Annotated in this window: 44 protein-coding genes, 17 tRNA genes and 1 riboswitch; of the genes, 8 read left to right on the forward strand and 53 right to left on the reverse strand. The window is 33.8% G+C overall.

Annotated elements, in window-relative coordinates; genetic code table 11:
* Window positions 1-24: 24 nt before the first annotated feature.
* The 3 genes from CN692_RS17115 to CN692_RS17125 form a co-directional block, all read right to left on the reverse strand.
* Window positions 25-98: transfer RNA gene (locus CN692_RS17115), tRNA-Gly, on the reverse strand.
* A 5-nt stretch (window positions 99-103) separates the two neighbouring features.
* Window positions 104-180, reverse strand: a tRNA-Pro gene (locus CN692_RS17120).
* Between the two features lie 5 nt (window positions 181-185).
* Window positions 186-262, reverse strand: a tRNA-Arg gene (locus CN692_RS17125).
* A 582-nt stretch (window positions 263-844) separates the two neighbouring features.
* Here CN692_RS17125 and cls point away from each other — a divergent pair.
* Together cls and CN692_RS17135 are read left to right on the forward strand one after the other, a co-directional pair.
* Complete coding sequence (gene cls / locus CN692_RS17130; RefSeq protein ID WP_098120386.1) at window positions 845-2287, forward strand: cardiolipin synthase; 1443 nt, start codon at window positions 845-847, stop codon at window positions 2285-2287.
* Between the two features lie 133 nt (window positions 2288-2420).
* Complete coding sequence (locus CN692_RS17135; RefSeq protein WP_098120387.1) at window positions 2421-3239, forward strand: M15 family metallopeptidase; 819 nt, start codon at window positions 2421-2423, stop codon at window positions 3237-3239.
* A gap of 268 nt (window positions 3240-3507) precedes the next feature.
* Here CN692_RS17135 and CN692_RS17140 read toward each other — a convergent pair.
* From CN692_RS17140 to CN692_RS17185, 10 genes are all read right to left on the reverse strand, one after another.
* A tRNA-Leu gene (locus CN692_RS17140) sits at window positions 3508-3590 on the reverse strand.
* A gap of 13 nt (window positions 3591-3603) precedes the next feature.
* Window positions 3604-3676 (reverse strand) — tRNA-Lys (locus tag CN692_RS17145).
* Window positions 3677-3816: 140 nt separating this feature from the next.
* A tRNA-Gln gene (locus CN692_RS17150) sits at window positions 3817-3891 on the reverse strand.
* A 301-nt stretch (window positions 3892-4192) separates the two neighbouring features.
* Window positions 4193-4268: transfer RNA gene (locus CN692_RS17155), tRNA-Asp, on the reverse strand.
* A gap of 3 nt (window positions 4269-4271) precedes the next feature.
* Window positions 4272-4348 (reverse strand) — tRNA-Met (locus CN692_RS17160).
* Window positions 4349-4521: 173 nt separating this feature from the next.
* A tRNA-Val gene (locus CN692_RS17165) sits at window positions 4522-4597 on the reverse strand.
* Window positions 4598-4609: 12 nt separating this feature from the next.
* Window positions 4610-4684: transfer RNA gene (locus CN692_RS17170), tRNA-Glu, on the reverse strand.
* Window positions 4685-4695: 11 nt separating this feature from the next.
* A tRNA-Ser gene (locus CN692_RS17175) sits at window positions 4696-4786 on the reverse strand.
* Window positions 4787-4793: 7 nt separating this feature from the next.
* Window positions 4794-4868, reverse strand: a tRNA-Asn gene (locus CN692_RS17180).
* 83 nt (window positions 4869-4951) lie between these two features.
* A complete protein-coding gene (locus CN692_RS17185; RefSeq protein WP_098120388.1) occupies window positions 4952-5404 on the reverse strand; it encodes a SprT family protein in 453 nt (150 codons plus the stop codon).
* A 304-nt stretch (window positions 5405-5708) separates the two neighbouring features.
* Here CN692_RS17185 and cmpA point away from each other — a divergent pair, with 304 nt between their 5' ends.
* The gene (gene cmpA / locus CN692_RS17190; protein ID WP_088003988.1) at window positions 5709-5819 is read left to right on the forward strand and encodes a cortex morphogenetic protein CmpA; all 111 of its coding nucleotides are present in this window, start codon (window positions 5709-5711) and stop codon (window positions 5817-5819) included.
* Here the strand turns inward: cmpA and CN692_RS17195 are convergent.
* From CN692_RS17195 to msrA, 13 genes are all read right to left on the reverse strand, one after another.
* Window positions 5809-8007, reverse strand: coding sequence for a Tex family protein (locus CN692_RS17195; protein WP_098120389.1), 2199 nt, complete (start codon window positions 8005-8007; stop codon window positions 5809-5811). The genes cmpA and CN692_RS17195 overlap by 11 nt on opposite strands.
* A gap of 118 nt (window positions 8008-8125) precedes the next feature.
* Entirely contained in the window at window positions 8126-8476 is a 351-nt protein-coding gene (gene ndoA, locus CN692_RS17200; RefSeq protein WP_056476047.1) for a type II toxin-antitoxin system endoribonuclease NdoA, read from the reverse strand.
* Between the two features lie 4 nt (window positions 8477-8480).
* Window positions 8481-8762, reverse strand: a complete 282-nt coding sequence (locus CN692_RS17205) for a CopG family ribbon-helix-helix protein (protein ID WP_056476050.1) — start codon at window positions 8760-8762, stop codon at window positions 8481-8483.
* A gap of 138 nt (window positions 8763-8900) precedes the next feature.
* A complete protein-coding gene (gene alr, locus CN692_RS17210) occupies window positions 8901-10073 on the reverse strand; it encodes an alanine racemase (protein WP_098120390.1) in 1173 nt (390 codons plus the stop codon).
* A 166-nt stretch (window positions 10074-10239) separates the two neighbouring features.
* Window positions 10240-11259: a LolA family protein gene (locus CN692_RS17215; protein WP_098120391.1), complete on the reverse strand. Its 1020-nt coding sequence runs from the start codon at window positions 11257-11259 to the stop codon at window positions 10240-10242.
* A 327-nt stretch (window positions 11260-11586) separates the two neighbouring features.
* Window positions 11587-11940 carry a holo-ACP synthase gene (acpS, locus tag CN692_RS17220; protein WP_098120392.1) on the reverse strand — a complete coding sequence of 118 codons (354 nt, stop codon included), beginning with the start codon at window positions 11938-11940 and terminating at the stop codon, window positions 11587-11589.
* A gap of 21 nt (window positions 11941-11961) precedes the next feature.
* Window positions 11962-12927: a UV DNA damage repair endonuclease UvsE gene (uvsE, locus tag CN692_RS17225; protein ID WP_098120423.1), complete on the reverse strand. Its 966-nt coding sequence runs from the start codon at window positions 12925-12927 to the stop codon at window positions 11962-11964.
* 126 nt (window positions 12928-13053) lie between these two features.
* Window positions 13054-14607 (reverse strand): DEAD/DEAH box helicase, encoded by a 1554-nt coding sequence (locus CN692_RS17230; protein ID WP_098120393.1) that lies wholly within the window; start codon window positions 14605-14607, stop codon window positions 13054-13056.
* 409 nt (window positions 14608-15016) lie between these two features.
* Window positions 15017-16393: a UDP-N-acetylmuramoyl-tripeptide--D-alanyl-D-alanine ligase gene (locus CN692_RS17235; RefSeq protein WP_098120394.1), complete on the reverse strand. Its 1377-nt coding sequence runs from the start codon at window positions 16391-16393 to the stop codon at window positions 15017-15019.
* Window positions 16394-16505: 112 nt separating this feature from the next.
* Window positions 16506-17606: a D-alanine--D-alanine ligase gene (locus tag CN692_RS17240; protein ID WP_142317536.1), complete on the reverse strand. Its 1101-nt coding sequence runs from the start codon at window positions 17604-17606 to the stop codon at window positions 16506-16508.
* Window positions 17607-17837: 231 nt separating this feature from the next.
* Window positions 17838-19112, reverse strand: a complete 1275-nt coding sequence (locus CN692_RS17245) for an MDR family MFS transporter (RefSeq protein ID WP_098120396.1) — start codon at window positions 19110-19112, stop codon at window positions 17838-17840.
* Between the two features lie 161 nt (window positions 19113-19273).
* Window positions 19274-19501, reverse strand: a complete 228-nt coding sequence (locus tag CN692_RS17250) for a hypothetical protein (protein WP_098120397.1) — start codon at window positions 19499-19501, stop codon at window positions 19274-19276.
* Between the two features lie 242 nt (window positions 19502-19743).
* Window positions 19744-20691, reverse strand: a complete 948-nt coding sequence (gene msrA / locus CN692_RS17255) for a peptide-methionine (S)-S-oxide reductase MsrA (RefSeq protein WP_098120398.1) — start codon at window positions 20689-20691, stop codon at window positions 19744-19746.
* Between the two features lie 152 nt (window positions 20692-20843).
* On the opposite strand from msrA, the gene mscL reads away from it, so the two are divergent.
* The gene (gene mscL / locus CN692_RS17260) at window positions 20844-21245 is read left to right on the forward strand and encodes a large conductance mechanosensitive channel protein MscL (protein ID WP_098120399.1); all 402 of its coding nucleotides are present in this window, start codon (window positions 20844-20846) and stop codon (window positions 21243-21245) included.
* A gap of 79 nt (window positions 21246-21324) precedes the next feature.
* Here the strand turns inward: mscL and CN692_RS17265 are convergent, their stop codons facing one another.
* Together CN692_RS17265 and lysA are read right to left on the reverse strand one after the other, a co-directional pair.
* Complete coding sequence (locus tag CN692_RS17265) at window positions 21325-22536, reverse strand: coiled-coil domain-containing protein (protein ID WP_098120400.1); 1212 nt, start codon at window positions 22534-22536, stop codon at window positions 21325-21327.
* Window positions 22537-22728: 192 nt separating this feature from the next.
* Window positions 22729-24051: a diaminopimelate decarboxylase gene (gene lysA / locus CN692_RS17270; protein ID WP_098120401.1), complete on the reverse strand. Its 1323-nt coding sequence runs from the start codon at window positions 24049-24051 to the stop codon at window positions 22729-22731.
* Window positions 24052-24186: 135 nt separating this feature from the next.
* Window positions 24187-24360: riboswitch (Lysine riboswitch) on the reverse strand.
* 307 nt (window positions 24361-24667) lie between these two features.
* Between lysA and CN692_RS17275 the strand changes: the two genes are divergently transcribed.
* The gene (locus CN692_RS17275) at window positions 24668-25573 is read left to right on the forward strand and encodes a cation diffusion facilitator family transporter (protein ID WP_098120402.1); all 906 of its coding nucleotides are present in this window, start codon (window positions 24668-24670) and stop codon (window positions 25571-25573) included.
* 83 nt (window positions 25574-25656) lie between these two features.
* On the opposite strand, the gene CN692_RS17280 is transcribed toward CN692_RS17275, so the two are convergent.
* The 3 genes from CN692_RS17280 to CN692_RS17290 all read right to left on the reverse strand — a co-directional run bounded on the left by CN692_RS17280 (window position 25657) and on the right by CN692_RS17290 (window position 27634).
* Complete coding sequence (locus tag CN692_RS17280) at window positions 25657-26313, reverse strand: VC0807 family protein (RefSeq protein WP_098120403.1); 657 nt, start codon at window positions 26311-26313, stop codon at window positions 25657-25659.
* A gap of 131 nt (window positions 26314-26444) precedes the next feature.
* Window positions 26445-26912 (reverse strand): DinB family protein, encoded by a 468-nt coding sequence (locus CN692_RS17285; RefSeq protein WP_098120404.1) that lies wholly within the window; start codon window positions 26910-26912, stop codon window positions 26445-26447.
* A 335-nt stretch (window positions 26913-27247) separates the two neighbouring features.
* Complete coding sequence (locus CN692_RS17290) at window positions 27248-27634, reverse strand: DoxX family protein (RefSeq protein ID WP_098120405.1); 387 nt, start codon at window positions 27632-27634, stop codon at window positions 27248-27250.
* A gap of 175 nt (window positions 27635-27809) precedes the next feature.
* On the opposite strand from CN692_RS17290, the gene CN692_RS17295 reads away from it, so the two are divergent.
* Both CN692_RS17295 and CN692_RS17300 read left to right on the forward strand, forming a co-directional pair.
* Window positions 27810-28454 carry a TVP38/TMEM64 family protein gene (locus tag CN692_RS17295; RefSeq protein ID WP_098120406.1) on the forward strand — a complete coding sequence of 215 codons (645 nt, stop codon included), beginning with the start codon at window positions 27810-27812 and terminating at the stop codon, window positions 28452-28454.
* 112 nt (window positions 28455-28566) lie between these two features.
* Window positions 28567-28878 (forward strand): DUF4870 domain-containing protein, encoded by a 312-nt coding sequence (locus CN692_RS17300; RefSeq protein WP_098120407.1) that lies wholly within the window; start codon window positions 28567-28569, stop codon window positions 28876-28878.
* A gap of 108 nt (window positions 28879-28986) precedes the next feature.
* Here CN692_RS17300 and CN692_RS17305 read toward each other — a convergent pair whose 3' ends face one another.
* From CN692_RS17305 to CN692_RS17315, 3 genes are all read right to left on the reverse strand, one after another.
* Window positions 28987-29874 (reverse strand): TVP38/TMEM64 family protein, encoded by an 888-nt coding sequence (locus CN692_RS17305; RefSeq protein ID WP_257144058.1) that lies wholly within the window; start codon window positions 29872-29874, stop codon window positions 28987-28989.
* A gap of 344 nt (window positions 29875-30218) precedes the next feature.
* Window positions 30219-31049 (reverse strand): aldo/keto reductase, encoded by an 831-nt coding sequence (locus tag CN692_RS17310; protein WP_098120408.1) that lies wholly within the window; start codon window positions 31047-31049, stop codon window positions 30219-30221.
* Between the two features lie 18 nt (window positions 31050-31067).
* Window positions 31068-32279, reverse strand: coding sequence for an MFS transporter (locus tag CN692_RS17315; RefSeq protein WP_098120409.1), 1212 nt, complete (start codon window positions 32277-32279; stop codon window positions 31068-31070).
* Window positions 32280-32692: 413 nt separating this feature from the next.
* Here CN692_RS17315 and CN692_RS17320 point away from each other — a divergent pair, with 413 nt between their 5' ends.
* Window positions 32693-33046, forward strand: coding sequence for a winged helix-turn-helix transcriptional regulator (locus tag CN692_RS17320; protein ID WP_098120410.1), 354 nt, complete (start codon window positions 32693-32695; stop codon window positions 33044-33046).
* Window positions 33047-33222: 176 nt separating this feature from the next.
* Here CN692_RS17320 and CN692_RS26215 read toward each other — a convergent pair whose 3' ends face one another.
* The 19 genes from CN692_RS26215 to CN692_RS17405 all read right to left on the reverse strand — a co-directional run bounded on the left by CN692_RS26215 (window position 33223) and on the right by CN692_RS17405 (window position 49989).
* The gene (locus CN692_RS26215; RefSeq protein ID WP_172446665.1) at window positions 33223-33387 is read right to left on the reverse strand and encodes a hypothetical protein; all 165 of its coding nucleotides are present in this window, start codon (window positions 33385-33387) and stop codon (window positions 33223-33225) included.
* Between the two features lie 107 nt (window positions 33388-33494).
* Window positions 33495-33914 carry a methylglyoxal synthase gene (mgsA, locus tag CN692_RS17325; RefSeq protein ID WP_098120411.1) on the reverse strand — a complete coding sequence of 140 codons (420 nt, stop codon included), beginning with the start codon at window positions 33912-33914 and terminating at the stop codon, window positions 33495-33497.
* 64 nt (window positions 33915-33978) lie between these two features.
* Entirely contained in the window at window positions 33979-35301 is a 1323-nt protein-coding gene (locus CN692_RS17330; RefSeq protein WP_098120412.1) for a sensor histidine kinase, read from the reverse strand.
* A 97-nt stretch (window positions 35302-35398) separates the two neighbouring features.
* Window positions 35399-36073: a response regulator transcription factor gene (locus tag CN692_RS17335; RefSeq protein WP_098120413.1), complete on the reverse strand. Its 675-nt coding sequence runs from the start codon at window positions 36071-36073 to the stop codon at window positions 35399-35401.
* Between the two features lie 154 nt (window positions 36074-36227).
* Entirely contained in the window at window positions 36228-36899 is a 672-nt protein-coding gene (locus tag CN692_RS17340; protein WP_098120414.1) for a PspA/IM30 family protein, read from the reverse strand.
* A gap of 1 nt (window position 36900) precedes the next feature.
* On the reverse strand, window positions 36901-37311 hold the full coding sequence (locus CN692_RS17345; RefSeq protein WP_098120415.1) for a hypothetical protein: 411 nt from the start codon (window positions 37309-37311) through the stop codon (window positions 36901-36903).
* A 142-nt stretch (window positions 37312-37453) separates the two neighbouring features.
* Window positions 37454-38542 (reverse strand): Ger(x)C family spore germination protein, encoded by a 1089-nt coding sequence (locus CN692_RS17350; RefSeq protein ID WP_179874469.1) that lies wholly within the window; start codon window positions 38540-38542, stop codon window positions 37454-37456.
* Window positions 38539-39624, reverse strand: coding sequence for a GerAB/ArcD/ProY family transporter (locus CN692_RS25875; protein WP_142317537.1), 1086 nt, complete (start codon window positions 39622-39624; stop codon window positions 38539-38541). The genes CN692_RS17350 and CN692_RS25875 overlap by 4 nt, the downstream gene beginning before the upstream one ends.
* Before the next feature lie 17 nt (window positions 39625-39641).
* A complete protein-coding gene (locus CN692_RS17355) occupies window positions 39642-40931 on the reverse strand; it encodes a spore germination protein (RefSeq protein ID WP_179874470.1) in 1290 nt (429 codons plus the stop codon).
* A gap of 685 nt (window positions 40932-41616) precedes the next feature.
* On the reverse strand, window positions 41617-43419 hold the full coding sequence (gene glmS, locus CN692_RS17360; RefSeq protein WP_098120418.1) for a glutamine--fructose-6-phosphate transaminase (isomerizing): 1803 nt from the start codon (window positions 43417-43419) through the stop codon (window positions 41617-41619).
* 531 nt (window positions 43420-43950) lie between these two features.
* Window positions 43951-45294, reverse strand: a complete 1344-nt coding sequence (glmM, locus tag CN692_RS17365) for a phosphoglucosamine mutase (protein WP_098120419.1) — start codon at window positions 45292-45294, stop codon at window positions 43951-43953.
* A 13-nt stretch (window positions 45295-45307) separates the two neighbouring features.
* The gene (locus CN692_RS17370; RefSeq protein WP_098120420.1) at window positions 45308-46603 is read right to left on the reverse strand and encodes a CdaR family protein; all 1296 of its coding nucleotides are present in this window, start codon (window positions 46601-46603) and stop codon (window positions 45308-45310) included.
* Entirely contained in the window at window positions 46596-47414 is an 819-nt protein-coding gene (cdaA, locus tag CN692_RS17375; protein ID WP_098120421.1) for a diadenylate cyclase CdaA, read from the reverse strand. The genes CN692_RS17370 and cdaA overlap by 8 nt, the downstream gene beginning before the upstream one ends.
* A 997-nt stretch (window positions 47415-48411) precedes the next feature.
* Window positions 48412-49311: an arginase gene (gene rocF / locus CN692_RS17380; RefSeq protein ID WP_098120422.1), complete on the reverse strand. Its 900-nt coding sequence runs from the start codon at window positions 49309-49311 to the stop codon at window positions 48412-48414.
* A gap of 231 nt (window positions 49312-49542) precedes the next feature.
* Window positions 49543-49618: transfer RNA gene (locus CN692_RS17385), tRNA-Ala, on the reverse strand.
* An 18-nt stretch (window positions 49619-49636) separates the two neighbouring features.
* Window positions 49637-49708: transfer RNA gene (locus CN692_RS17390), tRNA-Gly, on the reverse strand.
* A 16-nt stretch (window positions 49709-49724) separates the two neighbouring features.
* Window positions 49725-49797: transfer RNA gene (locus tag CN692_RS17395), tRNA-Lys, on the reverse strand.
* Between the two features lie 24 nt (window positions 49798-49821).
* Window positions 49822-49896: transfer RNA gene (locus CN692_RS17400), tRNA-Gln, on the reverse strand.
* A gap of 8 nt (window positions 49897-49904) precedes the next feature.
* A tRNA-Tyr gene (locus CN692_RS17405) sits at window positions 49905-49989 on the reverse strand.
* Window positions 49990-49992 lie beyond the last annotated feature (3 nt).

Raw genomic sequence — 49992 nt, forward strand, 5'->3', positions numbered from 1 at the left:
TTTAGTTTTCAAAGTTCAAAATAATGGAGCGGGTGATGGGAATCGAACCCACGACCGAAGCTTGGAAGGCTTCTATTTTACCATTAAACTACACCCGCGAAAATGGTCGGGAAGACAGGATTTGAACCTGCGACCCCCTGGTCCCAAACCAGGTGCTCTACCAAGCTGAGCCACTTCCCGAAATATGGCGCGCCCGAAAGGACTCGAACCCATAACCTTTTGATCCGTAGTCAAACGCTCTATCCAATTGAGCTACGGGCGCATATTTTAAAGTGTGTCGTCTTCGTTAGCGACTTTTACAGTTTATAACATCTAACTGTTTATGTCAACACTTTTTTTAAAAAGTTTTTTTAACTTTCAATGCTTACTACGATAAGCTTTCGTTGACTTCGTTAACTTCTGACGTGACTTTAACTATATTAAAGTATAAGACAATTATTGTCAACAATATTTAAGAAAAAAGTTACGATTAATTTGATTTGCAATAATATATTGCTCTTAACCGTACTACTACAGTACTTTTCCACCTCAAATTACTGATTAAATAGTAACTTTCATCAGTTTAGTTTTCTCATAATAGACATAAAGCAAATTAACATTAGTGGCATTGTTATAGTACTATTTAAAGACAACCTCCGTTAAAATGATTTGATTTTTGAAGAACTTTCTCTTCATATACTCCCACAAGCACTTAAATACTCGGTTTTGGTACCGTACCGTGAAAAATTACAGAGTAAATGATAAAATCCTTTTATTATTGAGAAAGTATACAGTTTGATTGTATACTTTGATTCATTAAATAAAACATATTAAAAGCAATCTAATTATATAGGATGTGAGTACAATGGATATAAATTTTATTACAATCCTCCTTATTGTTAATATACTGCTAGCTGGTGTTTTAATTTTTATTGAAAAGAGAGATGTTGCAGCTACGTGGGCATGGCTTATGATCCTACTTTTTATACCAATAGTCGGTTTCTTACTATACCTTTTTTTAGGCAGGCAGCTAAAACAAAAAAACTTCTATCATCTTTCAAATAAAGAAAGAAGTTACCTTCAATTAGCAGTTACTAATCAAGCAAATCAAATACATAATGATCAACACTTTATCCAAGATGAATTACTATCGAAGCATTCACATTTAATTATGATGAATTTAAAATCCGCTAATTCTTTATTAACAACTGAAAACGAGATCCAAACATTTAGTGACGGTTACGAAAAATTTAATTCGCTTTTCGAAGACATACAAAATGCCGAAAAAGAGATAAATATTCAATACTACATCATTCAACGTGACTCGTTAGGAAAAAAGCTTAGAGACGAACTTACAAAGAAGGCAGAAAAAGGCGTAAAAGTACGAGTTCTGTACGATGACATTGGTTCGAAAAAAATCACTCCCTCTTTTTTCAAAGATCTTGTTAAACACGGAGGTGAGGTAAAAGCTTTCTTCCCTTCCTTCTTAAGACTCATCAATTTTCGATTAAACAATAGAAATCACAGAAAACTTTGTATTATTGATGGGAGAATTGCTTATATAGGAGGTTTTAATGTCGGGGACGAGTATCTTGGAATTGATAAGAAATTTGGTTACTGGAGAGACACCCATTTTCGAATAAAAGGTGATTCAGTAAATCAAATTCAAGGGCGATTTATATTAGACTGGCAACAAGCTACTAAACAACATGTACATATTATAGAGGAATTTACATTTAATAATGTGGAAAGTATCGGAAATACTCCCATACAAATTGTTGCTAGTGGGCCAAATTCGGAAACAGAGCATTTAAAAAATATGTACGTTAAACTAATTACGTCTGCTAAACAAAGCGTTTATATTCAAACCCCTTACTTTATTCCTGATGCTAGCATTATGGACGCTTGTAAAATTGCTGCATTATCTGGAATTGATGTTAGAATAATGATTCCAAGTAAACCTGACCACCCATTCGTACATTGGGCATCACTATCATACGCAGGCGAACTATTATCCTACGGAGCAAAAATATTGCTATACGAAAATGGATTTTTGCATGCTAAAACAATCGTAATAGACCAAGAAGTTGCTTCAGTTGGAACTACTAACATTGATACACGTAGTTTTAAATTAAATTTTGAAATTAACGCGATCGTCTATTCAGAAAAAGAATCATCCAATCTACAAGACCTTTTTATATCTGATAGTAAATATTCCAGTGAACTTACTCTTGAAAAGTATCAAGCGAGAACAGTTTTTATAAAAATAAAGGAAGCTATTTCTCGACTTCTATCTCCAATATTATAAATTACTAAAAACATTACTAAATTGTAATGTTTTTTTATATTGCCAAATAAGTTTTAAATTGAAAGAACACGTATTCTAATGAATAATTAAAATAGTTAACAGATTATTACACAAATTAATTAGAAGGTGAACTATGAGAAGAATCAAGAAGATTTTAGTAAGTTGTTTAGCTATTTTATCTTTGTGGATCAGTTTTTTTACAAATCCAAACTCTACTTATGCATCAAATAAAGTTTACACCGTAACTGCAAGTAAACTAAATGTTCGTAGCGGCCCTAGCACAGCATCTAAGTTGATTGGTACTGTGAAAAAAGGTCAATATTTAACGGTTATGAATAAACAAGCTAATGGATGGTATAAAATTAAATTTAAAAGTAAAACAGGATTTATTAGTGGGAAGTATGTCATTTCAGAGTTCACTAATATTAAATCATTAGATAAAAGTATGATCGTTGATTTACGCTATAATACAACGAATAACTTTACCGGCAAACGTATATATAATTTTAGCCAAGCCATCCTTAGGACGAGCACAGCCAAAAAATTAGCTAAAGCAAACTCTATTCTAAAAAAACAAGGATATACGATTAAAGTTTGGGATGCTTACCGTCCTTTATCAGCTCAACAAACACTTTGGAAGGCATATCCTAATTCAGATTATGTTGCTAAGCCTAATCCAAAAAATATACGCGGACACCAACTAGGTGCAACACTAGATATAACATTGTGTACATTGGATGGAAAAGAAGTTCAAATGCAATCCAGATTCGATGATTTTTCATCCCGTGCTTCTCGAAGCTATAAGCGAAATAGTGTACAAGAAAAGAATTATCAAATCATGGATAAAGCGATGAGGCAAGCCGGTTTCTTGGGCTATTTAAAAGAATGGTGGCATTACTCTGATACAAATCAAAAATTCAAACCGCTTCAAGTAAATCCAGCTAATTATTAATGTTACGACTCACTTTTGGAATATATCAAAAGTGAGTTTTTTAGTATAGTCTATCCCTATAGATCAGTAGTTTTATAAAAACGCGCATCAATGTGTAACAAGTGGTTATCATGAATATTCTTTTAAAATAGCCTTTTTTACTAATTTAGTGAACAAAAAAAGTGATTTCTTAAGTACTAAAAATTTACAATTATTTCTTTACTAATGTCAATCAACACAAAAAAGACACCCTACAATTGTAAGATGCCTTGAAAAGTCATAATTAAGATGCGGCCGAGAGGACTTGAACCTCCACGGAGAAACCTCCACTAGGCCCTCAACCTAGCGCGTCTGCCATTCCGCCACGACCGCGAATAAACAAAAGTGAGCCATGAAGGATTCGAACCTTCGACCCTCTGATTAAAAGTCAGATGCTCTACCAACTGAGCTAATGGCTCGTATTAACAAGTTTATAAATACATGATAGTACAAGTACAACTAAAAACCAACTATTTTTAAACTTACTTACTGTTTACACGATCGCATTTAAGATAAAAGCAAATCCCTCTACCTTAAACATTACTATTCAAAATAAAAATGGCTGGGCTACCTGGATTCGAACCAGGGCATGACGGAATCAAAATCCGTTGCCTTACCGCTTGGCTATAGCCCAATGAATTAGCTGCATGCTCTACTCCACCGAATAAACTACGTGAATATGCACCGCAGGATTTTTTTTATGTTGTATTGATTTACCTCTCGATTAAACCTCTCAAGATAAAAAACAATCCGATATTTCAATATTCTTCTTTACCTAATGTGCGAATATGCTACATGAAGTAACACCGCAGGATTGTCTTATGTAGTATTGTATTTACCCCTCGAAACTACTCCTCAAGATAAAAAAAATTCAACCATCCCACTACTATTTTTCTCCAAATAAAGAAAAAAATACTACAAACTGTAGTAATTAATGGCGGTCCCGACCGGGATCGAACCGGCGATCTCCTGCGTGACAGGCAGGCATGTTAACCGCTACACCACGGGACCATTTGGTTGCGGGGACAGGATTTGAACCTGCGACCTTCGGGTTATGAGCCCGACGAGCTACCAGACTGCTCCACCCCGCGATAATGTGGATACTATTTTATTAGATCCATGAAGTTTATTTCGTTAAGACCATCCCAATCTCAGGATGTTTATGCAAGTAGCAGCTCGATTGGTATGCTGAAGTTATTACTTCGAAGCATATTCGTTCGTGCTCCACCCCGCGATAATAAAAGTTTATATCATTTTAAAGAAATGGTGGAGGATGACGGGCTCGAACCGCCGACCCCCTGCTTGTAAGGCAGGTGCTCTCCCAGCTGAGCTAATCCTCCGGGATAAAATATTGGTGACCCGTACGGGACTCGAACCCGTGTTACCGCCGTGAAAGGGCGGTGTCTTAACCGCTTGACCAACGGGCCAAAAAAAAATATGGCAGAGAAGAAGGGATTCGAACCCTCGCACCGCGTTAACGATCTACACCCTTAGCAGGGGCGCCCCTTGAGCCACTTGGGTACTTCTCTATAATAATGGCTCCGCAGGTAGGATTCGAACCTACGACCACTCGGTTAACAGCCGAGTGCTCTACCACTGAGCTACTGCGGAAAAATTTAAATCAATTCGTCATGTGCTGCAACATGATGACAAGTATTAATATAAACTATACATATATTCCCTGTCAACACTATTTATAATTGTTTTAATGGACTTTTACATATTCCACATACAAAGCGCTTTGTGTCTACTTTTCTTTTTCTTAAGAAGTCTTGTCCACACCCAACACATCTATATTTATATTTATAAGAATGTGTTCTTTTCTTTATAGAATTTAGTGGTTTACAGTATCTAGGCGCACCTACTTTTTTTAGTAGGTCTTTAAAATCTTTATCCTCGTGTTTATATCCTTTCTTCATAATATGAAGATGATAGTGACACAGCTCGTGTAATATAATTCCCTTTAGCTCTTCGATTCCGTGTTCTTGATAGTATAATTTATTTAATTCGATATTACTATTTTTTAATAAATACCTTCCACCAGTAGTTCTCAATCTAGTATTGAAGGAAGCTTGATGGAGAAATGGCCGTCCGAAATAGGCAATCGATAGGTCTTCTACTAATTTTTGTATCTCCTCATTGTCCATTTATAGATCGCCACCTCTTTTTCTTCTTTATTCTAACTAAACAACTCACATTTTTCTGGGTATGTGCATACATTAAACATACAAATGAGAATTTCAAAAGATCTTATTAGTACGATTTATGCTAAATGGGCTGCTCTTAGTAAATCTCTCTACAACGGCGTAATTTTTACTATCCAAAATGAACAATACAGTTATCCTTTTTATACAATGTATCGGAAGGTTACCCCTCACTCATTTATTTCATCGCCCATCTCAATAGTTAAGATGGGCGAAGATTTTTAAGTTGGAGGTTTTCATCATGGTAATGCCTAGTTGGCTTAAGACTCAAATGCAGAAAGCATTTTATGAAAAGAACCGTTATCAAATAAAGTTATTAAATCAATGTTGGTTTTATTATCAAAAAATTAAGCTTTGACTTTTTCTTTTGCATCAATTGGCAGCATAGATAAGCCTACTCTTTGTTTCTTTTGATCTACTTCAGCAATCCATACTTTTACTACTTGTCCAACTGATACAACGTCTAGTGGATGTTTTATAAATTTACTACTCATTCTTGAAATATGAACAAGACCGTCATTCTTTAATCCTATATCTACAAATGCACCAAAATCGACTACATTTCTTACTGTTCCTTCAAGCTCCATGCCTATTTTTAAGTCTTCAATTTGAAGAACATCTTGGCGAAGGATTGGTGCTGCTAATTCGTCTCGTAAATCTCTTTCAGGTTGTGTTAATGAACCTAAAATATCATTCAGTGTAATTAAACCAATATCAAGTTGTTCTGATATTTCTTCTAAGTTTAGCGTCTTTAACTTTTCTTTTAGTTCTTTTGAACCAATTTGATTTGTTGAGAAATTTAATTGCTTTAATAGTTTTTTTACTTGCACATAATTCTCCGGATGAATACTTGTACGATCTAAAGGTTCATCCCCTTCGACAACGCGCAAGAATCCAATACATTGTTCGTATGTTTTTGCACCTAGTCTCGGTATCGTTTTAAGCTCTTTTCGATTTGTAATTTTCCCTTTTTCATCACGATAATTAACGATATTTTTCGCCACCGTTTTGGACAAGCCCGATACATGTTGTAATAGCGAAACTGATGCTGTATTTACATTTACACCTACTTGGTTAACTGATGTTTCAACAACAAACGATAGTGATTCATTCAGACTTTTTTGAGAAACGTCATGTTGGTATAATCCTACGCCAACAGATTTAGGGTCAATTTTAACCAATTCAGCTAACGGATCTTGTAATCTTCTTGCGATTGATACCGCACTTCTTTCCTCAACTTGGAAATTTGGAAACTCTTCTCGCGCTAGTTCCGAAGCAGAATACACGCTCGCTCCAGCTTCATTTACGATTACATAGTAAATACTATTTTTCATTTCTTTTAGAATTTCAGATATAAATAGCTCAGTTTCACGAGACGCTGTTCCGTTTCCAATTGCAATCATCTCTATTTTATATTTGATAAGAATATCTTTAATTTTTGCAATTGCTTGCTCTCTTTTATTTCTTTGAACTTCTTCTCTTTCACCTTTGAAAGGATGCGGATAAATAACATCAATTTTAAGTACTTTACCTGTTTCATCTACAACGGCTAATTTACAACCTGTACGGAATGCAGGGTCAACTCCAAGAACGATTTTTCCTTTTAATGGTGGCTGTAGCAATAGTGAGCGTAAGTTTTCTGAGAAAATATTAATTGCATGAGAATCAGCTTTTTCGGATAATTCCTTACGAATCTCTCTTTCAATTGAAGTTTGAATTAATCGTTTATAAGCATCCTCAACAACTTCTTTTAAAATTAGTCGCACAAAAGTTTCCTTTATCATAACTTTTCTTTCTAAATATGAAATGATTTCATCAAAAGGCGATTGAACTGCAACCCTTAAAATATCTTCTTTCTCCGCACGATTCATTGCTAGTATTCTATGTGGAACAATCCTTGCAATTGGCTCAGAGTATTCATAATACATTTCATAAACTTTTTTCTCGTCTTTATCGGCATCTTTTACAGTACTATCAATTGTTCCTTTTTTAAATGTAACTTCACGAATCCACTTTCGATATGTAGCATCGTCTGCAATCCATTCCGCAATAATGTCTTTTCCACCTTGAATAACTTCATCAGCTGTACTAACTTCAAGTTCAATATTTATGTATTTTAATGCCTCTTCTGCTAACGTGCCTTCTTTTGGCATCGAGAATAACCACTCTGCAAATGGTTCTAACCCTTTATCTTTTGCGACCGTAGCACGAGTCCTTCTTTTTTCTTTATATGGTCGGTATAAATCCTCTACTTCTTGTAGCTTTGTTGCTAACGTAATACTTTTACGTAATTCATCAGTCAACTTTCCTTTTTCCTCAATTAAACGGATTACTTCATCTTTTCGTGTTTGAAGATTTACAGCATACTCATATTTCTCCAAGATCGAATGAATTTGAACTTCATCAAGAGAACCCGTCTTTTCTTTTCGGTACCTGGCAATAAAGGGAATTGTATTTCCTTCTTCCTTTAATTCAATGACAGTAGCTACTTGTTTCAAAGTAATAGATAAATCAGATGCTATTTTATTAATCAATTGCTGTGACATAATTTAACGCCTCCAATTTTTGGGAATTATATAAGACCTAAAATAACCCTTTCAAGTCGAAAGGGTTATAAAACATTAATTATAATTTATGTAGATAAAGCTGCTAAAAAAAGCAACTTTAAAAATCAACAAGTCCTAAACTGATTTGCAACGCTTCATCAACCTGATCCATCATCTCATCGTCAAGATGTGTTATCTTATCGGTTAATCGCTGTTTGTCAATCGTTCGAATTTGCTCTAGTAGTATAACCGAATCACGTTCAAATCCATATTTTTTAGCATCGATTTCAACATGTGTTGGAAGCTTTGCTTTTTGGATTTGTGCTGTAATCGCAGCGACTATAACGGTAGGACTAAAACGATTACCGATATCATTTTGTATTATGAGAACCGGACGAACTCCACCTTGTTCCGAGCCAACTACAGGGGAAAGGTCTGCAAAATATACGTCGCCACGTTTTACTATCAAGTGATTACCCCCCGCTAACTAAGCGCTCCACTTTAGAATCCGCTTCAGACTCAGCATAGAATGACTCAGAAGATATTAATAAGTTGATTTTAGCCATTTCCATGTATCCGCGTCGCATATGTTCACGACTTTGGCGTCTTTTACGATCTTTTAAAAACATCTTAGTCGCTTGATAAATATACTCATTTCGATTACCGTTTTCTTGCTTTACTAATCCATCTAGTTCGCTTACTACGTGTTTTGGTAAACGTACTGTTATTTCAGTTGTCGCATTTAGTTCGGACAAGTTTCAGCACCTCCAGAATCAACTATTACCCATATATCTCCCTATACTACATCATACCATTATTTTCAGTGATTGGAAAGACACATATCTTCGTTTATCTTAACCAAATAACGGTGTTTCATACTTTAATACATCAAATTACAATTTATCTGATACTAGATAATTACTGACTGACTTAATATTTCCATTCTTTTTATATACTCTTGGTACCCGATGATTCAGAAGGCAAGTTACTTCATAATTGATTGTATTCATGTGTATAGCCACGTCCTCAGCCGTAACAGCTCCGTCTTTATTTTCTCCTATTAACGTCACTTTTGTACCAACAGGATAATGCTTTGAAAGCTTGATCATACACTGATCCATACAAACTCTACCAACGATTTCTGCCTTTTCACCTTCCACTAGTACAGAAAAGCCTTGCATATCTCTTAGCCATCCATCTGCATAACCAACTGGTAATGTAGCAATCCACTCTGAGTCAGAAGTAAAATACGTTGCTCCATAACTTACACCACTATTCGATGGTAACTGTTTAATATGTGAGATTTTCGTATAAAGCGATAGTGCGGGCTTTAATGTAAATGGCAGCAATGGCTTTATCTCTAAAGATGGAGTTAAACCATACATGATAATTCCAACTCGAACTGTGTTAAATAGGTTAGTTTCTAATGCAGCCGCTGCGCTGTTCGCACAATGAATTAGCTCAGGCGCAAATCCACTACTCTTAACCCATTCGATACATTCATAAAATGTCTTTAATTGCTGATTAAAATAGGATTTATTTAACTCATCGGCAGTAGCAAAATGTGTAAACAATCCTTCTAATTTAATCGATGGATTATCTTGTAAGATCGATGCTGCTCGTTCCCACTCCGATTTTGTCTTTAAGCCTAACCTACCCATCCCGGTATCAAATTTAATATGAATCATTGTACCATCAGTATTTTTTAGATTTTGAGAAATACCTTCTAACCAATCAACATTATATGCTGTTAAAGTTAATTTATGCTCAATTGCGACGTTTATATCCTCTGGTCTAGTTGCACCTAAAACTAAAATTGGTGCTTCTATTCCTGCATTACGCAGAAATATCCCTTCATCAATAAAAGCGACTAATAATCTTGTTGCTCCAGACTTTAATGCTTGTTTAGCTACTTCTACATAACCGTGTCCATATGCATTCGCCTTTAAAGCTACATAAATTTCTTGATGATTTGGGTAAAGCGATACAATATTTTTAATGTTTTCTTCAATTGCATCTAAATCCACTTCTACCCAAGTGTCGCGATAAAATGGTGTTTCTGTCATGATTTACACTTCCTTATCGATTTACCCATTACTCTTTTTATATGTGTTAAATTATTTGCTTATTTTACTATAAATGTCAACCAATATACTACTCATTCACAGTTTATTTGAAATTTAAAAAGGCGTGATAAAGCATCATCACGCCCTTTTAAGTTTGGAAAAAATATTATTTTGTGCCTGTATCTCCGACTGATTGAGCAACTTGAATTAATTCGCTTTGAGTTAAGTTTTTAGAAACAATCGTAAAGTCTGTTCCGCCATATGACCATGTGATCATCTTATCTGATAGTGCCCCTACGGTTTTTCCTAAATCAACTGGTTCACCAGTGATTTCCATTGTTGTACCAGACTCTGTAATCTTCGCTTTTTGCTCAATTAAAGTAAACGATTTTTTATCACCTTTATATGAAAGGATAACTTGAACACCAGTATTAGTTTTTACTTCTTGTTGGTCATCAAGCACTACACCATTCATCAAATAATTAGGGTAAAGTGTAACTAATAAATTAGGATCATTTTCTGGATTAGTTGATGTAGGTACACTTAAACGAGCGCTTGTCATATTTTTCTTCACGTCAAATGCGTCGCTATCAAACTTAGCATTGTATTCTACTTTATCAAATTTAACGTCCAACACTACATTTTTATCTGTATCTAATAATTTTACCGATTCAGGTGTTAAACCTTTTTTATTAAATGTAATTTCTTGTGTTGGGAGTAATTGTCTATTTGTATAATTTGTTTTCGTTTCAAAAACATAGCCTTTTTTAGTTGTTTTAAATGTTGCATTTTTATCCTGTACTAGGTCATTAACCAATGATTCTGGTAAGTATGGCTGACTGCTGTTTGATGGCCAATCACTTTGGAAGCGATAGCTTTTATTTAATGCTGGTGTTAAAACGAATACACCTTCTTTGTTTCTTAAAATAATTTGATTTTGATCGCTCTTAGCATTTTTTAATTGTACACGATAGTAAGAAGGCTTTTTGTGCCAAATGACAACTTCATACTTTTGTGGATCGTTGCCATTATTAATTGTTAATGTTGCATCCGCCTTATAACCATTCATTTTTTCAATCTGATTGCTAAGAGAACCTACTACATCATCTTTCGATTTCGTTCCACATGCAGCTAATGATAGTACTAACATGACAGTCAAAAGCATCGCTACAAGCTTTTTCTTCATTTCCCCAGCTCCTTTGTTCCTCTATTGTAAAAAAAGAGAATCTCATGCAAAGGCAATTGAATAAATGTGCGCGAGTAGCTTAGAAGTTTAATCTTGATTTATTCATGCACGTTGCAACCTTGCTTCTCATATCCTCATAAAACTATATGAGGTCAAGCTTTAAAATATGCAGACTAGCATGACAAGCTAAATTAAAATATTTTTAAAGAAAACGAGCCAAATGGCGAAAAAAGTGCTGTAGTTATGGGGATTTTTCTTCTACGGTGCATTGTTAATTTACAAAAAAAGAACAGCCACTCCATAGATGAGTGACTGCTTGAAAACTGTTTAGATTTGCTGTAAAACCACTTGAGCAGCAGCATAATGTTCAGTATGCGTAATCGATAAAAACGGTATAAATGGTAAATCAACAGTTAAAACAGGCTTACCTTTCTCATCGTTTAAAATTTCAATGTCTTGAAACCCTATCTCTTTTCCAATGCCAGTTCCAAATGCTTTTGAGCAAGCCTCTTTTGCTGCAAATCTACCTGACAAAAATTCTAATTTTCTACGCTCCGATAAGTTTTTGTATATTCCATATTCTGCTTCAGTCAGAATCCTTTTAGAAAAACGCGGCTGCGAAATAATAATTTCTTTCATTCTTTCGATTTCAACTAAATCCAACCCAATACCTACAATCATATTCCCCCTACTTTCTAAGTACTACGGTTTAAAATAAAAGCTTGCACCATTAATAACCTCAACTGAAGGATGATCTTTCATATCTTCCATTAATTGAAAGAGTGCATTATCTTTTTGTTTTGCTTCAATCATACAATCAATTTGATCAACCGAGCCATATATTTCATTTAAAAACGTAATAAACAGATTCGAATCTACAAAATCGGCATGAGCCCGAATATCTTTCTCATCTCTAGGGCTTGATATATGCATTTTCATTGGTAAACTGGAATCTCTCCACGTATTAACAGCATCGCCCCAACTTTTTACCCAGTCTTCATTTTCATGATTGACTAAGTGATGATGATAGTCAAATACAAGTGGCACGCCTAATTTTTCACAAGCATATAACGTTTCTTCAAATGTAAAAGTAGTATCATCATTCTCAAACATTAACATTTTCTGAATGGACGCTGGAACTAAGCTGAAATTTTCGATTAATTGTTCGAGTGATTTTTCTTTATCATCATATCCTCCACCAATATGTAATACACATCTTTGTTCAGGGTTAATTCTCATACCTTTTAATAACTGATAGTGCATTTTCAAGGTTTTAAGAGATGTTTTTAATAAGTCTTCATCTGTAGAGTTTAAAATAACAAAATGATCTGGATGAAAATCAATTCTCATTTCATTAGCAAGTGCAAATTTACCTAACTCAAGCAAACCTTCCTTTAATGGCTTGATATAATTCCAATCTGCCACTTCTTCATGATTCGCTAAAGGAATCAATTTACTACTTAGTCGAAAAAATGATATATCATGTCCCTTATTATGCTTTAGTAATCTTAAGCAGTTGTTAATATTTGTATTAGCAATTTGTTCTAACTTACGAATAGCCGCTTCTTTATCCTTTTGCTTTAAAAACTGTGTAACTGTCATAGTTTTTGAAGGTGAAGCATTTTGTAAGTTCATACTCATTGCAACATACCCAAGTCTTACTAGCATTTTCATTCCAACTCTCATATGTTTTTTAATTAGTGTATGGAATCTATCCAAATTCACACATATAGAAGAGAATAAAATTACAAACAAAAAGGTACATGGATTTTACCATGTACCTTAACTAATAACTTATTTACTGCTGTCTTGTGGTTTACGTTGTCCACCACGGTTGTTATCACGAGGACCTTCGCTACGTTTGTTACGGAAACTTCCGCCACGGTTATCACGGTCTCCACGACGTCCATCTCCACGACGATTATCGCTACGACGTCCATCTCCACCGCCGCTACGTCTATTTTCTCCACGACGGTATCCGCCGCCACCGTTTCCGCCGTTTCCACCGCGTCCGCCACGGTCACGTTTGACCATTGGTGGCTCATCAGTTAAACGAATTGGTGTTTCATTTGGCTCTTTTGTTAACATTTTTAAAGCTGCAGCTACAACACTTACAGAATCATGCTCTTCAAGTAATTCTTCTGCAATACGTTTGTAGAACGCTAAATTATCACTTTCCATAGTCGAAGTTAATTTCTCTGCAATGATACGTTGTTGACTTTCAATTGCTTCGTCTAATGTAGGTGCAGTCATACGTTCCATACGACGCTTAGTTGTACGTTCGATATTTTTTAATTGATTAAACTCACGAGGAGTAATAAATAACATCGCTATACCTGATTTTCCAGCACGACCAGTACGTCCAATTCGGTGAACATAGCTCTCAGGATCTTGTGGAATATCAAAGTTGTATACATGTGTAACGCCAGAAATATCTAATCCACGAGCTGCTACATCAGTTGCAACTAAAACATCAATTGAACCAGATTTAAATTTACGAAGTACTTGCTCACGTTTTGCTTGTGATAAATCACCATGAATACCTTCTGCAGCATAACCACGTAAGTTTAATGCTTCTGATAATTCATCAACACGACGTTTTGTACGACCAAAAATAATTGCTAATTCTGGTGTTTGAATATCTAATAAACGTGTAAGAACGTCAAACTTTTTCTTTTCTTGAACTTCAATAAAATGTTGTTCAATGTTAGGCATTGTAACTTCTTTTGCTTTTACTTTTACAATTTGTGGATTTGTCATGAAAGTTTCTGCAATGCGACGAATTGGATCAGGCATTGTAGCAGAGAAAAGAAGTGTTTGTTTGTTTTCTGGAACTTCTTTTAAGATCGCTTCAATATCTTCAATGAATCCCATGTTTAACATTTCATCCGCTTCATCTAAAACAACTGTATTTACATTGTTTAGGCGAATTGTACGACGGTTAATATGGTCTTGAATACGACCAGGAGTTCCTACAATAATATGTGGGAATTTTTTTAATGAACGCATTTGACGATTAATATCTTGTCCACCGTAAATCGGAAGGATTTTAACACCTTTATTCATACCGATTTTGTGTAATTCTTCGCCAACTTGAATAGCTAGCTCTCGCGTAGGAGCGATAACAAGTCCTTGGACATTGCTACTATCTACATCAATTTTTTCTAGTAATGGAATACCGAAAGCGGCTGTTTTACCAGTACCAGTTTGCGCTTGACCAATTACATCATGGCCTTGTTTTGCTAATGGAATAGTCTGCGCTTGAATTGGTGTAGCTTCCTCGAAGCCTAATTTTTCAATCGCAAACAGGATTTTACTACTTAATCCTAATTCTTGAAATGTTGTCAATTTGGTTAATCTCCTTTGTATCTCAATTGATCTATAAAAATTTAAAATATTATATGTTTCGTGACTGTTCATATGGAAGGTTCGTTTTTAGTGGCAAACAATAGTCCGAAGTATCATGAAAAGGAAACAATATCTACCCATTATACGGACATTCCATCCAAAAAGCAAATGAAGTTATATTCTAACAATTTGACCTTCGAACCTTCTTCTTTACCCCAAAAAACGTTAAATCCTCACTAAAACCCATGGTTTTCAGCCTTTTATTCGCTTTATTACGAATAGTTTTCATATGTTAAATTACGCAAATAAAGATTTCATTTAGAAATTGGACTTGGTTAAGCGTATAGGAAAAGACTTTAAAGAAATTAATTTCTATGCCTCCTAGCCCATATTTCCATTCATTATATTACTACTGTAGTAACACATTTACAACTTCCTCTAACTTCATACCTCTAGAAGCTTTTACTAACACTAGGTCATTTGGTTGGACTTGTTGTTTCAAGTCTTCAATTAATTTGTTTTTGTCATCAAAACTTTTTACTTTCGAAGAATCCATTTGTTCGAATGCTGAAGTTGCTGCAAACTTACTTAATGGCCCAAAAGTGTATAAAAAGTCAAAATGAAGATTTACAACTTCTTCACCAATTTCTTCATGGAAGGCAATTTCTTGATCACCTAGTTCCAACATGTCGCCAAATACTACAAACTTACGGTCATAACCTTTTAATTCTGAAGCAAACAAAAGGGCAGCTTTCATTGATGTAACACTAGCATTATAAGCATCATTAATAACTGTTAGCCCATTTTCACTTTTTAAAAGTTCCATACGCATTTTTGTCATTTCTAAATTCTGCATACCAGCGTTAATTTCATCCCAAGTTAATGAAAGTTTTCTCGCAACTGCAATTGCTGCCAATGTATTACTAATATTATGTTTGCCTAGTACAGCCAATTTGAAACGAACTTCTTTAGCTTTATTTATTTCGAATTCACTTCCAGCTTCGTTCATTTCAATAAACGTTGGATATACATCATTACTTTCACTAAAACCGAATGTTTCAATAGTATAGATTGAACTTTTGTCTTTTGTACCTTCGATTAATAACGGCTCATCACCATTAATTACAAGTAATCCACTTTTTGATAAACCACTAGCGATTTCAAGCTTCGCCTTTGCAATACCAGCTCTTGAGCCTAACTCTTGCATATGGGACTCACCGATATTTGTAATAATTGCTGCATCAGGCTCAGCTAAATTAGATAAAAACTCAATTTCACCAAAATTACTCATACCCATTTCCAATACAGCAACTTCTGTATCCTCAGCCATCGCTAATACTGTTAAAGGAAGTCCAATATGATTATTAAAGTTTCCTTGTGTTTTATGTACTTTGTATTTTGCTGAAAGAATGCTCGTTAAAATATCTTTTGTGGAGGTTTTCCCATTACTACCTGTAATTCCCACTACTTTACCATTCCACTCTTTTAAATAAGATTTAGCAAGTTTTTGTAGGGCTTCTAATGTGTCATCGACTAAAATAACAGAAGCGTTTGAAGGTACATCGGAAAACGTTCTTGAGCAAAGAACTGCACTAGCACCATTTTCAATCGCTTGAGGTAAAAATTGATGCGCATCGAATTTTTCACCAATAATCGGGATAAATAATTTTCCAGTTAAATCTACACGTGAATCTGTAGAAACTCCATTAATCGTTAAATCTTCCCCTTTTAATTCACTTCCAGGAATCATATTAACGATTTGAGATAAAGTACGCACGATTGACATTGTCACCGACTCCTCTTCTATATAGCATCCATATGAAAACAGTCTGAAAATCAGATTTTTGGACTATCAACAAACTGAAACACTATTCAACCATGAATAGTGTTTTCAATTGTTAAATATTATATTTAATTTGTTGTTTTTGCTCGTAACGTTCGATTGCTAGGTCAATTAATTTTTCAATTAATTTTGGATACGTTACACCTGTAGCCTGCCATAATTGCGGGTACATACTAAATGGTGTAAAACCAGGCATTGTATTAACTTCATTCATTAATACACCACCATCTTCTGTTACAAAGAAATCAGCACGAGTTAAACCTGAACCATCAATTGCTTTGAATGCAACCTCTGCAAAATGTTTAATTTTTTCATATGTTTCAGTCTCAACTGGAGCGGGAATAATTAGACCCGTATCGCTACTCTCATACTTTGCAGCGTAGTCATAAAACTCTACCGACGGTTTGATTTCACCGACAACTGAACATTCAACTTGGTCATTACCTAATACGGCAATTTCAATTTCACGCCCAACAATGTTTTCTTCAATAATTATTTTACGGTCAAACTGGAATGCTTCTTCAAATGAAGCGATTAATGCTTCACGGTTCTTAGCTTTTGTAATACCAACACTAGAACCTAAATTAGCTGGTTTAACAAATACAGGATATCCTAATTCTTTCTCTACTTCTTCGTAGCAAGTTTCTGCATTTGCTTTCCACTCTGTTTTTAAGAAATGAACATATTTAGCTTGAGGAATTCCAGCTTGAGCAAATAAGTTTTTCATTATTACTTTGTCCATACCAGCTGCTGAAGCTAATACACCGTTACCAACGTAAGGAATATTTAATAGTTCAAGTAATCCTTGAACTGTTCCATCTTCACCATTTGGTCCGTGTAATAATGGGAAAATAACGTCGACTGGTCCAGTTGAATCTTGATTTGAAGCTGCAGGAATAATTGATGAAGTTAACGCGACAGGAGCGATTTCATTTACTTGTTGATCTTCATTTGAGAATTTTAAAGCTGCAACGCTTTCTACTTTTCCTTCAATTTGTTTACCTTGTAACCATTCACCTTGTTCTGTTATATAAATTGGATACACATCAAATTTTGTGTGATCTAAAGCAGAAATAACGGCAAAAGCTGTTTGTAATGATACTTTGTGTTCAGCAGATTTACCGCCATATAATAATCCTAACTTAATCTTCATGATGTTCCCCCTACTATTTTTTGCTCTCCCTATTGTACCACTTTATACAAAAGTGTATAAGCTTTTATGGGTAGAAACCTATTTTTCTTTACAACATATGCAACGATAGTCTTTTTGTGATTTTTTAACAACTAAAAAAAGTATAGCGTATTGCGCTATACCAGTCCGGACAAAATCTAAAAACCTTAACTAGAGACGATTCGAAATCATTTGTATATCGAAACATATAATGCTTTATTGAGCTATGCCTTGTTGATTATCTCTCATTGCTACCTTTTCATCTAGTGAACGATACATTACTCCCGAAATAACTACTCCTGTTCCAAGAATGATAAAAAGCCAGATCCCTAATTTTAAATCAAACAAAAAGCCACCTAATAAAGGTCCAAGAAATCCACCGATCGTATATTTCATACTACCAACAGCCATATAAGTTGCCCTTAATTCTTCAGGTGCGATATTCGCCACAAATGTCATTTGAACTGGCGACATGACCATTTCTCCAAATGTGTAGTAAATGAAGATTATTGCCAACAGAACTAGAATCATCCATTTACCTAATCCAACGAAAAGAAATAATGGCGGTGCAAAACCAATCGATAAAATACCTAATCCAAATAAGATCGTACCATAGAACATCGTTTTTCCAATTGAACGATTCGATAAATAACTTGAAATAGGAAATTGAAAAAGGACAACTAGCAATCCATTAAGTGACATTAAAAAAGGATAAGGATTCCATTCTCCGAAATGAGATTTAAAGATTTGTTTAAAATAAAGTGGTAGCATACCTTCAATTTGCGAAAATCCCATTGATATTATGACACCTGTTGCTACATAAAAAAGCAATAATTTATCTGATATAATAATGTTCATAACCTTTTTAAACGGGATTGTTGTTTTGTCTTGCTTTTCTTTAACACTCTTCATTTCTGCAGGGAGTGTTTCTTTTAATAGAATTAATTGAGCAATACTATACAGTCCTAAAGCTGTTGCAGCAATAAAAAATAAACTATCTTTTGAAAAATATACAACTGAACTTCCTAATAATGGACCTATGACAGTACCTACATTACTCCCAACCCTTAATAGTCCATAGGCTTCAGTTCTTTTTTCCGGTTCAGTTACATCGGCTACCATTGCAGAAGCTGCCGGACTAAAAAAAGAGTTACTAATACCTAGTAAAATTGATAAAATTAAAAATGACGTATAACTATCTACTAAAGCAAAAGAAACTAAGATGAGAGATGTTCCAAGCGTTGAAAAGACCATCATCCGTTTCCGACCATATAAATCTGCCAGCCTACCTCCAGCCATCGAACCGAATAAAGATGCTATAGGTGAAATCGACATAATAAATCCTACCTTTAGCATTGAATCGACTTTACCTTCTAAATAAAGTGCAAAAAATGGCATAAGCATCATCATCGCACTACTCGTAATCGTTTCTCCGATAACTCGGATCCATACATTACGATCCATACCTTTTAACTTTTTAAAAAATATCATCCTTTAAAAACACCTCCTAGTGCATCGAAACTACAATATTTAAACATATAGGATGAATGTTAAATTATGTTAAGTTTCTTTATAGATCGATTAGCCAAACTCAAAACAAAAGGGTGCTCAAAATGACCTTTGTCATTGAACACCCACTCTTTTTTATCATCTTAAGCTTGTTCTTTTGAAGAAATTGAGAACATCAATCCCAAAAAAGTACCTAATAAAAATAAGGTTGAACAAGACCCCATCAATACTATGCTCACTGTTAGGCTCACGCCTGTATGTAAGAAACCGCTTCCAGTGAAATATAATAAAAATAGAATAAGACCTATAAAAAAGGCAATACCAGAATATTGAGTATATGTTTCAACGATTTCATGATCAGTTTGCTTCATTATGATTGACCTCCTGTTTCTACTTTTTTGTGAATTGCAATACCTAATTTGTGACAACTTTGTGACACTTTTATATTAACACATTTATTTCGCAATTGTAAATATTTTCAGAAAACTTTTTAGATAATATTTGAGACAAGATTAAGAAAGTAATAATTAAGTTATAAATCAAGCATCACATTTTTAATAAAGAAAAACCGAGATGATTATACATCCCGGTCCATAGCTGATTTCTTATTGTTTTATTTCAGAAAGATACTCTTGTAATTACCAAAACCTTCTTCGTCCATTTTTTCATATGGAACAAATCTTAATGCAGCTGAGTTTATGCAGTAACGGAGTCCCTCAGGTCCAGGTCCATCATCGAAAACATGACCTAAATGTGAATCAGATTCAGCACTTCTTACTTCAATACGCATCATTCCATGGCTATAGTCCTTTTTCTCTTCAACCTCACCTTTTAATATAGGTCTTGTAAAACTTGGCCATCCACAGCCTGAATCAAATTTGTCTAAAGAACTAAACAAAGGAATTCCTGATACGATATCAACATAGATTCCTTTTTCTTTGTGATTCCAGAACTCGTTTCTAAACGGAGGTTCAGTTGCATCTTCTTGTGTAACAGCATACTGAATTGGTGTGAGCTTTTGCTTTAACTCTTCTTGACCAGTTTTCCATTGCTCCTTTAAAAACTTTTGGCGGCCAGACCCTTTAAAGTATAGTTGGTAACGAATCGGATGCTTCTTATAATAATGCTGATGGTATTCTTCTGCTTCATAAAATGGTTTTACAGGTAATATTTCTGTCACAATTGAATTTTTGAAAACACCACTTTTTTCAAGTTTTTCTTTTGAAGCAATCGCTTGTTCTTTTTGAGCTTCATTATGATAAAAGATTGCCGTTTTATACGAACTACCTCGATCACCAAATTGCCCACCTACATCAGTCGGATCAATTTGTTGCCAAAATAAGTCTAATAGTTTTTCATACGGATATACATCAGCATCAAATGTAATTTGAACTGCTTCGTAATGACCTGTTAAATGAGTGCACACTTCTTCATATGTTGGATTTTCTTTTTCCCCACCTGTATATCCTGATACAACCTTTATAATTCCGTCCTGTTGATCAAACGGTTTTACCATACACCAAAAACATCCGCCAGCAAATGTAGCCAATTCTGTCCCCATACCTTAACTCCTCCTAATAATTGTCATTAATTAGTATTTACCATATATATAAGTCGATATAAATATTTTTGCTTAAAAAGGCTAATTCCTAACTTGAAAGAATCAATTTTTGTATGTAAACTTATACGATAATTACACAGGAGGAAAGTAATATGTTTGAAGAGTTTAAGAAGTTTGCCCTAAAAGGGAATGTACTTGATTTAGCGGTTGGGGTTATTATTGGTGGAGCTTTTGGTAAGATCGTGTCATCTTTGGTTGGAGATATTATGATGCCCATTATTGGATTAGCCTCAGGTGGAATTGATTTTTCAACACTTATGTATACGTATGGTAAAACTCAAATTAAATACGGTTTATTTATCCAAACTGTCGTTGATTTCCTAATCATTTCGATATCAGTATTTTTCTTTGTTCGATTAATTAATAGACTATCATTTAGAAAGAAAGAAATAGAGGAAGCTAAACCTGTCGTTCCTACTAAAGAAGAAGCCTTACTTATTGAAATACGTGATTTATTAAAAGTACAAGTTAAAAACCAAAAAGATATAAGCTAAAGCTTATATCTTTTTTATATTTTAAGAGAAAATAAAAAACCTCGTACCATACTAAATATAATACGAGGTTAATAAACTATTAGAATTTTCCGTAGCCTAAGAAGTGAGAGCGAACCCAGCTATTACTTAAGCTGATAATGCTGATTCCGCTGCTTCCAGCATGAACCATTTTATTTCCACCAATGTAAATACCCATATGTGAAGGACCATTAATATAAGTATTTTGTAAGAATACTAGGTCACCAGGTTGTGGAGAGCTTACTTTTGTCGCACTACTCCAATATGTTTTTACATTTCCACGAGAGATGCCATATCCATTATGTGAATATACGTACCAGATGAATCCACTGCAATCGAATCCACTTGGAGAAGTTCCACCAAATACATAAGGAACACCTTGATATTTAAGAGCAAAATCTACAATTCCATTACCTGTTGCAACTGACCCACCATCATCTGACGGTCCAGCATTTGATCCAGAATTAGAATCAGATTTTGAATGTGAGCTTGAGTCTGATTTTGAGCTAGAAGAGTTTGAACTAGTGTTAGTCGCTTGACTATTGTCACTATCATCCTCATTATCATCGCTAGATAATGCTGCTAGTTCTAGAGATTGTTGCTCAAGACGTTGAACTCTTTCATCTTCTTTTGCATTTTCTAGTTCTTTAACAGCCAACTTCAAGTTAGCTTCTGCAGTATCTAATGATTTTTGTTTTTCAGCTTGCGCATTAGAAAGATCGCTTTGTTGTGCAACTAAATCTTCTTTTGCTGCTACAAGCGTTGCTTTTTTCTCATCAACAAGTTGTTTTTCTTTTTTAACTTCGTCTTGTTCTGATTGTTGTTCTTTAATGATGTTTTCGTCAGCACTAAATAACGTTGAAATTGAATTTAATCTGTTAAAGAAATCTACAATTCCATCAGAGTTAAATAAGACGTCAGTCACAAGATTTACTTTTGGTTGCTTTTGCATAGCAACTAAACGTTGTTCTAATACTTCATTACGTTTTTCAATTCGATCTTGTAAATATGTAATTCTAGCTTTTTTATCATTGATAAGTTTCTCTGTCTCAGTGATTTCTGCTTTTTTTGCATCTATATTGTTCTTAGTTGTTTTAATTTGAGCATCTATCTTCTTTACTTCGCTGCTTAATTTTTTAAATTGTGATTGGAACTTATCTACTTCAGCTTGCTTTGTTTCTACTTTGCTATCAGCTAATACTGAAGCATTTGGCGCTAATGATAATACTATTGTACTTGCAATTGCTAGCACTGCCAGTTTTTTTCTTAACATTTCAGCGTCTCTCCTCTCGCTAATCTACCTAAGTATTTATACCATAGATTCACGAAGAGAGTCGCAATTGTTACAATATTGTAATATAAATGATAAATATGTCTTTATATGTCGATAAATTATCACAATTTATTGAGGAAAACGAAATAAAACACTTCCATTTATAATGAAAGTGTTTTATCAATCTGTTATTTATCTAATAGAAGAGTTTTCAACATAAACTCTGTCGTTTCTCACTAAATCTTCATATGTTTCACGGCGTACTACTTCTCTTGCCATACCATCTTTAACGAAAACTACCGCTGGACGACGGATACGGTTGTAGTTATTAGCCATAGAGTAACCATAAGCACCAGTACATGACATAGCTAATAGATCATTGTTTTCTACAACTGGTAATTTGCAATCCCAGATTAGCATGTCGCCACTTTCGCAACATTTGCCTGCAATAGAGACAACTTCTTTATTTTCATCATTTGCTCGATTTGCAAGCATTGCTTCGTATTTTGATCCGTAAAGAGCTGGACGGATATTATCAGTCATTCCTCCGTCAACAGATACATATTTACGAATTGAAGGTAATGTTTTTGTTGAGCCGATCGTATAAAGTGTTGTTCCTGCTTCTCCAACTATACTACGTCCTGGCTCTAACCATAGCTCTGGTAGTTTATAATCTAGCTCTTCACATTGTTGTTTAATAATCGTGGTAATTGTATCAATATGTTTTGCAACAGCTAAAGGCTCATCTTCGGAAGTATAACGAATTCCAAAGCCTCCACCTACATTTAATATTTCAGCTGTAAAGCCTAAATCATTTTTAAGGCCGTTTAAAAAGCTCATTAATACATTGATTGCATGAACAAATCCATCTGGCTCAAAAATTTGTGATCCTATATGTGAATGTATTCCTAATAATTTAAGATTACTTGAATTTAATGAAACTTCAACTGCTTCGTTAGCTTGCCCAGACATGATGTCGAATCCAAATTTAGAATCCTCTTGTCCTGTCATAACATATTCATGTGTGTGTGCTTCAACACCTGGAGTAACACGTAATAAAATTGAAACCTCTTCACCACGTTGCTCAGCCAACGCTTGTAGTACTTCTAATTCAAAGAAGTTATCAACAACGAAACAACCGATTTTTGCATTTAATGCTTCTTCGATTTCTTCAATTGTCTTGTTGTTTCCATGAAAATGAATTTTCTCCGCTGGATAGCCTGCTTGCAACGCTGTATAAAGTTCTCCACCAGATACAACGTCTAAACACAATCCTTCTCTTTCAATTAAACGGGCTTGTTCAACACATAGAAATGCTTTACTCGCGTATGCAACTTGATATTTCATTCCTGTATCTTTTAGAGCTTCAAGGAATTCCCTACATTTTGATTCAATTAATGCTTCATCATAAATGTATAGAGGTGTACCGTAATTTTTAGCTAATTCTACAGTATCACAACCTCCAATTTCTAGATGTCCTTCATTATTAATTCGACTATTACCATGTAAATACATTCATATTCTCCCTTCAAATCCAAATGTAAGATCATTCTAAGAAGCTTCCTTCAATGTATTAGTGTATTAAAAAAGACACATGAAGGATATGTTCATGTGCCTATCGCTTTAAAAAAAGGACTTAGCCAATCACATCTCTTCAATAGCTCTTCACAAACACATGTGACAGTACCACATTTATTCAATGTAGTCCCAGAAATAAAATGTGTGGCAATTTATTTCTTCGGCATTGGATCCTTTCTCATTTCGTCATCGAACCCACAGTTCTCTAAAATGATACTTATATACAATGCAACCTCTACGAATAGACTGTTATTTTTTATATTAGTCTATGTATAACACAGTCTAAAAATAGATGTCAAACCATTTTTTGAAAAATCTTGTCGATTTATATTTCAATTGCACACACAGCTTTTTCTTTTCAAAATAGTATCTGTATTATAGAATATGTTTTATGCGAGCGAAAAGGTGAATTAAAATGAAAAATCATTTCAATAAAAAAAAATTAAATATAAAAAAAACAAACCACTAACAAATTGTTAGTGGTTTTTCTTTTTTGTTGCCTTATCACAAAACTCTTAACTTAAGTAGAAAAAATTGGACAGGGGTGAATAGATTGCGTTCAAGCAAAATAGCGGCACTTTCAATATGCAGTAACACAATCATCGTTTTATTAAAATTAATAGTAGGAATTTTTACTGGTTCTGTAGCAATCATCTCGGAAGCAATCCACTCATTATTGGATTTAGTTGCTTCAGTAATTGCATTTTTCTCTGTAAAAATATCAAACAGACCTCCTGATGAGGATCACCCTTATGGGCATGGTAAATTTGAAAATATTTCGGGTACAGTTGAAACAATCTTAATATTCGTAGCAGGTATTTGGATTATCATTGAATCTGTTGAAAAACTTCTACATCCTTCTCCTATTAAGTTACCTATGATCGGTGTAGTCGTCATGTTAATTGGAGCATTAATCAATTGGAGAGTCGGAAAAATTGTTCAAAAAGTAGGAAATGAAACTCATTCTGTAGCCATGCAATCTAACGCTTTGCATTTATTAACAGATGTCTATTCATCACTAGGGGTTGCAGTAAGTTTAGTATTGGTAAGTCTTACTGGATGGGAATTTCTTGATGCTTTAATTGGTATCGGAATAGCCATTTATATAATGAAGGAATCGATTGAACTTGGACGTAAATCGTTTACTCCATTGCTTGATACTGGCCTTTCTTCTGATGAATTAGAACAAATCGCAAGAGTATTAAATTCATTTAAATCACAATTTATTGAGTACCATGACTTACGCACGAGACGCTCTGGTGCCGAGGAACATATTGACTTCCATCTAGTATTACCATCAGACATGAGCATTGAAGAAGCACATATATTATGTGACAAAATTGAAGAGGAAATAAAAAATGTGCTAGTCGATCCAAAAATATTAATTCACGTTGAGCCTGAAAATGAAAGAATTCAAAAACTTGATATCTTAAATGCAGGAGAAATGCAGAAATTGTAATGAATTCGAAATTAATTGAAGGGCAAGGATAAAATGAATAAAACCACAAGGAAAATTCCTTGTGGTTTTTCTTCAAATCAATATTAAATAATAATTTCATCGGAAGTTTGCTCTGGGTCATCCCCTTTTAGTTTTTGAGCTCTCATTGTTACAATTGCATAACCAATTGCCATAATGATGCCAAAAACATATCCTCCAACTGTAAAGATAATCGTGCGTGAGTAATATGCTTTTAATCCGTACGTATCGACCATCCACCATTGTCCAAAAGCAAAGACAATATCTTTAATAATCCATGCTATAAACAAATATTGAAACACTTTAAATAGTGATGGATTTTTAAACAATTTCTTACTTTCTTCACGATCTTGTCCCTGAATTGCTGCAATATCAATCATAAAGTAATATGGTAATGGCTTTTTCATAGCCAATAAAACCAAAAATACTCCAACAAGTGCAAAGTGATAATACACATTATACATAATTAAGTTTTTGGCAGAACCTAAAGCCATTAAATCAACAGCAGTGCTAGCAGTTAAAGTTGAAATAATAAAAATACCAGTTACATTAAACTGTTTTGTATACCAAAAGCGAAATAATGTATATAAAATCCCTGGAACTGTCGGTAAGAGCATTGCCCAATAATCGCTAAAATAATGTTGTAAAACCTTATATAAAACAAGTGGAAATACTAAATACAAAATTAGATCATAAATAATTAAATTACTTTCTTTTTTCATTTAAATAACCTCGTTTTAAAATGACTTAATTTTCAGACCACCATTTTTATAATAGTTACACATGATTATAACAAAAAAATCTAAGAGCACAACCTCTTAGATTTTTATGGAAACAAAATTAACGAATTTACTTACTGTCCAAGTGTTCTCTTTAAACCATTTACTAAGCCCGCATGTAAACCTTCATGAAAGATATTAAAGCTTATCATATCTCGAATAGTTTTAATTTCAAAATTACCAAGTTTTATCTCTTTTTCAATTACCTCATCTAAACGGCCTTCGTATGTAGAAATCAATTGGTCAGTTTGCTCTTCTAACAATCGAATAATTTCCTCGTATGATGGAGGTGCCTCCTGCCAGTCACTTGGTTTACTTCCACCTTTAAAAGAATCGATGAATTCTTTTGATAGTTTGCCAGTATCGCCAGTATTTGCATAAAGTAATTGCTCATATGCCCCTAATATATGACCAGCATTCCAATGAATATTATTATTAAATCCAGTTGGCACTACACCAACAACTTCATTTGAAACTGATTTAAGAATCTTTAAAGTATAAAATCTTGTAAACTTAAGCTGTTCAAAAATAGAATCTGCCATCTTAATCCCTCCGTATGGTTATCATTATTAAACTTATCGTATCACGAATGAGGGAATTTAAAAATTGTAAGGTTTGGTCATCTCACGATTAAAACTTGTTTTGTCGATAATTAGACGCATTCTAACAATATTTAAGTCGTGTTCACAAAGTGTTCGCCCATTTCGATAATTTTTTCTACTTACACAAGTCGTCTTATATTGATCAATCCTCTTTATGAACAAAAGTCTCCTGTTTATGCACAAATTTAACAGCTTTATAAACAAAGTACATATTTGCGTATATACCAACAAAAAAAGGAGCCTCAATAGATGAGACATCCCATTAGTGTCCGAATCTAAAATAATACTAGTGATCCTGGACCTGTCAGTAGTAACCCAACCGCTGCTGCTATTATTAACAGATTAAATTCAAAACCGTTCGAACTATTCCAGAATCCATTCTTTAAATGCACTTTCAATACTGCTACTGCCATAACCACAATAATTAACCATGCTCCAACTTCTGTATATACACCAGCCGCTACAAAGAATCCTCCTACGATTTCTGCAACTCCAGTAATAAAAGCAAAGAATGCTCCAGGTTTAATTCCAATTGACTCTAGCCACTGTCCAGTACCTTTTATACCGTAACCGCCAAACCAGCCAAATACTTTCTGAGCGCCATGACCTAATAAAATAATTCCTAAAACAAGTCGAATAATTAATAGACCATCATCAAGCATATCTCTACCTCATTTCTCTTTAAATTGAGATATTTATTACTTATTAAATTTTTATTCAATTTTTGACACTTTTATGCCCTTTATTATTAATTTTTAAAAATGAATCAGTTTTCTAGTAATTGGCGAATAGAATAATATAACTGAAGATTTTCTACTAAAAAGGAGAGCATGAATCATGAAAAAAGTCGTTCCACTCATTGTAATCGGCTTTTGGATTTTAATGCTACTACTTGCCATTCGATATCATTTATTTCATCTCTCATTGGAGGATATAAAACATTTTATTACGAATTCCTCCATCAATCCGATGCTATTATTTGTTGCTATTTTCTGCGCCAGAATTTTCCTATTTATTCCTAGCTCAGTATTAATAGTAGTAGGCAGTTTATTTTTTCATCCGTTTGAGACCATACTCTTATCATTAGTTGGTATGGCGATTACTGAATCTATTATTTACTTATTAAGTAGAACTATTTTAAGTGACACGATTCAGCAATTCATGGAGAATAAATATCCTTCTCTATTTAAAGAAATTATTTCTAATCGAAAGAAATACTTATTTTTAACAGTCGCAACTCCTCTAGCTCCAACAGACGGTGCATGCTTTATTGCAGCTTCTACTAATATGAAATATTTGTCTTATATCGCAATTGTGTTTGCTGGTAATATTCCAATCGCAGTTCTTTATACTTTATATGGGAATTTCTTGTTAGGCTCGCCATGGACTACAATCTGTATTACCGCTACAATCCTATTGTTGTTTTACATTTATATTTCCTTTAAAAAGAGACAGAAAAAGGATACTCATTTTTCTGCCTAATCAATTAAAGCAAATTTATATTTAAAAATTGTTAATAAATTAATCGATTTTTATATATAAATTAAACTATACTAAGGTTAATTAAAATTCTTTAAGAAATCGAGGTAAATAAATGGAAACAAATAAGATTTTGTCCTCATTATGTTATTTTAGTATTTTTTTCGCGCCTTTTTTATTGCCAATCATCGTTTATTTTGTAGCCAAAGATCAACAAATAAAGTCCCATTCTAAACGAGCACTTTTTTCACATATACTCCCCTTTCTAACAATTATCATTTTAGGGGCGATCTCCATTTTTACGTTTAATACAGCGGGCGATGGAGTAAGCTATACTATTATTGGCGGATTTATATTAGTATGCATTGTTAATTTAGTCGTATTTATATGGAATATTGTTCAAGGTATTAAAGTTTTAATTGGATGATTAAACTGTAGTTCGTCATATTTTCTACATTATTTCTCAGGAAATTTTCAATTTCGACAATAGTCATAAAAAAAGCAATGTATCGTTTACCGTTACATTGCCTTTTTATTATTCACCTTGCGAAGCAACATAAGCTTCTTTTGAATTTGCTCGCTTAATTAATCTCTTAATAATGAATGATAAAGATAAGATACAAGCTAATAAAATGGAGCTCATTAAAGCTATTTGCGAAGTTGTTAGCGAGAAAACTTTCGCTAAATAAACTGAGTAGGATAATAGTGAAGACGTAATTAATTTTGAAATCGCAGCAATTACAACGAACTTTTTAAAGGATACTTTGCTAATGCCGGCCCCTACGCAAATAATTTCATCCGGCAAAATCGGAACGATAAACATTAGCGTTAAAATAATTGTTTCATTTTTTAATACATATTCTTGATATTTTTTTAAGTGTTTTTCTTTCACCAATTTTGAGACTAGTTTATATCCACCTAATCTTGCTAAAAAGTACATAATGACAATACCTAAAGTTGAACCTAGGAACCCAATAGCCGCTCCAGAAAAAGCACCTATTACAGCACTACCTGCCGGAATCGTAATCGCTTCTGGTAATGGCAAAATGATTGGTTGAAATAAACAAATTAAGAAAAATAATAATTTTGCAGTTGTAATATGATCGGTTAATATTCGTTCAATCCCATATGAATTTACAATTACTAAAAATTTGCTGATATAGAATATGATTCCTACAGCGGATATACCTAAAAGTAAGCAAATCAGTACGATCTTCGTAAATTTTAAAGGGTTTTTATGATTCGATACGACAAGATAAAAATCCAGTAATAAAGTTCCCATTATTGCAAAAACAAATGATACTTTATAGACCATGACAACAGTAGGTAAACAGATAATCAATATTAAGATTGATATTGTAGCTATCACTATGTGTAACGAAAGTTCTTTCATAGTGTTGACCTTTTTCGCTTCTTTCCTCACCGTAATCAACTCCTCTACTGCTCGACCGTTTTCTAGTAATTTTTATTAACTATCTTAATAGTAATTAATTAGTTTACAGTTTAAAACGCACTTTAGCATTAGATTATATCAGACTTAAGTCTTACAACATGAGGCTTTTTCTATTTATTAAATATTGTTATTATCGAATATTCGACCTTTCATCTAAAATGTCCTTTAAGGTCTGGCGTTAGGTAAATAATTGTTTATTTCTTTACTCTACTGCGAGCTAATTACGAAAAAATGGTACAGAAAAAGACTGTAAAAATTACAGTCTTTTTCCTGGTACTTTGATATTACATTTAAATAATATTTATAGGCTTTGCTTAAAAATCAAAATTATCAGGGTCTGGACCAACTCGGTGGTTTTGGTTTAGTGAGTTGATTTGTTCCATATCCTCTTGTGTTAATTCAAAATCGAATAGATTTGCATTTTCTTGAATGCGATGTTCTTTAATTGATTTCGGTATGATGACGATACCGTTTTGTAAATGCCAACGTAACACAACTTGAGCAATTGATTTATTATGTTTGTTTGCGATTTCTAATAAAGTTTCGTTTTCAAATAGTCCCCCTTGCATTAACGGAGCCCACGCTTCTACTTGAATTGAATTTTCTTTTAAGAATTCTCTTAGTTCAACTTGGCTTAACATCGGATGTAATTCGACTTGATTGACCATAGGCATAATTTCAGCAGTAGCCATCACTTCTTTTAAGTGATGAATTTGGAAGTTACTCATTCCAATTGCTTTAACTTTTCCATCTTTATATAGTGTTTCAAGTGCTTTCCAAGATTCAACGTATTTACCTTCTACAGGCCAGTGGATTAAATATAAGTCTAAATAATCAAGACCTAGTTTTTTCAAACTTAATTCGAAAGCATCAATAGTTGATTGGTAGCCAAGATCAGCATTCCAAACTTTAGATGTAATAAATAAGTCTTCACGTTTCAGGCCGTTCTCTTCAAGAGCTTCTTTAATTCCTTGTCCAACGCCTTCTTCATTTTGATAAATTGCTGCAGTATCAATACTGCGATAACCATTTCTGATAGCAGCCTTTACTGAATCAATTACGACTTGTCCGTCTTCCACTTGGAAAACTCCTAACCCTATAATAGGCATTTCTAAACCATTGTTTAATTTAACTAAGTTATTCATTTTTAAATCTCCTTTTTTCTATTTAGTATTTTTTTTCTTTTCTAAAGATGAACTCCAAACGCTTAAAAGAACTGCTCCAAAGACCATGATTCCACCAATCCACGGTGTATTAATCAAGCCAATCGTATCTACAACTAAACCACCAATAAATGCTCCAATTGCTATACCTACGTTAAACGCTGCTATATTTAGTGCTGATGCAATATCTACAGCAGATGGGACATACTTCTCTGCTAATTTCACAACATAAATTTGTAAACCAGGTACATTCATGAATGCAAGTAATCCTAAGAAGAAAATCGTAACAATTCCAACCAGTTTAAATGGTGCAGTAAACGATAGAATGACGAGTATAATTGCTTGAACTGCAAACATCCAAGTCAATGCCTTTAAAGGATTTTTATTGGCCGCTTTTCCTCCGACTGTATTACCAAGTGCAACTGCAACTCCGTAAACAAGTAAGATGATACTTACAGAATTAGGAGCAAAGCCAGTAATTTTTTCAAGGATTGGTGACAAGTAAGTGAATGCAACAAACGTTCCACCGTATCCTAAAGCTGTAATAGCAAAAGCCAAAAGTAATGGACCATTTGTTAAAACCTTCAAGTTATCACTAATTTTTGAAGCTGGCGGCTGTTTAATTGATTTTGGAACTAATATCGCAATTGCAATGATTGCAATGATTCCTAATAACGCTACAGCTCCAAAAGTTGATCTCCATCCAAAATGTTGACCTATAAATGTACCTAATGGGACACCTGTTACAGTCGCAACTGTTAAACCTGTGAACATAAATGCAATTGCACTTGCACGTTTATTTTCAGGAACTACATCAGCTGCAATTGTTGAACCGATTGAAAAGAAGACCCCATGTGAAAATGAAGTAATAATTCGGGCAACTAGCAATAGGCCAAAGCTAGTGGAAAAAGCAGCAACGCTGTTTCCTACTATAAAGATAACCATTAATAGCATTAATAATGATTTTCTACCTATCTTATTCGTTAATGCCGTTAATATTGGTGCTCCAAATGCAACACCCATCGCATAACCAGAAATTAATAAACCTGCTAATGTAATTGAAATTTTCAAATCACCAGCTAGAGTTGATAATAAACCAACAGGAACAAATTCAGTTGTTCCAATACCAAATGCACTAATAGCGAGCGCCATTAACGCGGGAGTGCCACTTTTTTTCTCTTGCACTTTAATCGAAGCAGCAGTTGAATTCATTAAAAATCCTCCTTGTAATTGTTATTTTTATTGTAGTTTGAATACAAAGAGACATGGCGCCTGAATAAAGTCTCATTGTCATTCAAAACATAAATGAAATGAAAAAAAGTAAAAGAATAACGACTTCCATATATACATTTAAGTGACAATGGAAAAAATACTTTTTAATAAATGTTCGTTAATCTACTAACTATTTGTCATTATGAGCGATAGGAATAATTTAGAGAAGTATGCACTTTGAAGTGATATAGTTACTTTTTAGTAACATTTATGTGAATAGAGGTTTAAATCGCAGAAAAATTTTCAAATAAAATTTTTAACGAGACTAGAAACTACACAGTTTGTGAAGAGAATGTTATGATATTCTAATCATTAAAAATAAGCTTACGTAGATGAATGAAGGAGAGGGGAACATGAAAAAATACAATATTCCAGTTGAAGCTTCATTAGACGTAATCGGTGGTAAATGGAAGGTTGTGATTCTTTGTCATTTGACAAAAGGAACGAGACGAACTTCTGAATTAAAAAAATTAATGCCTAATATTACGCAAAAAATGCTCACTCAGCAACTAAAGGAATTACAAGAAGACAATATCGTTCACCGAAAAGTATTTAATCAAGTTCCACCTAAAGTGGAATATTCCTTAACTGAGTATGGATGGTCTTTAAAGGAAGTTTTAGATTTACTATGCTCTTGGGGAGAAACTCATATTGAACAAATGTATCCTGACAAAAATGAAGTGCTTCTTCCAGAAGTAACACTATAATAAAAACTCCTTTTTCTTTTTTGAGAAAGGAGTTTTTTTGCGTAAATAAATTTAGTCTTTTTCATTCGAATAAAAAAAGATTGTACTCTATCGTTACAATCTTTTTTAGCTACCATTGTTATTTGTTTATTTACATATTCATTAAGGGTAAATAAAAGAAATCAACCAATCTTGACTTAACGGCCGTGTCTCCACTTAGTCGGCTTTCCTGATGAAGGGCAATTCGGAAACTTTTGTCCCGCTTCTAATTCAATATGTTCCCCGTCTGCATCAGTGTAAGAGCCAGAGATCATAACTGTTTCACCTGAATTATGTGTATGTCCATATCCTTGATTATCCATCGTAATCCTCCTTTTCAATTGAACTAGAATTACTATTTCCTTCATCAAAGTTATTTATTCGGCTTCTTTATCATTTTTAAAGTTTTCTTAGACGTAGAATTCAGATTTCACTTGTCTTCATCATTTTTCTTTCCGTGAATTATGTTTCTCCATTTTAAGTCCCCGCGTTCTAATCCATGAATTAATATTTCCGCTGTACCCATGTTTGTTGCTAAAGGAATTGCATAAACATCACATAAGCGAATTAAAGCCAAAATATCTGGTTCATGTGGTTGCGCTGTAAGTGGATCTCGAAAGAAGATAACCATATCCATTAAATTCTTTGCGATTAGCGCACCTATTTCCTGATCTCCGCCAAGAGGGCCGGAATTAAATCGGTGAATTTTTAATTTTGTACTTTCCATTATTTTTGTTCCGGTTGTTCCAGTAGAATATAACTCATGTTTAGTTAAAATAGACTCATATGCCATTGCAAAGTTTACTAATTCTTTTTTCTTTTGATCGTGTGCAATGAAAGCAATTTTCAAGGTCAACATTCCTTTCTTATCGGGAAAATGGAAATCAGATTTCGTGCAAATCGATAATATAAACCTATACTCTTTTATTAGTAATATTAGAAATTGGAATTTGTATAGTAAACGTACTTCCCTTTCCAATTTCACTATTTACTTGAATAGTTCCATTATGAATTTCTACAATCCATTTTGCAATCGCCAAGCCTAATCCATGACTTCCAATTTTTCTGGACCTTGATTTATCAGATCGATAAAAACGATCGAATATACGTGTATGATCTTCTTTTTTAATTCCGATACCCGAATCTGTAACTTGTATCCTTAACTCATTTTCTTTGTTCGAAAGAATTAGCTGAACCTCTCCTCCATCCGGAGTATACTTAATCCCGTTATCAATCAGTATATATAAAAGCTGTGATAGTTTTTCAGGATCTCCTTTAGCTTTTACAATTTCCGGAGAAGTTAAGGTTAGATTAATCTTTTTTGATGCTGCTAACGGTTGTAAAGAAATAATCGCCTTTTCTGCAATTGCACGAAACTCAATTTCCTCTAATTTTAGTTCAATTTGGTCCGTGTCTGAACGAGCTAAAGTTAATAAACCTCCGACTAAACTTGTCATTCGTTTAACTTCATCTTTCATACTAAATAAAAGCTTTCTTGAAAAATCGTCTTCCTCTGTATCAATTGTCATTTCCATTGCATCAATTGATGAGAGTAAAACGCTTAATGGTGTTCGTAGCTCATGTGAAGCATCCGCTACGAATTCTCGTTGTCTTTTAAAAGATTTAAAAATAGGGATCATCGCCTTTTTTGACATTAAATTACTTATATATAGTGCAACACCAAAAAATACAATTGTTAAGGCAATAAGGATGACAATAACCCATTTAAATAAATGATACACATCTGAAATATCTTTACCAACGTATATTGTACCGATGAAATTTCCTTTATAAAATAATGGCTCACCTGCAATCATTAGACTGATGTCTTTTCGGTTTAAAGGAACACGTAACTCATCATGATCATGAAACTTTCTAATATCTTTTTCAAACTCTTCGTGCTCTATTTTGATTTTCACCTTTCGAGTCTCACTCTTTTTAGGGAACCAATCCTTAATTTGAAGTAATAGCTTTGACCTTAATTGAGGAATGTCCTCTTGTCCCATTATTAATTCGCCACTTGGTTTAACTACATAATAAAAAAACTGATCTACTCCTGCCAACACGATCTCTTGATTTTGGTCTTGCAGGTTCCCTTGTTGATTTTGAATCATATAATTTTCAATTATTTTTGCTTCTTGACTAGCCAACGATTCAACTGTGCGCCTTTGATCATTCATTATGACAACGTATAACACCGCAAAGACTACAATAATGAATATACTTAGAAAAAGCATGACTAATCCACTGTATAACACGGTTAAGCGATTTTGGGTAGTCTTAAAAACATCCCTTCCTTTTTGGTCTCGTATGGCCCGCAAAAAGGAAATAAAATTAGTAATCACATTTATATCCTACCCCTCTAATACTTTGTAGCAATTCTTGTTTACCAAGCAAATCTAATTTCTTTCGAAGTAGTTTAACAGTTGCATCAATTGTCTTCATCGCAACATCTGAATCATATCCCCAAACGCGCTCCAAAATGATTTCTCGAGGTAATACTTGCCCTTTATTTTGTAACATAAAGTCAAATAATTGAAATTCACGTGGGCTTAATTGAATATCAATCTGTCCACCTCTAATAGATTGGCTTGTCCGATTTAAAATCATATCACTAATTAGAATTTCTTCCTCTAATATTGGGGCATAGTTTCGTCTAGAAAGTGCTCGTAACCTGGCTAAAAGTTCATCGATTTCAAAAGGCTTTACTAAATAATCGTCGGCTCCTGAGTCCAATCCAACAATCCGGTCTTCTAATGCATCTTTAGCTGTAAGGATTAAAATCGCACCTGAATAACCATCCTTACGTAAACGATGACATATTTCTATTCCCGTTCCACCTGGCATCATCCAGTCTAATATTAATACGTCATAGTGTGTGTTCGTTGCATAATAGAAGGCCTCTTCACCTTCAGTTACCCAATCAACTTTATATCCCGCTTTTTTCTTTAACATATAACTGATTAGCTCACCAAGTTTTAAATCATCCTCAGCCACTAGTATATTCATAATAAAAATACTCCTCGTTATAAATTTACTTCTTAGGCTTATCATGTGCTATCTGAAATGATAATTTCAACTTTCTTCTTAATTATAAAATAAAAGGAAGCACCTATTAATCATTACGGTGCTCCCTTGCATTTATTTTAGTTAATTCGTTTCCTTACACAGTTTCTACAGTATATTGCTTTAACTTTTGTAGCTCAGCTTCAATCTCTTCACTCATAGCGCCGTCTGTTTGAACATTCGTTAAAGTACTTTTATTATAGGCAAACTTATTTTGAGCCTGTACTTCTGCTTCCATCATTAGTATTCGATCTTCTGCGCGAGCGATTCCATTCGCAATCGTTTCTGAATTAAAAGAAACCGAAGTTTGTTGAATCTGTTTAATCGACTTTGCTATATTTGCTCTAGAAACTAACAATAGTCTTTTATGAAGATATTCATCATATTTTCCTTTCAGTTCATCTAATTTTTCATAAAGTGACTGAGTTTGGTTTTGAATTGTATTTAGCTGCTCCTTATATAAGCTTAGCTGTTTTTCATGTACAAGTTTTTCCTGTATAGCCAGCTTTGCAATAGATTCTTCACCGCTCTCTACCGCTAACTTAGCTTGTCCACCTCTTTTATTTACCAATCCTTCTGTTTCCAAGATTAATGCCTTTTGTTTATTCTCTAGAAAAATCTGACGCGAAAGTGCTTCTTGCCCTTTTAAAAGATCCTCTTCCATTTCTCTAATATATTGGTTCAACATTGAAATTGGATCTTCTAAACCATCTAGTGCACCATTCATTTTTGCTAACGATATTGATTTCATTCTTTTAAAAATACCCATTTTATTTATTCTCCTTTTTTGTTAATAGATTTTTTTCCCATTTATCTAATAGATCTGCATTTGTTCTGTTTACTGGTGTATTGAAGTTTGATGTATCAAATGAAAATTGATTAGTTGAACTAGCTTGTCCTTTTTTAATAAACTTTTTAAAGATAAAAGTCACAATCGCAAGCGCGATTAAAAGGAATAGTACTAATCCAAACCAAGAAAAGTCATGAAAATGGTGTGGACCATGCATCATTCCAGGGGATCCATAATCATAACGCCCCCCTCTATCCATGATCATTGCATGTCGATCGACAAAACGTCTTTCATGTAAACCACCTAGTAATCTAAGAAAAAAATGTACCGCTAAAACAAAAACTAACGTTAAAGAGGTCCATGTAAATATTCTCTTTACTCTCTTATTCATGTTATTTCCCTCCTCTCATTTCTTAATAAATTGAATTCTAATAGAGGATGGTGAAATTATGGTGAAAACGAAACTTGCAAAAAAAAAAGATAGTTAACAGATTTTTCATCTGCTTTTCTATCTTTTCTTAAACCTCAAATTCTCAATTAATTAACCCCGTCCCTTTAATTTTAACTTCTGACTTTATCTTAAAGGCCAGGCTAGAGTACTTTTTGTTCCAAAACGATAAGTTTCTGTTCTCACTATTCCTAGATAAATATCGTAATCCAAAACCTATTGGATCAATATCTTTATCTTTTATTTTATTAAGTAAAGCACTAGTCTCTGCATTAATTTTCTCTTCCATTTGTTTATTTAGTGCTGTTATATCCCCTTCTCTGATCATTTCTAAACCATCAACTTTTTCTTCTATAACAGCTCTTACCTTGATCGTATAATTGACAATTATATTTTTATTTTGATCTTTTAATTTGTATTTTGCCTTACCTTTTTCTAAATTCATTACAAACATAGTATTTTTATTTTTGACTTTTAAGCTTTCATTATAGATTCCGGTTGTTAAAAGTCGATAGGTTTCTGATTCATTTGGGTTAAGTTCCATAATCAGTTTATTCTTATCAAATAATGCGATTTTGTCTACTAATAATTCTTTTTTATTTGATTCAATGATTGGCATGACGATACTTACGCCATCCTCAGTTTCTCTCCTATATGCGTCAAATAGACAAATTTGATCTATGTATGGTGACTCGGTTCTACTAAAATCAAAATACGATTTTAAAACGCCACCAGATACTTGCTCTTGAATCGGTTTAAAATTAAGCACTTCATATGCATTTGGTTTAGCAACGCTTAAATAAGACGTCATCTGAATATCTGGTCTTCTTACAAAAAACTCCAACAATGGTTGTATATTTTTTTTTGCTAATTTCTCTCCAATTACTATCGTGCTGCTATGTCCATATACTAATTCCTTATCAATCTGAGACTTCATTAAGTTTAGACCTTCTGAAATCGAATCGGAATTTGCCGAGAGAATAAGAAATTCTGATTTAGGTGTTTTTGGATCTCCATTTGGAATTGCTACTTTAACCATTACTTTATATGTTTTGTCAGGCATCTCAGATTGATCAACCCCAATTGAAGTTATAAATGCCCTCTTATCAATATCTTTAAAGGTACAACCAGATAATAGTAGCACTGCACCAAACGCAAGAAAAACCAGACTCAAGTAACGTGCTTCTTTTTTACTGATGCATACAACAACGAAATAATTAATAAGAAGTTTGAGATGGCATTTAAATTGAAATACATCGTAAAATATTTTACTAGATCTATTTCTCTTATGAGAATTTGAATGACTGTTGTAGCACAAATAAAGAAGGAAATTAATATCCATTTATAAGTTCCTCCATATTTCAAATTGAGTGTTTTAAATAGCTCTAATGAGGTATGCCAACTAAGAATGATGTATATCAAGGAAATGATGATTTGTCCAAAAAGTAGAATGTAAATAACTCTTTCCACGATTAAATAGTCAAAATGCATACTATCAACCGTAGTTAACCAAACGAACACTTCTTTTTTGACTCCCTTTAAGCCCAGGTATCCAATTGGTATTAAATAATTACTAGAGACCATAAATATCCCAAATAGAAAGATCCAAAGCAGATATTTTTTGGTAATGGAATTTAAATTTATTTTCTCATTAAAAATGATTAAGTTTGAAAAGCCTGTAAAGATAAACAGAGCAGCAGTGAATGCGCTGACAGTTGGTAGATGTTTAAAATAGTTAACAGATTGATATAGAGAATCCGCTAGAACAAAACGATCTGTTAAAAATCTAATGAACACAAATAAAACAATTGGAATGTGTAACATTACGAGTATTTCGGTAACGTATAATAATGATTCGGTTTTTAGTAAAATCGCAAAAATTATAACTAAAAGAAATACTATATAGGTTATTAATATAGGGGTAGTCGGATTGATAAAAATATTAACTACATGAATTAACGCGATAATAAATAGAGCTCCAGTTAAATACCAAAAAATTAAGCTATAAATTATGTAACACTTACGATACCAGTCGGGAACAACATTTTTTATGATTTGATTAATATTTTGTTCAGGAAATCTACTAAATAACTTTTGTAAAATATAAATAAAAAGGCCACCAACTATAATAGCCAAACAAATACTTAAAATACTCCCGTTTAGACTACTTTTATACATTATTTGAGGTCCAAACGCGGTTATACTAATCACCGTATTTAAATAAAACAGGTATGAAATATATCTTTTTCCTAGCAAAAAATACACCCCGATAGCTAATTATTATTAAAAAGTGTCAAATATGGCTTTCCTAAACTTCTCAAATTGCATAAATAACAAAGAATAGCTAATGTCCCGACTAATACGCCAAGCATTCCAAACAGTGATGCAAATATAATAATCGGATAGCGAATAACCCGAATTGCTTGATGCATTGCATTTATTGGGATACTAAATAACGAGATTGCAACTAACGAGACAACGATGATCATAATGTCTGCTACTAATCCCGCCTGTGAAGCAGTTTGACCTAATATTAATCCCCCTACTGTTGTAGCTGTAGAACTAATTGATTTAGGTAGTCTTAAGCTTGCCTCGATTAAAAACTCTGCCATCAGCATTAGAAAAAGAATTTCAATATAAGAAGGAAACGGAACTGACATCCTGCTTCCAGCAACAAGTAAAGCGAATTGGACCTGCAACACTTCCGGGGAATAAGAAATAACTGCAACGTAGATGGCAGGTAAAAACACAGTGATCATCAAGGCGATATATCGTATTGAAACCATAAACTTTGAAACGATCGTTAGTTCGACTGTATCATCCATCGATTTAAAAAAGTCGGAAAATGTTGCAGGACCAATTAACGCCCAAGGCGTTCCTTCAACGAGTACAATTATTTTTCCAGTTGAGATACTATTTACAACTCGATCGGGCCGCTCAGTCGTTAAAAAAAGTGGAAATAAGCTCAACTTGTTATTGATTAACAGTTTCTGAAGCTGACCACAAGATTGTAAAACATCAATTTTCAAAGCATTAATTTTTGCCAAGAGGTTATGGTAGACATTTATATCAACTAAGTTTTTATCATATAAAACTAGTACCTTCGTCTTTGATAAGCTACCTACAATATGATCTTCCACCTTCAATGTACTCTTTCTATATCGATTACGAATCAAATTCAAAGAGATATCAATGCTCTCATTTAATCCGTCTTTTGGCCCCTGCAATACATTTTCTTCAGTTGAAACTCCTACAGAACTTGCACTAAACTCACTAATTGAAACAGAATAGTTCTTTTCATCTAAATTAACAATAATATTTCCGCCTAAAATCTTTTCAATCATCTCTGTCTCTTCGGAAATAATCTCCCAACCATTTAATGTAGCAAGGTAATCTTTATATAAAGTAAATGACTCATATTCATAAAAAGGTGTGATTAGAAGTTCAGTAATTTTATTTTCATCACAAACTGAAATTAAATAATAAAAAGTGACTGTTTTATTATATTTTTTCAAACTACGTTTTTGAAAATCACTATTACTACGGATTGATTTAAACTTCATCTTCTTCACCTCTTTACTAATTTGTACGAATATCATGTGGATATTCGTAAATTTATGGTAATAAGTGAAACTATGTATAGAAGTCTAATTTTTAGGTCTCATAATTCGGTTCGGTATTGGCTATGTGAATCTTAAAAATGTTGAATTCATTTTAAAAACAAAAAAAAGAGACTGCTGTAATATAGATATACAGCGTAGCCTCTTTTGCTTTACAGTTCAACTTGATCTGGTTTTCTGATTACAACGCGCTCATCAACTTCACTAACATAAAAATCATCTTTTGTTGGAATAAAGTTTTCATCACTAATCTTTATCATAACCTGACAACTCCTTTGTTTAAAATCGATCCATAGTTTTAGGATGGAATGATTAATGCGAATTCATTCTTATTTTTCCAAATTCAGAAGTATTTCATCAATTTGATTAGAAAAGTGGAAAATAGTATCGTTTGTTAGATCATGTACTTCAAACAAAAAGGACCAGTAGCTACAGCCACTAGTCCTAGAATTGATTTATTTATTTAATTGGTTTTCTAACAACAACACGCTCATCAACTTCACTAACATGAAAATCGTCTTTTGTAGGAATGATATTTTCATCGTTAAATTTGACCATCATTTTACACTCCCTGTTCAGTTTTTATTTTCAAATCTGTTGTTCATTTGCAGTAAAATCACTAATTTGATTATTCAACTGTAACTGATTTTGCTAGGTTACGTGGTTTATCAACATCACAACCACGATGTAATGCAGCAAAGTAAGAAATTAATTGTAATGGTACTACTGAAAGGATTGGTGATAATTCTTCTTGTACTTTTGGTAGAATGAAGCGGTCACCTTCCATATTTAAACCTTCCATTGAAATGATACAAGGGTTAGCTCCACGAGCGACAACCTCTTTTACATTACCACGAATGTTTAAGTTTACTGATTCCTGTGTAGCTAGTGCGAAGATTGGAGTACCTTCTTCGATTAAAGCGATTGTTCCGTGTTTTAATTCTCCACCAGCAAATCCTTCTGCTTGGATGTAAGAAATTTCTTTTAATTTTAATGCGCCTTCTAAACATACGAAGTAATCTACGTTACGACCGATGAAGAATGCATTACGAGTTGTAGCTAAATATTCTGAAGCAATTTTTTCAAACTCTTCTTTTTGGTTTGTAATTGATTCCATTGCATTTGCTACAATTCCAAGTTCTTTAACTAAGTTAAAGTTAACTGTTTTTCCTTTTTCTTTTGCAAGAGCATTTGCAACAATAGAAAGTACTGCTAATTGAGCAGTATATGCTTTAGTCGATGCAACAGCGATTTCAGGACCCGCGTGTAAAGCTAAAGTATAATCAGCTTCACGTGATAATGTTGATCCTGGAACGTTTGTAATTGTAATTGCTTTGTGGCCTAATTTATTTGTTTGTACTAGACATGCTCTACTATCAGCTGTTTCGCCACTTTGTGAAATATAAATGAATAATGGTTTTTCTGATAGTAATGGCATATTGTAAGAGAATTCACTTGCAACATGAACTTCTACAGGAATACCTGCTAATTTTTCAATAAATTGTTTTCCAACAAGACCAGCATGATAACTAGTTCCACAAGCTACGATATATAATCGATCAGCTGCTGCCAAAGCCGCATTAATTTCTGAGTCAATTACAAGCTCGCCACTTTCATTTTGGTACTTTTGGATAATATTGCGGATTACTAAAGGCTGCTCATCTGTTTCTTTTAACATGAAATGAGGGTAAGTTCCTTTTTCGATATCGCTTGCGTCAATTTCCGCAGTATATGGAGCACGTTCTATCATATTTCCGTTAAGATCCATTAATTGAACTTTGTCTTTAGTAACTAAAATAACTTCTTTATCCATCAATTCAATAAATTGATCAGTAATTTGTAACATTGCCATCGCATCAGATGCAATAACATTAAACTCTTCACCAACACCAACAAGTAATGGGCTTTTGTTTTTTGCTACATAAATTACATCATCATTTTGTTTATCTAATAACGCAATTGCATATGAACCTTTAAGAAGCTTAAGTGTTTCTCTAAATGCATCAAGCACTGTTAAACCTTTTTTAATATATAGCTCAACTAACTGAACAATTACTTCAGTATCTGTATCACTTGTAAATTCAATTTCATTTAAATAATCGTTTTTTAATTGTACATCGTTCTCGATAACGCCGTTATGAACTAGTGTAAAACGTTCAGTAGAGCTTTGATGAGGATGCGCATTACGTTTACTTGGAGCACCATGTGTTGCCCATCTTGTATGACCAATACCAACATTTCCGTCCGCTTTAGTAGGGATTGATTTGCGTAATACAGCAATTCTACCTTTTTCTTTATAAACTTCTACACCATTGTCAGTTAAAAGAGAAATCCCAGCAGAATCGTAACCACGATACTCTAATTTCTCTAAACCTTTTAATAAAATTTCTTTCGCATTATCATTTCCAATATATCCAACGATTCCACACATAATTAACTATTGCTTAGTAAGTCCTAAAACAAGACATACAAAAAGTATAGGAATGGAACGCTGTTTTCCTAACCGTTTAATTATTAAATTTTCTATTCCCTCGTCATGTTTAATAATGGTAGAGGACTTACAAGCAATATCCACCTACCTTTCATATTCCGCTCATAAAGCGAGTTCATTTGTATTTGTTAAACGGTGTATCAGATTATTTACGTTTGTGCACACAGTCACCTATGTGTTTTACATAAATAATTTCGGTTGTGATACATCAACCGGGAGTCATCCGCCGAAAATTCGATAAAACTCCACCTCGTCAACTACACTTTCTCGTCCTGTGTAGTTCTGGCGCTTTTTTTAACCTTTATTGTTTCAATACTCCTTCCTTGTTAGGAAAACAATAAAACAACTATACTATACGCTATTTAAAATGGTCAACAAAAATATTGGAAGAAAATGATAGAACAGTTGTTTATATAATAAAAATATGCATAGACTTACACAAAAGTGCTCATCTATGCATAAATTTATTTTTTATTCTCCAACTTCTTCTTTTACAACTGCAACAATGCGTTCTACGTACTGTTTGCACTCTGCTTCAGAAGGCGCTTCAGCCATTACACGAATTAGTGGTTCTGTACCAGAAGGACGAACTAAAATACGACCGTTGCCGTTCATCTCTTCTTCTACTTCAGCAATGATCCCTTTGATACGCTCATTATTTAGCGCTTCGTTTTTATCTGTTACACGTACATTAATTAATAATTGTGGATATTTTTTCATTTCTCCAGCTAATTGAGATAGAGTTTTTCCTGTTTCTTTAACAATACTTACGAGTTGAATTGCACTTAACATACCATCACCAGTCGTAATATGATCTAAAAAGATGATATGTCCTGATTGCTCACCACCAAGATTGAAGCCATTTTTTCTCATCTCTTCCATCACGTAGCGATCACCAACACCTGTTACAGCACTTTTCATTCCATTTGTTTCTACTGCTTTGTAGAAACCTAAGTTACTCATAACTGTTGAAACAATTGTATTTTGTTTTAAACGACCTTTCTCGTTTAAATATTTTGCACAAATATACATGATTTGGTCACCATCAACGATTTCACCTTTTTCGTCAATTGCAATTAGACGATCACCATCTCCGTCAAATGATAAACCGATGTCAGCTCCTTTTTCTTTTACAAGTGCTGCTAACGCCTCTGGATGTGTTGAACCCACACCGTCATTTATATTAAAGCCACTCGGATTTGTTCCCATCGTAACGATATCCGCTTCTAAATCTGCAAATAAATACGGAGCTAATGAAGAAGTAGCACCATGTGCACAATCAAGAGCAACTAATAGACCTGAGAAATCCTCATCAATTGTATTTTTAAGGAATTGTAGGTATTTTTGACCACCTTCAAAATAATCACTAACTTGGCATAAATCATTACCTGTTGGTCTTGGTAGCTTATCTACTTCTGCATCCATTAATTCTTCAATTTCTTCTTCTTGCTCATCCAATAATTTAAATCCGTCTGGACCAAAAAACTTAATACCATTGTCTGCAACAGGATTATGCGAAGCTGAAATCATAACTCCAGCTTGTGCTCCTAGCGCTTTTGTTAAATAAGCAACACCTGGTGTAGAAATAACGCCTAGTCTCATTACTTCAGCACCAATTGATAATAAACCTGCAACTAGTGCACCTTCAAGCATGTGTCCAGATACACGCGTATCACGCCCAACAATAATTTTAGGTTTGACATTATTTTTTGTTAAAACATAACCGCCGCAGCGTCCAATTTTATATGCTAATTCAGGAGTTAACTCTTTATTCGCAACTCCTCGTACACCATCAGTACCAAAATATTTACCCATTTTAACTCTCCTTCTAATTCGATGACTGTCCTACATCGCCTTCGTCTGAATTCTCGTCAGGTTCAGTTTGTGCCGATTTTTTATCAGCAATTTCAGTCGATATTTTATCAAACTCTAAGCTATACATAACACCTTTCGGACCAGTAATAGAAAGCGCAACATCTCTAGTTCCTGGATCTAGTCCATTAACTTTTGCTGTGATTTGTAAATCGCTTGCTTTTATTGCGTCCAGATCATCTTTAAATCCCTTTGCTGTAACTATTAATTTTCCTGTAGAAGGTTTAATAAACTTATATGTAAGTTGATCGTCCTCGCCTACTAGATTAATCGGGATATTACTAAAGCTCTTTTCTATTTCTTCATCAAAACTAACGTCAATGTTAATAGTGCCTGGGTCTACTCTAAATGCACCATCTGGAGTAGGTATATTTACTTCGTATGTGCCACTTTGATTAATTGATGATAGGTCTACTGGTACCTCAATAGGACCCTTAAACTTGTCCAACCAGTCCTTAGAGGCATAAATTTTTATTTCATTAACTTTACTCGTAAGACTGCTTAATTTTAACCCTTCCATAAGTGTACCTGTTTGAACTAATGTGATTGGATAATTAGCACTTTCGGAAACAATTGGGACAGTTACTTCAACTTTTTTCGGTTGCGTATAAACTGAAAGCAGTGTACCTCTTTTATTATATAATTTAACAGGTAAGACCTGACTAAACGTTTGATTGGCATCAGTAACATCTACATAAACTCTCGCATATGCCACCTGTGAAACTTCATTTGACGAACCAATAATTGTGACTGAACCTGGTTTTACAAGTGCATTCTCTGCTTTATAGCCATGTTTAATATTTTTTTCATTTAGATAAACAACGTTAACTGAAACGGCTTTTTCAATCTTTTCATTAATCGTTACCCTAACTGTTCTAGGTTTAATGGTTGCTTTAATTTTATCTGAAATATTTCTAATTTTTAAAGGCACGTCATATGTACCTAAAGCATAAGAAGTTAAATCCAAATACACTTCGAAATCTTTCTTCATTTCTGCAGTTTTAACAATACTATTAGGCCCATCTAATTGCACTGAAACGTTCTTCGGAATTCCAGTAACGATTAGATTGCGCTGATCGTAAATTGGCGTAACAGGAACATCCCGCACTAATTCCTTGTTATTTACAAACGGTATGTCACCTAATCCAGATGAACTTGATTGTGGAACTAAATTGACAGACATAAATAGTAATAACGTTACTAATAATGCGATTCCTCTTAATATCCAACGATTATCCATAAAATTATCCATTACGTTTTACCTTCCAATTCCATTTAGATGTATTGGACTCTTCTGGCGACTTTAGTTCCAAATTTAATAAGTTTACAAGTTCGTCTTTTGACAACTCTCTGTATAGATTTCCATTCTTAGCTACTGATACTGCACCTGTTTCTTCTGAAACCACAATCGTAATACTATCAGTAACTTCACTGATCCCAACTGCAGCACGATGCCTTGTTCCCAATTCCTTTGAAATAAATGCACTCTCAGATAAAGGTAAGTAACATGCAGCTGCTGTAATTTTTTCACCTTGAATAATCACCGCTCCGTCATGAAGAGGTGTATTTGGTATGAAAATATTGATCAGTAATTCAGAAGATAAATTTGCATTCATTCGAATACCCGATTCTATATAGTCACCCATGCCGGTTTGTCTCTCAAATGAAATAAGTGCACCTATTCTTCGTTTTGCCATGTATTCAGTGGCCTTAGCAATATTCTCAACAATATCATTTCGATCATTAATGCCATTACCAGCAGCCCTTGAGAAGAAACGACCACGTCCAAGTTGCTCTAACGCTCTTCTTAGCTCTGGCTGGAAAATAATAATAACCGCTAAGAATCCCCAGGTTAATGCTTGATCCATTAAGAACTGTAAAGTATGTAACCCAAATAAACTACTTAACACTTTCACCACGATAATAATCGTGACACCTTTTAATAATTGGACAGCCTTTGTCCCCTGAATGATGATAATTAATCTATAAATAACAAACCAAACTATTAGTATATCTAATCCATTTTGTAAATATTGTAAAAAATTTATATGTAAAGAAGGCACCTTTTACCCTCCCAATTCTATAGAATAAAACTGTATCTTGAGTATTATACCATATTTTTGTATTACACAAAATTTGTGAGTTATTTAATAATTTAACATTCCTTTTACTACTATTTAAGCAATATTAAATACAATTACAAAATCCATATCTGTTGACCTACTTACTTAATAGAAGAAACACTCTCATTTCACTTATATTTTTTTGATTATTACCCTTTTATACAGGAAGTTTTACCTGACTTTTTTCTAGTGAAATTGATACAAAGATAAGCTAGCTGAGTTTAGCTTTTTTTATTGCGTTGAAAATGAGTTTGTCAGGTGTTCGACATGGTCAGGGTGGTTTTAGTGGATTTGTATTATTGCTTGTTATGCGTATGTAATTTTCATATTTTTACTTATGATCTTACTCGTGAGGCCTTTATGAGTAAGTTATTTTCATCTATTCTCTTTTTTTTAACTCATGAATCCTTTATGAGTTTCATTTGTTCATTTTTATACTCTTTTCCTTACTCAAGGTCCCTTTACGAGTATGTTCTTACCACCTATGTACTTTTTTATTGCTCATCCCCTTCTTGAGTATGTAATTTTCATATTCACGGTATTTTACGTTTACGATCGCGTGACCTTTCATAAGTATCTTCAATTTATATCTCGTAATGACAAGGTTAAACGGCAGTATGGTGTTGTTTTCCACTACAGTGTGCTCTCTTTTTATGGAGCTGACCTAAGCCTACTTTAGCGCGTCTACGGGGTCTTTATCAGCCTCGCTATTACCCATTACCTTTCTTCCATCAGACACTTTTAAAAAAAGTTTAATACCCTATACATAGAGCAGAATATCATTTAATTACTCCGTAAGTTTACCAATCCCGATCTTATAAGCTATTAACTGGAGCCTAGCCTTCTAACAATATTAACTATCCACTTAACTTTATATTTCAATACAAAAAAGCTAGCAAATGCTAGCTTTTTTGTAGAGTATATTCCTAATTGTACGTTACAGTAGTTTTTCACCAAGTAATGAGCCTATTAATGCAACAGCTACGATTGCTGTTCTATTTTTTTCGTCTAATATTGGGTTAACTTCTACAAATTCAATAGAAGTAATAATATCAGCTTCTGATAGCATTTCCATTGCTAAATGACCTTCTCTATAAGTGATTCCCCCAGGTACAGGTGTACCAACTCCTGGAACATGAATCGGATCTAGTCCATCAAGGTCTAATGATAAGTGTACACCATCGCAATTTTTTAAATGGTCAATGCTTTCTTCCATTACTTTCGTCATTCCTAATTTATCAATTTCATGCATTGTGTAAACTTTAATACCCAATTCTTTGATAATTGCTCTTTCACCTTCATCAAGATCACGTGCACCAATGATTATTACATTCTCTGGTTTTACTTTAGGGAAGTATCCACCTATTTTCGTTAATAAATCATGTCCATGACCTAAAGAAACAGCCAATGACATTCCATGAATATTTCCAGAAGGTGAAGTTTCCGCTGTATTTAAGTCTCCGTGTGCATCAAACCAAATTAGACCAAGATTATTATAATGTTTTGATACACCAGCTAATGTACCGATTGCAATACTGTGATCTCCACCAAGAACTAATGGCATTCTATTTCTTCGAATTACATCATCTACTTCAGCAGCAAGCTTTTCGCATGTTTCTTTTACAGATTTTAAGTTCTTTAAATTGTGTTCTGAATTATCTTCTTTAACTGGTGTACGTTCTACTAAAATGTCTCCTAAGTCTTCAACATGATAAGACATTCTTTCAACGCGTTCGTGTAATTGTGCGTATCTAATTGCACTTGGCCCCATATCTACTCCGCGTCTTGTTTGTCCTAAATCTAATGGTACCCCAATAATTGAAATATCTTTTAACATTTTAATTTCCCCCATCGTCTGAATTCCTATTTAGAAAACGCTTACTTAGCTTAGAAAAAAATAATTTTTGACTAATAAAGTTTCTAATTATATTAATAGTTTAAATCTTTTGAAACAAATGGGTCAACTCGACATTTTTTTGTATACATATGCATTTTCATCAAGTATAGTATATGAATTTAAGCAACAAAAAACCTTAGTCATTTGACTAAGGTTAAACTTTATGTATATTGGTGGAGCCTAGCGGGATCGAACCGCTGACCTCCTGCGTGCAAGGCAGGCGCTCTCCCAGCTGAGCTAAGGCCCCATTATATTGTAGGAAATAAGCGGAAGACGGGGCTCGAACCCGCGACCCCAACCTTGGCAAGGTTGTATTCTACCACTGAACTACTTCCGCACATAAAAAAAAAGAGTGAGCCATGAAGGATTCGAACCTTCGACCCTCTGATTAAAAGTCAGATGCTCTACCAACTGAGCTAATGGCTCGTAATAAATTACGATTAAAAAAAATGGCTGGGCTACCTGGATTCGAACCAGGGCATGACGGAATCAAAATCCGTTGCCTTACCGCTTGGCTATAGCCCAACAATAAATGGTGGAGGGGGACGGATTCGAACCGCCGAACCCACAGGGAGCGGATTTACAGTCCGCCGCGTTTAGCCACTTCGCTACCCCTCCGGT

The sequence above is a fragment of the Bacillus sp. AFS002410 genome (assembly GCF_002556365.1).
Classification (GTDB): Bacteria; Bacillota; Bacilli; order Bacillales; family Bacillaceae_G; genus Gottfriedia.

Coding starts and splice junctions, on each gene's coding strand:
- alr (WP_098120390.1), bottom strand. CDS start 10,073: ATGACAGAAACACCATTTTATCGCGACACTTGGGTAGAAGTGGATTTA.
- cls (WP_098120386.1), top strand. CDS start 845: ATGGATATAAATTTTATTACAATCCTCCTTATTGTTAATATACTGCTA.
- CN692_RS17185 (WP_098120388.1), bottom strand. CDS start 5,404: ATGGACAATGAGGAGATACAAAAATTAGTAGAAGACCTATCGATTGCC.
- rocF (WP_098120422.1), bottom strand. CDS start 49,311: ATGTTAAAAGATATTTCAATTATTGGGGTACCATTAGATTTAGGACAA.
- CN692_RS17250 (WP_098120397.1), bottom strand. CDS start 19,501: ATGAAGCAAACTGATCATGAAATCGTTGAAACATATACTCAATATTCT.
- CN692_RS17285 (WP_098120404.1), bottom strand. CDS start 26,912: ATGGCAGATTCTATTTTTGAACAGCTTAAGTTTACAAGATTTTATACT.
- glmM (WP_098120419.1), bottom strand. CDS start 45,294: ATGGGTAAATATTTTGGTACTGATGGTGTACGAGGAGTTGCGAATAAA.
- CN692_RS17245 (WP_098120396.1), bottom strand. CDS start 19,112: ATGATATTTTTTAAAAAGTTAAAAGGTATGGATCGTAATGTATGGATC.
- CN692_RS17300 (WP_098120407.1), top strand. CDS start 28,567: ATGGAAACAAATAAGATTTTGTCCTCATTATGTTATTTTAGTATTTTT.
- CN692_RS17330 (WP_098120412.1), bottom strand. CDS start 35,301: ATGCTTTTTCTAAGTATATTCATTATTGTAGTCTTTGCGGTGTTATAC.
- CN692_RS17235 (WP_098120394.1), bottom strand. CDS start 16,393: ATGTCAATCGTGCGTACTTTATCTCAAATCGTTAATATGATTCCTGGA.
- CN692_RS17215 (WP_098120391.1), bottom strand. CDS start 11,259: ATGAAGAAAAAGCTTGTAGCGATGCTTTTGACTGTCATGTTAGTACTA.
- msrA (WP_098120398.1), bottom strand. CDS start 20,691: ATGGGGACAGAATTGGCTACATTTGCTGGCGGATGTTTTTGGTGTATG.
- glmS (WP_098120418.1), bottom strand. CDS start 43,419: ATGTGTGGAATCGTTGGATATATTGGAAATGATAATGCGAAAGAAATT.
- CN692_RS17295 (WP_098120406.1), top strand. CDS start 27,810: ATGAAAAAAGTCGTTCCACTCATTGTAATCGGCTTTTGGATTTTAATG.
- cmpA (WP_088003988.1), top strand. CDS start 5,709: ATGCCTAGTTGGCTTAAGACTCAAATGCAGAAAGCATTTTATGAAAAG.
- CN692_RS17280 (WP_098120403.1), bottom strand. CDS start 26,313: ATGAAAAAAGAAAGTAATTTAATTATTTATGATCTAATTTTGTATTTA.
- CN692_RS17345 (WP_098120415.1), bottom strand. CDS start 37,311: ATGAATAAGAGAGTAAAGAGAATATTTACATGGACCTCTTTAACGTTA.
- lysA (WP_098120401.1), bottom strand. CDS start 24,051: ATGTATTTACATGGTAATAGTCGAATTAATAATGAAGGACATCTAGAA.
- CN692_RS17370 (WP_098120420.1), bottom strand. CDS start 46,603: ATGGATAATTTTATGGATAATCGTTGGATATTAAGAGGAATCGCATTA.
- CN692_RS17335 (WP_098120413.1), bottom strand. CDS start 36,073: ATGAATATACTAGTGGCTGAGGATGATTTAAAACTTGGTGAGCTAATC.
- CN692_RS17340 (WP_098120414.1), bottom strand. CDS start 36,899: ATGGGTATTTTTAAAAGAATGAAATCAATATCGTTAGCAAAAATGAAT.
- CN692_RS17310 (WP_098120408.1), bottom strand. CDS start 31,049: ATGAATAACTTAGTTAAATTAAACAATGGTTTAGAAATGCCTATTATA.
- uvsE (WP_098120423.1), bottom strand. CDS start 12,927: ATGCTAGTAAGACTTGGGTATGTTGCAATGAGTATGAACTTACAAAAT.
- CN692_RS17135 (WP_098120387.1), top strand. CDS start 2,421: ATGAGAAGAATCAAGAAGATTTTAGTAAGTTGTTTAGCTATTTTATCT.
- CN692_RS17315 (WP_098120409.1), bottom strand. CDS start 32,279: ATGAATTCAACTGCTGCTTCGATTAAAGTGCAAGAGAAAAAAAGTGGC.
- mscL (WP_098120399.1), top strand. CDS start 20,844: ATGTTTGAAGAGTTTAAGAAGTTTGCCCTAAAAGGGAATGTACTTGAT.
- acpS (WP_098120392.1), bottom strand. CDS start 11,940: ATGATTGTAGGTATTGGGTTGGATTTAGTTGAAATCGAAAGAATGAAA.
- CN692_RS17355 (WP_179874470.1), bottom strand. CDS start 40,931: ATGAAGTTTAAATCAATCCGTAGTAATAGTGATTTTCAAAAACGTAGT.
- CN692_RS17320 (WP_098120410.1), top strand. CDS start 32,693: ATGAAAAAATACAATATTCCAGTTGAAGCTTCATTAGACGTAATCGGT.
- CN692_RS17265 (WP_098120400.1), bottom strand. CDS start 22,536: ATGTTAAGAAAAAAACTGGCAGTGCTAGCAATTGCAAGTACAATAGTA.
- CN692_RS17290 (WP_098120405.1), bottom strand. CDS start 27,634: ATGCTTGATGATGGTCTATTAATTATTCGACTTGTTTTAGGAATTATT.
- CN692_RS17195 (WP_098120389.1), bottom strand. CDS start 8,007: ATGTCACAGCAATTGATTAATAAAATAGCATCTGATTTATCTATTACT.
- CN692_RS26215 (WP_172446665.1), bottom strand. CDS start 33,387: ATGGATAATCAAGGATATGGACATACACATAATTCAGGTGAAACAGTT.